The organism is Monashia sp. NPDC004114 (genome assembly GCF_053603855.1).
This window is the reverse complement of sequence record NZ_JBSGGK010000014.1, coordinates 108940-150348: the sequence shown is the minus strand read 5'-3', so window position 1 is coordinate 150348 and position 41409 is coordinate 108940. Positions and strand designations below refer to the sequence as shown.

40 protein-coding genes are annotated in these 41409 nt (G+C 71.2%); 12 read left to right on the top strand and 28 right to left on the bottom strand.

All coding sequences use genetic code 11. From position 1 onward, the window contains the following. Nucleotides 1–125: 125 nt before the first annotated feature. The 5 genes from ACWEOW_RS17790 to ACWEOW_RS17770 all read right to left on the bottom strand — a co-directional run bounded on the left by ACWEOW_RS17790 (nt 126) and on the right by ACWEOW_RS17770 (nt 4246). Nucleotides 126–923 (bottom strand): sugar phosphate isomerase/epimerase family protein, encoded by a 798-nt coding sequence (locus ACWEOW_RS17790; protein ID WP_452270558.1) that lies wholly within the window; start codon nt 921–923, stop codon nt 126–128. A gap of 48 nt (nt 924–971) precedes the next feature. Continuing rightward, complete coding sequence (locus ACWEOW_RS17785) at nt 972–1901, bottom strand: Ppx/GppA phosphatase family protein (protein WP_452270557.1); 930 nt, start codon at nt 1899–1901, stop codon at nt 972–974. Between the two features lie 245 nt (nt 1902–2146). Then, on the bottom strand, nt 2147–2881 hold the full coding sequence (locus tag ACWEOW_RS17780) for an ABC transporter permease (protein WP_452270556.1): 735 nt from the start codon (nt 2879–2881) through the stop codon (nt 2147–2149). Further along, entirely contained in the window at nt 2878–3636 is a 759-nt protein-coding gene (locus ACWEOW_RS17775) for an ABC transporter ATP-binding protein (RefSeq protein ID WP_452270555.1), read from the bottom strand. The genes ACWEOW_RS17780 and ACWEOW_RS17775 overlap by 4 nt, the downstream gene beginning before the upstream one ends. 10 nt (nt 3637–3646) lie before the next feature. Continuing rightward, nucleotides 3647–4246: a TetR/AcrR family transcriptional regulator gene (locus tag ACWEOW_RS17770; RefSeq protein ID WP_452270554.1), complete on the bottom strand. Its 600-nt coding sequence runs from the start codon at nt 4244–4246 to the stop codon at nt 3647–3649. 325 nt (nt 4247–4571) lie between these two features. Between ACWEOW_RS17770 and ACWEOW_RS17765 the strand changes: the two genes are divergently transcribed. After that, nucleotides 4572–5405, top strand: a complete 834-nt coding sequence (locus ACWEOW_RS17765) for a hypothetical protein (protein WP_452270553.1) — start codon at nt 4572–4574, stop codon at nt 5403–5405. Then, a complete protein-coding gene (locus ACWEOW_RS17760; protein ID WP_452270552.1) occupies nt 5405–6094 on the top strand; it encodes a class I SAM-dependent methyltransferase in 690 nt (229 codons plus the stop codon). The genes ACWEOW_RS17765 and ACWEOW_RS17760 overlap by 1 nt, the downstream gene beginning before the upstream one ends. 400 nt (nt 6095–6494) lie before the next feature. Here ACWEOW_RS17760 and ACWEOW_RS17755 read toward each other — a convergent pair whose 3' ends face one another. Next, nucleotides 6495–7238: a hypothetical protein gene (locus ACWEOW_RS17755; protein WP_452270551.1), complete on the bottom strand. Its 744-nt coding sequence runs from the start codon at nt 7236–7238 to the stop codon at nt 6495–6497. A gap of 199 nt (nt 7239–7437) precedes the next feature. On the opposite strand from ACWEOW_RS17755, the gene ACWEOW_RS17750 reads away from it, so the two are divergent. Further along, nucleotides 7438–8652 carry a sensor histidine kinase gene (locus tag ACWEOW_RS17750; protein ID WP_452270550.1) on the top strand — a complete coding sequence of 405 codons (1215 nt, stop codon included), beginning with the start codon at nt 7438–7440 and terminating at the stop codon, nt 8650–8652. Next, nucleotides 8649–9311, top strand: coding sequence for a response regulator (locus ACWEOW_RS17745; RefSeq protein WP_452270549.1), 663 nt, complete (start codon nt 8649–8651; stop codon nt 9309–9311). The genes ACWEOW_RS17750 and ACWEOW_RS17745 overlap by 4 nt, the downstream gene beginning before the upstream one ends. Before the next feature lie 34 nt (nt 9312–9345). On the opposite strand, the gene nadC is transcribed toward ACWEOW_RS17745, so the two are convergent. The 5 genes from nadC to ACWEOW_RS17720 form a co-directional block, all read right to left on the bottom strand. After that, nucleotides 9346–10224, bottom strand: coding sequence for a carboxylating nicotinate-nucleotide diphosphorylase (gene nadC / locus ACWEOW_RS17740; protein WP_452270548.1), 879 nt, complete (start codon nt 10222–10224; stop codon nt 9346–9348). Further along, nucleotides 10221–11984 (bottom strand): L-aspartate oxidase, encoded by a 1764-nt coding sequence (locus ACWEOW_RS17735; RefSeq protein ID WP_452270547.1) that lies wholly within the window; start codon nt 11982–11984, stop codon nt 10221–10223. Before ACWEOW_RS17735 ends, nadC begins: the two co-directional genes overlap by 4 nt. Before the next feature lie 360 nt (nt 11985–12344). Continuing rightward, complete coding sequence (gene panD / locus ACWEOW_RS17730; RefSeq protein WP_452270546.1) at nt 12345–12785, bottom strand: aspartate 1-decarboxylase; 441 nt, start codon at nt 12783–12785, stop codon at nt 12345–12347. 44 nt (nt 12786–12829) lie between these two features. Next, complete coding sequence (panC, locus tag ACWEOW_RS17725) at nt 12830–13753, bottom strand: pantoate--beta-alanine ligase (protein WP_452270563.1); 924 nt, start codon at nt 13751–13753, stop codon at nt 12830–12832. A 35-nt stretch (nt 13754–13788) separates the two neighbouring features. After that, nucleotides 13789–14697 (bottom strand): Rossmann-like and DUF2520 domain-containing protein, encoded by a 909-nt coding sequence (locus tag ACWEOW_RS17720; protein WP_452270545.1) that lies wholly within the window; start codon nt 14695–14697, stop codon nt 13789–13791. A 22-nt stretch (nt 14698–14719) separates the two neighbouring features. Here ACWEOW_RS17720 and ACWEOW_RS17715 point away from each other — a divergent pair, with 22 nt between their 5' ends. Both ACWEOW_RS17715 and ACWEOW_RS17710 read left to right on the top strand, forming a co-directional pair. After that, entirely contained in the window at nt 14720–15778 is a 1059-nt protein-coding gene (locus tag ACWEOW_RS17715) for an SAM-dependent methyltransferase (protein WP_452270544.1), read from the top strand. A gap of 5 nt (nt 15779–15783) precedes the next feature. Then, nucleotides 15784–16332, top strand: a complete 549-nt coding sequence (locus ACWEOW_RS17710) for a copper resistance CopC family protein (protein WP_452270543.1) — start codon at nt 15784–15786, stop codon at nt 16330–16332. Between the two features lie 51 nt (nt 16333–16383). Here the strand turns inward: ACWEOW_RS17710 and ACWEOW_RS17705 are convergent, their stop codons facing one another. After that, the gene (locus tag ACWEOW_RS17705; protein ID WP_452270542.1) at nt 16384–16770 is read right to left on the bottom strand and encodes a VOC family protein; all 387 of its coding nucleotides are present in this window, start codon (nt 16768–16770) and stop codon (nt 16384–16386) included. Further along, nucleotides 16767–18005: a cytochrome P450 gene (locus tag ACWEOW_RS17700; RefSeq protein ID WP_452270541.1), complete on the bottom strand. Its 1239-nt coding sequence runs from the start codon at nt 18003–18005 to the stop codon at nt 16767–16769. Before ACWEOW_RS17700 ends, ACWEOW_RS17705 begins: the two co-directional genes overlap by 4 nt. A gap of 160 nt (nt 18006–18165) precedes the next feature. Between ACWEOW_RS17700 and ACWEOW_RS17695 the strand changes: the two genes are divergently transcribed. After that, complete coding sequence (locus ACWEOW_RS17695) at nt 18166–19269, top strand: NADH-quinone oxidoreductase subunit D (RefSeq protein WP_452270562.1); 1104 nt, start codon at nt 18166–18168, stop codon at nt 19267–19269. Next, complete coding sequence (locus tag ACWEOW_RS17690; protein ID WP_452270540.1) at nt 19266–19577, top strand: hypothetical protein; 312 nt, start codon at nt 19266–19268, stop codon at nt 19575–19577. The genes ACWEOW_RS17695 and ACWEOW_RS17690 overlap by 4 nt, the downstream gene beginning before the upstream one ends. 89 nt (nt 19578–19666) lie before the next feature. Here the strand turns inward: ACWEOW_RS17690 and ACWEOW_RS17685 are convergent, their stop codons facing one another. From ACWEOW_RS17685 to ACWEOW_RS17640, 10 genes are all read right to left on the bottom strand, one after another. Then, a complete protein-coding gene (locus ACWEOW_RS17685; protein ID WP_452270539.1) occupies nt 19667–20167 on the bottom strand; it encodes a DUF3180 domain-containing protein in 501 nt (166 codons plus the stop codon). Nucleotides 20168–20222: 55 nt separating this feature from the next. After that, a complete protein-coding gene (folK, locus tag ACWEOW_RS17680; RefSeq protein WP_452270538.1) occupies nt 20223–21110 on the bottom strand; it encodes a 2-amino-4-hydroxy-6-hydroxymethyldihydropteridine diphosphokinase in 888 nt (295 codons plus the stop codon). Next, a complete protein-coding gene (gene folP, locus ACWEOW_RS17675; protein WP_452270537.1) occupies nt 21110–21982 on the bottom strand; it encodes a dihydropteroate synthase in 873 nt (290 codons plus the stop codon). The genes folK and folP overlap by 1 nt, the downstream gene beginning before the upstream one ends. Nucleotides 21983–22051: 69 nt before the next feature. Next, on the bottom strand, nt 22052–22624 hold the full coding sequence (gene folE / locus ACWEOW_RS17670) for a GTP cyclohydrolase I FolE (RefSeq protein ID WP_452270536.1): 573 nt from the start codon (nt 22622–22624) through the stop codon (nt 22052–22054). Between the two features lie 3 nt (nt 22625–22627). Further along, entirely contained in the window at nt 22628–24733 is a 2106-nt protein-coding gene (ftsH, locus tag ACWEOW_RS17665) for an ATP-dependent zinc metalloprotease FtsH (protein ID WP_452270535.1), read from the bottom strand. Between the two features lie 303 nt (nt 24734–25036). Then, complete coding sequence (locus ACWEOW_RS17660; protein WP_452270534.1) at nt 25037–25885, bottom strand: DUF1028 domain-containing protein; 849 nt, start codon at nt 25883–25885, stop codon at nt 25037–25039. Nucleotides 25886–25904: 19 nt separating this feature from the next. Further along, nucleotides 25905–26456, bottom strand: coding sequence for a hypoxanthine phosphoribosyltransferase (gene hpt / locus ACWEOW_RS17655; RefSeq protein WP_452270533.1), 552 nt, complete (start codon nt 26454–26456; stop codon nt 25905–25907). Between the two features lie 112 nt (nt 26457–26568). After that, complete coding sequence (gene tilS / locus ACWEOW_RS17650) at nt 26569–27573, bottom strand: tRNA lysidine(34) synthetase TilS (protein ID WP_452270532.1); 1005 nt, start codon at nt 27571–27573, stop codon at nt 26569–26571. Nucleotides 27574–27596: 23 nt separating this feature from the next. Beyond that, complete coding sequence (locus ACWEOW_RS17645; protein ID WP_452270531.1) at nt 27597–28700, bottom strand: zinc-dependent metalloprotease; 1104 nt, start codon at nt 28698–28700, stop codon at nt 27597–27599. A 152-nt stretch (nt 28701–28852) separates the two neighbouring features. Continuing rightward, nucleotides 28853–30355, bottom strand: coding sequence for a D-alanyl-D-alanine carboxypeptidase/D-alanyl-D-alanine-endopeptidase (locus ACWEOW_RS17640; RefSeq protein ID WP_452270530.1), 1503 nt, complete (start codon nt 30353–30355; stop codon nt 28853–28855). 160 nt (nt 30356–30515) lie between these two features. Between ACWEOW_RS17640 and ACWEOW_RS17635 the strand changes: the two genes are divergently transcribed. After that, nucleotides 30516–31034 carry an inorganic diphosphatase gene (locus tag ACWEOW_RS17635; protein WP_452270529.1) on the top strand — a complete coding sequence of 173 codons (519 nt, stop codon included), beginning with the start codon at nt 30516–30518 and terminating at the stop codon, nt 31032–31034. 105 nt (nt 31035–31139) lie between these two features. On the opposite strand, the gene ACWEOW_RS17630 is transcribed toward ACWEOW_RS17635, so the two are convergent. Further along, entirely contained in the window at nt 31140–32639 is a 1500-nt protein-coding gene (locus ACWEOW_RS17630) for an MFS transporter (protein ID WP_452270528.1), read from the bottom strand. Between the two features lie 8 nt (nt 32640–32647). Next, the gene (locus tag ACWEOW_RS17625; RefSeq protein ID WP_452270527.1) at nt 32648–32860 is read right to left on the bottom strand and encodes a hypothetical protein; all 213 of its coding nucleotides are present in this window, start codon (nt 32858–32860) and stop codon (nt 32648–32650) included. A 113-nt stretch (nt 32861–32973) separates the two neighbouring features. Between ACWEOW_RS17625 and ACWEOW_RS17620 the strand changes: the two genes are divergently transcribed. Continuing rightward, complete coding sequence (locus ACWEOW_RS17620) at nt 32974–33618, top strand: TetR/AcrR family transcriptional regulator (protein ID WP_452270526.1); 645 nt, start codon at nt 32974–32976, stop codon at nt 33616–33618. Nucleotides 33619–33772: 154 nt separating this feature from the next. After that, complete coding sequence (locus tag ACWEOW_RS17615; protein WP_452270525.1) at nt 33773–34702, top strand: LLM class F420-dependent oxidoreductase; 930 nt, start codon at nt 33773–33775, stop codon at nt 34700–34702. A 294-nt stretch (nt 34703–34996) separates the two neighbouring features. Here the strand turns inward: ACWEOW_RS17615 and ACWEOW_RS17610 are convergent, their stop codons facing one another. The 3 genes from ACWEOW_RS17610 to ACWEOW_RS17600 form a co-directional block, all read right to left on the bottom strand. Continuing rightward, nucleotides 34997–37747, bottom strand: coding sequence for a cation-translocating P-type ATPase (locus ACWEOW_RS17610; protein WP_452270524.1), 2751 nt, complete (start codon nt 37745–37747; stop codon nt 34997–34999). Nucleotides 37748–37791: 44 nt separating this feature from the next. Further along, on the bottom strand, nt 37792–38598 hold the full coding sequence (locus ACWEOW_RS17605) for a hypothetical protein (protein ID WP_452270523.1): 807 nt from the start codon (nt 38596–38598) through the stop codon (nt 37792–37794). 190 nt (nt 38599–38788) lie between these two features. Further along, entirely contained in the window at nt 38789–39289 is a 501-nt protein-coding gene (locus ACWEOW_RS17600; protein WP_452270522.1) for a hypothetical protein, read from the bottom strand. A 392-nt stretch (nt 39290–39681) separates the two neighbouring features. On the opposite strand from ACWEOW_RS17600, the gene ACWEOW_RS17595 reads away from it, so the two are divergent. Continuing rightward, nucleotides 39682–41232, top strand: a complete 1551-nt coding sequence (locus tag ACWEOW_RS17595) for an MFS transporter (protein ID WP_452270561.1) — start codon at nt 39682–39684, stop codon at nt 41230–41232. Nucleotides 41233–41409 lie beyond the last annotated feature (177 nt).

Sequence of the window (41409 nt, the reverse complement as noted above, 5' to 3'; positions counted from 1 at the left end):
CTCCCCTGCCCCTCCCCCCCCCCCGCTCGGCGTTTGTTTTTGCGCCCGGCCCCCTTTTGGGGGGGGTGGGCTTTCCCCCGTCGAGTGGCCACGTCGACACACGCGGGCTGGTCGTGGACTGCGGGTCAGATGCGGCTCGCGCCTCGGGTCGGCACCAGGGCGAGCCGGGCGAAGGCGAGGGCCTCGGCCAGGTCGAGCTCGCGCTGGTCGCGGGTGCCTTTGCGGGTCGACACCTCGACGACGACGTCGCCTTCCCAGGCACTGTCGGCCAGCAGCTCGAGCAGCTGGGCGCACGGCTGCGTGCCACGCCCCGGCACGAGGTGCTCGTCCTTGAACGACCCCAGCCCGTCGGCGAGGTGCACGTGAGACAGCCGCTGCCCGAGCTCGCGAGCCATGAGCAGGGCGTCGGCGCCGGCGGTCGCGGTGTGCGACAGGTCGAGCGTGACGTGGTCGTAGGCCTGCTCGACGGGATCCCAGTGCGGTAGGTAGGCCATCATGTCGCGGCGAGCGGTCCGCCAGGGGTACATGTTCTCGACGGCAAGGCGGATCCCCCGGTCGTGCTCACGCTCGGCGACCCCCTCGACGAACCCGACGGCATACTCCCGCTGCCAGCGAAACGGAGGGTGCAGCACCACCGTCGACGCGCCGACCTCGAGCGCGAGGTCGATCGAGCGGTCGATCTTGGTCCACGGGTCGGTCCCCCAGACGCGCTGCGTGAGCAGCAGCGTGGGCGCGTGCACCGACCCGATCGGTATGCCGTGCAGTGCGGAGAGCGCGCGCAGGGCCCCGGCCTCCTGGGTGACCGGGTCGGTCCACACCATGACCTCCACGGCGTCGTAACCGAGCCGTGCGGCGGTCGCGAACGCTGTGGCGGCGTTGTCGGGGTAGACCGACGCGGTCGACAGCCCGATCCGGATCGTCATGCGGACATTCTCCGACAGGGACCTTTCGTGAGTCGCGGGTGTCTGGGATCAGGTCGTGAGGTGGTCGAGGCGCCGCAGGATCAGCCCCTCGCGCAGCGCCCACGGGCAGATCTCGACGACCTCGACCTGGAGCAGGTCCATCGCAGCCTCGGCGACGAGCGCGCCGGCCAGCAGCTGCCGCGAGCGCCCTGCCGACACGCCGGGCAACGCCGCGCGCGACGCGGCATCCATCCCGGGCAGGCGGTCGAGGATCTCGTGGACGTGCTCGCGAGTCAGCGAGCGCGGCACGAACGGCCCGTCGTCGCGTGGCGCGGCTCCGGCGATCCGTGCCAGGGACCGCATCGTCTTCGAGGTCCCGACGGCGCGGTCGGGCGCACCGGCCTTGAGGAGCGGGCGCACCTGCTCGGCGAGCGTGCTGCGGATGGAGGCGCGGACCTGGCGCACGATCTTGGCCTGCGGAGGATCCCCGGACAGCCGCTCCCGGGTCAGCCGGCCGGCCCCCAGTGGCAGGCTCAGGGCGACGTCGGGCTCCTCGTCCAGGCCGTTGGCGAGCTCGAGCGACCCCCCGCCGATATCGATGACGAGCAGGCGTCCACTCGACCAACCGAACCAGCGGCGCACCGCCAGGAACGTCATGCGAGCCTCGTCCGCACCGCTGAGCACCTCGAGCACGACACCTGTCTCGCCGTGGACTCGCGCGATCACCTCGTCGCCGTTGGGCGACTCCCGCAGGGCCGACGTGGCGAAGGCGAAGAGGTCCTGCACGCCCTGGTCCTCGGCGATGCCCAGGCAGTCCTTGACGAAGGAGACGAGCCGGTCCGCAGTGGCGCTCTCGACCCGGCCGGTCGGGTCGAGGCTCTCCGAGAGGCGCAGCTCGACCTTGTGCGAGAACGCTGGCAGCGGGTGGCCGCCCGGGTGTGCATCGACGACGAGCAGGTGGACCGTGTTGGACCCGATGTCGATGACGCCCAGGCGCATAGCTCGACCCTACCGAGACCTGGTCCATGCGCGTTTCCTGCGCCCACAACCCGTCCCCCGCCCACGCGCCGCGGCCCCAAGCCCAGAAACCCCACCCCCCGCGCGCCGCGGCCCCCAAATCGCGGCACCAAGCCCAAAAACCCCACCACCCGCGCGCCGCGGCCCCCAAATCGCGGCACCAAGCCCGGGGGGACCGGGGACCGCACAGGAGCGGGGTCAGGGGTGAGGGGTCAAGGGGTGCGGGGTCAGGGAGTGCGGCGGCTCAGGGTGAACGAGCCGAGGGCCAGCGCGGCGACGATGAACCCGGCCACGATCGCCACGTTGCGCAGGGCCGGACCGATCGCGTCGGCGTTGCGGGTGATCTCGTTCATCGCGTCCACGGCATACGAGAGTGGCAGCAGGTCCGAGATCCAGCTGAGCACGGTCGGCAGCTCGTCGCGCGGCAGGAAAAGCCCGCACAGCAGGATCTGCGGCAGCATGAACGCCGGCATGAACTGGACCGCCTGGAACTCCGTGCGGGCGAAGCCGCTGGCCAGCAGGCCGAGCGCCGTGCCGAGCAGCGCGTCTGCGAGCGCCACCACGAGCAGCAGCCAGATCGGGCCGGCGACCTCGAGGCCACAGACCCAGACGGCGAACGCGGTGGCGACCGCACCCTGCAGGGCAGCGAGGGCGCCGAACGCGATGGCGTAGCCGAACATGAAGTCGCCCTTGGCCATCGGGGTCGTGAGCAGCCGCTCCAGCGTGCCGGACTGGCGCTCGCGGAGCGTCGCGACCGAGGTCACGATGAACATGACGATCATCGGGAAGACGCCGAGCAGCGCGGGACCGATGGCATCGAAGACCGGCGTGCCGTTGTAGATCCAGGCCAGCAGGCCGAGCAGGACGCACGGCACGACGAGGATCATCGCGATGGTGCGGTGGTCGGTGCGGACCTGGCGAAGCACCCGCCCGGCGGTGGCGACGGTGAGTCCGACGCTCATGATGCGCTCCTCTCCCGCTCGGCCTCGGCATCGATGAGGGCCAGGAACGCAGCGTCGGCGTCGTGGGTGCTCGTGCGTTCCAGGAGCTCGTCGGGCGTGACGTCGGCCAGCACCTCGCCGTCGCGCAGCAGCACGAGGCGGTCGCAGCGGCTGGCCTCGTCCATGACGTGGCTCGAGACGATGAGCGAGTGGCCTTGCCCCGCGAGCTCGCGGAAGAACTGCCACAGGTCGCGCCGCAGCACCGGATCCAGCCCCACGGTCGGCTCGTCGAGCACGAGCAGCGACGGCCGGCCGACGAGGGCCGCGGCAAGCGAGACCCGCGACTCCTGGCCGCCGGACAGGTCGCGGACGAGCACATCTGCGTGCGAGCCGAGATCGACCTCGCCGATCGTGCGGTCGACCGCGGCCTTGAGGGCCGCGCCGGTCAGTCCGACCATGCGGCCGAAGTACGCGACGTTCTCCCGAATCGTGAGGTCCGGGTAGACGCTCGGGCTCTGGGTGAGGTAGCCGACCTGGTCGCGCAGCACCGGGCTGCCGGCCTCCTCGCCGAGCACCGTGACCGTGCCTGAGGCGATGATCTGGACCCCGACGATGCACCGCATGAGGGTCGACTTGCCGGAGCCTGATGGACCGAGCAGGCCGACGACCTGACCGCTCGGGATGTCGAGATCGAGGCCGGGGATCACGGAGCGCTTGCCCCGGACGACCTTGAGGCCGCGAATGGAGATCGCAGGCCCGTCACCGTTTTTCATCATGTGATGAAATCTACTCCCGTGGACGGGGCGTGTCCACCAGATGCTGCTGCAGAACTGGCCCCAGGCGCGCGACGATCTCCTCGTTGCTGGCCTCGACCAGGGCAGGCACCTGGAGCACGTAGCGCAGGACCACGAGCCCGAAGACCTGCGAGGCCGCGAGGGTGCCTCGCAGCTGGGCGTCGGGCGCGCCTGTGGCCGCCGCGATCCGGCTGAAGACCTCACGCCCGAGGAACTCTCGGAGTAGCCGGGCCGCGTCCTCGCTGGTCATGCTCGACCGGAACAGGGCCACGAGACCGTCACGACTCTCGGGCGGGTCCCAGACCCTGAGGAACGTCTCGATGACGCGCCAGCCGAGAGTCTCCCGGTCGCCGCTGAAGATCTTCTCGAACAGGACAGCCGGGTTGATCGGCGCGCCGAGCATCTCCGCGAACAGCGCCGGCTTGCCGTCGAAGTAGTGGTGCACCAGCGCCGGGTCCACCTCCGCGGCGCGGGCGATACCACGCAGCGACGCGCCGTCATAGCCCTTGGCCGCAAACTCCGCCCGTGCCGCTTCGAGGATCATGGCGCGCGTGTCGACGCCGCCCGGGCGCCGCCCCCGGCTCCGCGGCATCGGCTCAGCCTGCGAGCTGTTCACGCGAGAACGCCTGTCATGGAGAGCCGCGGCGCCGGCGTTGCCTGGACGCAGCGCAGCGAGCTGGGTCCCACGCTCTGCGTGGGAGGAACGAGCGAGCGGAGCGGAGGAAGGGAACGCCTCAAAGGCGCCGCGGCACCCGCCGGAGCGAAGAGGAGGCGCCATCCAACGCTGCCCATGCGCTCACGGTAGCCCCAGCGAACCGGCATACGGTGGTGCTGACAGACCAAACGCGCCGCCAGCGCGCGACCACGTCGTGAGCGCATTGACGGCAGCGGAATCCCCGACGTCATAAGGTGTGCCGGTGGCCGAAGCACCCCTGGACCTGCCCCGCGTGTGGGTGGAGTTCACCGACCCGGCGGACGCGAACCAGCGTTTCCGCTGCGACCTCACGTGGCTGACCAGCAGCTGGACGTGCATCTTCGGCGCGGGCTGCCGCGGCATCTACGCCGACCGGCCCGACGACGGCTGCTGCACGCTGGGTGCGCACTTCACCGAGAAGGACGACTGGAAGCGCGTCGAGAAGGCCGTCCAGGAGCTCGGTGAGGACGAGTGGCAGTACTACGACGTCGGCACCGCCACCGGCGCCAAGGAGGACTGGACCGAGCTGGAGGACGACGCGCGCAAGACGAAGGTCGTCGACGGCGCCTGCATCTTCCTCAACCGCCCGGGGTTCCCCGCCGGCGCCGGGTGCGCGCTGCACCAGCACGCGCTGCTCACCGGCGTCCAGCCGCACACGCTCAAGCCCGACGTGTGCTGGCAGCTGCCGATCCGCCGGTCCTTCCGCACTGTCGAGCTGCCCGACGAGTCGAGCTACCTCGAGATCACGATCACCGAGTACGACCGGCGCGGATGGGGCCCCGGTGGGCACGACCTCGACTGGTACTGCTCGGGCAACCCCGAGGCACATGTCGGGCGTGAGCCCGTCTACCGGTCGTGTGCCGCCGAGCTGGTCGAGCTGATGGGACCCGAGGCGTATGCCGAGCTCGCCATCCGCGCCGAAGCCCACCTCGCGCAGGTCCGCGCGGTCCGTGCGCGCGGCGCCCGCAAGCTGCTGCCGCTGCTCGTCCACCCGGCGACCCTGTCCGCCGAGGCCAGCGGCCGGCCCGCCGCCCGGACGCCCCGCAAGCGCGCCTGATGAGCGAGATCATCCCGTCGCCGAACATCTGGGAGACGCCTGACGTGTACGAGGTCGAGAACCTCGGCGTCGACCGCGCTCATGTCATCGAGACGGCCATGCGAAGCATCCGCGGCTGGGACGGTGGTGACGTCGTCGACATCGGCTGCGGGACCGGATTCCATCTGCCCTACTTCGCCGAGACCGCTCGATCGGTTGTGGGCGTGGAGCCGCACCCGCCGCTGGCTTCCCTTGCGGCACAACGTGTTTCGGGTATGCCGTCCGTGTCGGTTCGGGAGGAAGGCGCGGCAGCGATCGGGGTGCCGGACGCCTCCTTCGACGTCGCGCACGCACGCTGGGCGTACTTCTTCGGGCCTGGCTGCGAGCCGGGTCTGGACGAGCTCGACCGGGTCATGCGGCCGGGCGGAGTGGCGTTCGTCATCGACAACGACGCGACTCGGTCGACGTTCGGCCAGTGGTTCCGCCGGGCTCTGCCGAGCTATGACCCGCGTGCCGTCGAGCGGTTCTGGGAGCGCAAGGGCTGGGAGCGGGAGCGGCTCCAGATCCGCTGGGACTACGACACTCGCGAGGACTTCGAGGCTGTCGTGGGCATCGAGTTCGCCCCGGAGCACGCCGACCTCATCCTGGCCGAGCACCCGGACGACCGCGGGGTCGACTACGCCGTCAACCTCTGGTGGCGCCGCTACTGACCCCGTCACCAGAGTGGCGGGGCGGCCACTCGACCGGGGATGGGTGTGGCGGGGCGGCCACTCGACCGGGGTTGGGTGTGGCGGGGCGGCCACTCGACCGGGGATGGGTGTGGCGGGGCGGCCACTCGACCGGGGATGGGTGTGGCGGGGCGGCCACTCGACCGGATTTGGGTGTGGCGAGGCGGCCACTCGACCGGGTTGGGTGTGGCGGGGCGGCCACTCGACCGGGGATGGGTGGGGCGGGGCGGCCACTCGACCGGGGTTGGGTGTGGCGTGGCGGCCACTCGACCGGGGTTGGGTGTGGCGGGGCGGCCACTCGACCGGGGTCGGGTGTGGCGGGGCGGCCACTCGACCGTCGAGTGGCCGCCACGTCCCAGGGGCACAACCGGCCGCCTCGGGGTCACGCCTCGGCGAGGTGGCGGCGCTGCAGGAGGCGCAGGCCCATCAGGGCGAAGGGCGAGAAACCGACGAGGACCACACCCGCGACGAGCACCGGAGAAACGGCGCCGAACACCATGAGCCCGGCCACACCGCCGACCAGCAGCCCGATCGACCACCAGCCGAGCACGCCGGCACGAGCGAGGCCGACGAGCACGAGGACCGGCCCGAGAAGGCTGAACAGCTCGGTCGCGTCCCAGAACGGCAGCAGCGAGGCTTCCTTGAACCCGCGGAACACCGCCACCGCCTGTTCGGACGACAGCACCGTGCCGGCCGAGGCGTTCCACCAGTCGCTGAGGACCATCCCTGAGACGTTGGCGAAGCCGATGGCGGCGAGGATGGAGCCGATGACCGCGACGACCCGCCCTCGGGTGCCGCGCACGAGCGTCGGCGCCGCCAGGATCCCGAGCGCGATGGCCAGGTTGCCGTAGTGCAGGAACAGCGCCGAGACCTGGGTCATCGTCGTGTCCCGGGTCAGCGAGGCGATGTAGTCCGCATCCGCCATGGAGTCCTGGGGCGGCGACGTGAGCATGCCGAGCGACCAGAGGACCGGCCCGGCGACGAGGGCGACGCCGGCGGCAACACGCATCGGGTGGGCGATCCGCCGGCGCCCGGTGGTGCCGGCATTCGCGCGGGCGACCGCATCGGACGTGCCGGACGTGCCGGATGCAGTCCCGGCGGTCGGTCGGGTCGAGAAGGTGGACATGTGACGGTTCCTTTCGGGTGACCCGGACGGTGCCGGGGCCGCCTTGATCGGCGACGGGTCAACCTTCCGTGTCACGCGTCTCCTCGGACCTCGGCCGTGAGGCACAGACCCGGGGTCCGCCCTGGTGCGGAGGCCGCCGCCTCTCGGGTCCGTCGTAAGACGGATACGGGCTCTGCCGCGGGCCCCTACTCTTGCCGCCATGCCCGCCTTCCCGAGCCTCCGCGACGCCCGGCTCCTGCCCGCCGTCGCTGCACCGGTGCTCGGGGCGCTCGGGCTCGTCGAGGCGGCCACCGACCCGGTGTTCCGGGAGTCGTTCGGCCGGCTGGCCTTCGTCGCCGTGTGGATCGCGGCCGGGTTCCTACTGCAGATCCGGTGGCCCGCGGCCGGTGCGGTCGTCGTGGCCGCGTCCTACCCGCTGGGCGAGCTGCTCGGTGCCCGCGGGCCCGGCGGGGCCGCGCTCATCTCCGTCCTCGTCGCCGTCGCGTATGCCGGGTATGCCGCTCCGCCGTCCAGGTCGCGTGCCGCGACTGCCGCGTCGGTTGCGGTCTTCGTCGTCACGGACATGGTGCGGGCGGGGGTGAGCTGGGACTCGATCTTCTTCCCGGCCATCTTCGTGCCGGCCTGGTGGTGCGGCACCTTGGTCCGCCGAGAGCAAGCCCGGTCTCGTGAGATCGCTTCTCTCGCAGCGCAGCTCGAGGCACAACGTGAGGCGACCGCACATGCCGCGGTCGTGGAGGAACGTGCCCGGATCGCCCGCGAAGTGCACGACTCGGTTGCCCACTCGCTCAGCGTGATGACGCTCCAGCTCGGCGGTCTCCGCCGCCAGCTCGGGCCGCTGCTGGACGACCGGCCCGCGGAGCGAGAGGTGATGCTCGGGCTGGAGCGTCTCGGGCGTCAGTCCGTCGAGGAGCTGCGCGCCACCGTCGGGATCCTGCGCGGGCCGCGCGACTCTGCGGCCGACCTCGACCCGCCGGTGTCGCTCTCGCGCGCCGACGAGCTCGTTGCCGACGTCCGCGCGGCCGGCCTCGAGGTCGAGCTCGAGACGGAGGGGGACCTCACCGCGCTGCCGCGCTCACTCGACGTGGCGGCATACCGCGTGGCGCAGGAGGCACTGAGCAACGTCCTGCGGCACGCCCCGGCGGCAAGGGCGCAGCTGCGAATCCGCAACGAGGCGAACGCGGTCGAGGTGACCGTCGTCGACGACGGCACCGGCCCAGCGCGCAACGGGTCGCCCGCCGGCGACCCGCCCGGCGACCCGGCCCGCGACCCGGCCCGCGACCCGAACGGCGGGCACCGGCTGCTCGGGATGCGCGAGCGAACCGGCATGTTCGGCGGCACGCTCGCCGCCGGACCTCGTCCCGGCGGGGGCTTCGAAGTGCGGGCGCGGTTCCCACTCCCCGGAGGTGCGGCGTGACGATCGGGGTGCTCCTCGTCGACGACGAGGCCATGGTCCGGGTCGGGCTGCGGATGGTGCTCACGGCCGAGCCGGACATCGAGGTCGTCGGGGAAGCCGCGGACGGCGCGGTCGCCGAGTCGATGGCGGTCCAGCTGGCTCCGGACGTCGTGCTCATGGACGTGCGGATGCCTCACGTCGACGGCATCGAGGGCGCGCGACGGGTGCTCGCTGCGAGCCCCACCTCGCGGGTGGTCATCTTGACGACGTTCGGCGAGGACGAGTACGTCGAGGCGGCGCTGCGCACCGGGGTGAGCGGCTTCCTGCTCAAGGTGTCGCCTCCCGAGCAGCTCATCGCGGCGGTCCGTACGGTCGCCGCCGGAGGCGGGCTGCTCGACCCGGCGGTCACCCTGCGCGTCATCGAGGCGTTCACGACGGCGCCGACCGCCCGGGCGACGCGCTCCCGCGACCTGGACCTCCTCACCCAGCGCGAGCGCGACGTCCTCGGCCTCGTCGCGAAGGGTCTGTCCAACGCGGAGGTCGCGGCCGAGCTCTACCTGGGCGAGGCCACGGTCAAGACCCACGTGTCGAGCATCCTCATGAAGCTCCGGCTCCGGGACCGCGTCCAGGCCGTCGTCGCCGCCTACGAGACGGGCCTGGTGCGCCCCGGCGACGCCTGAGTCCGTGTCGGGGAGCGTGCCCCCGGGGTCGGCGTCAGTCGGCGAGGTCCAGCGCGATGTCGACGATCGGCGAGCTGTGGGTCAGGCCGCCGACGCTGATGAAGTCGACTCCGGTGAGGGCGTAGTCGCGCGCCACCTCGAGAGTCATCCCGCCCGTCGCCTCGATCTCGACGGGCTCGGCATGAGCCCGCAGCAGAGCCACGGTCTCGGCCAGCACATCGACAGACATGTTGTCGCACATGATGAAACGCGCGCCGGCGGCATACGCCTCCTGCGCCTCCGAGGGGGTGGTCACCTCCACCTGCACGGTGACATCGGGACTCCGCCGGCGCACGAGCTCGTATGCCGCAGCGACCGATCCGGCGGCAAGCTTGTGGTTGTCCTTGATCATGGCCACGTCGTAGAGGCCCATCCGCTTGTTGATGCCGCCGCCGCAGCGGACGGCGTACTTCTCCAGCCACCGCATGCCGGGCGTCGTCTTGCGGGTGTCGAGGACCATCGTGGTGGTGCCCTCGAGTGCGTCGGCCCAGCGACGGGTGTGCGTCGCGACCCCGGAGAGCCGGCTCATGATGTTGAGGATCGTGCGCTCGGCGATGAGGATCACCTGCGTCTGGCCCTCGAGCCGGGCGATGACGTCGCCACGCTCGACCTGTGCACCGTCGTCGGCGAGAACCTTGACCTCAGGCACCTCGCCCGCGACCGCCTCTGCCACCGCTCCGAGGACGAGCCGCACCACCGGAACGCCGGCCACCACCCCGGGGGCGCGGGCGACGATCTCGGCCGTGCGCCGCTGCTCCGGCGGGATGGTCGCGAGAGTCGTGACGTCGACGAGGTCGGGACCCAGGTCCTCACGCAGGGCGGTGGCGACGAGCTCCCGCGCCCACTCCTCGGGGAACCCGTGCGGTTCGATCATTTTGAGTCTCCTTGCGCTGCAGTGACTTCCGCGACTGACGGAGGCAACGAACCATCGAGCCCAAGACCGTCGAGGTTTGAGCGGGGCACCTCGACGACCTCCGCGGTGAGCGCACCATCATCGGACCTCATGAGCTGCACGTGGTGGAGGAAGCGCTCGTCGTCGCGGGCCGGGAAGTCCTCGCGCACGTGACCGCCACGGGTCTCCTCACGCAGCCAGGCGGCATACGTCAGGGCACGGCCGAGATGCAGGAGGTTCGTCGTCTCCCAGCTCTTCGGGCCGCCCTTCTTCTTGACGTCGTCGGCCGCCGCCCGGGAAGCCAGCCCAGCGAGGCTGGCCTCGGTCGCCGCGAGGGACCCTGCCGAGCGCACGCTCCCCGCACCAGCGGTCATGGCGCGCTGCACCTCCAGGCGGCGCTTTCCGCGGATGAGCTGGGGCTCGCCACCCGGGTCGACCGGCATCGTCTCCGGCAGCTCACCGGCGCCGAGCCGGGCCGTGAGGTCGTCCGCGATCCGCCGCGCGAAGACCAGCCCCTCGAGGAGCGAGTTCGAGGCGAGCCGGTTGGCGCCGTGGACGCCGGTGCAGGACGTCTCACCACACGCGTAGAGACCCTCCAGCGACGTGCGGCCGCGGAGGTCCGTCTTGACCCCGCCGCTGGCGTAGTGCTGCGCGGGGGCGACGGGCAGCAGCTCGGTAGCCGGGTCGAAGCCGAGCTCCCGGCAGCGCTGCACGATCGACGGGAACCGCTGCTCGAGGAACTCCCCACCCAGGTGCCGGCAGTCGAGATAGACGTGGTCGGTCCCGGTCTCGCGCATCCGCCGGATGATGGCACGGGCCACCACGTCACGAGGCGCGAGGTCGGCGAGCGGGTGCTGGCCCACCATGAACCGCTCCCCCGCCTCGTCGACGAGGAACGCGCCTTCACCGCGGACCGCCTCCGAGATGAGCGGCTGCTGGCCGCGTGAGCCCTCGCCGAGCCACAGCACGGTCGGGTGGAACTGGACGAACTCCAGGTCTGCCAGGACCGCCCCGGCCCGCAGCGCCGCAGCCATCCCGTCGCCCGTCGCGACGGACGGGTTCGTCGTGGACGCATAGATCTGTCCCAGCCCGCCGGTCGCGAGCACGACGGCTCGCGCGTGCGCGGCACCGACGCCGTCGACCTGACCCTCGCCGATCACATGGAGCGTCACGCCGCACACCCGGTCAGCGGAGTCGGCGAGCAGGTCGACCACCAGGGCGTGCTCGATGACCTCGATGCCCGGGTCGTCGCGCACGCGATCCAGCGCGGCGATGAGGGCCCGCGAGATCTCGCGCCCGGTCGCGTCGCCCCCTGCGTGGAGGATGCGGTCGCGATGGTGGCCGCCCTCACGGGTCAGCGAGATCTGGCCGGAGTCGCCGCGGTCGAAGTCCGCGCCGAGGGCGATGAGGTCCCAGACCGCGTCCGGGCCCTCGTTGACCAGCGTCTCGACGGCCTCTACGTCGCACAGGCCGACGCCCGCGACGAGCGTGTCATGCACGTGCTCGGCCGGGCTGTCCTCTGGCGACATGACGGCGGCGATGCCGCCCTGCGCCCAGGCCGTCGACCCCTCGTCGAGCACGGTCTTGGTCACGAGCAGCACGCGGTCGACTCGCCGCCGCAGCCGCAGCGCGGTCGTGAGACCGGCGATGCCGGAGCCGACGACGATGACGTCGGCCGTCGCGGTCCAACCCGGGGCAGGCGCACGGAGGCGCCGCGGGACGGTGATAGCGCTCGCGCTCATCGCGGGCTCCTCCCGTGAGCAGTCACGACCCATACCGTATGCCGCCCGGCCCGGACGCGCTCCCACCGCCCGGCCCGGACGCGCTCCCACCGCCCAGCCCGGACGCGCCACCACCGCCCAGGCCACCACCGCCCAGGCCACCACCGCCCGGCCCGGACGCGCTCCCACCGCCCAGGCCACCACCGCCGCCAGCTCCGCGGCCCGGATCGGCAACACACCGAGAAACCGCGAACTCTGATGGAAATAACCGCAGAAGTATGCGACTGCTCGGTGTGTTGCCCGCCTGGCAAGGTCCGAGCGGCGCGGCTCGGGGCCGGCGACGTCCGAGCGGCGCGAGTCGGGGTCGGGGTCGGGCGCCCGTCAGGGGTGGTCCTGGTAGTCGTGGTGGCGCTCGGTGACCGCCGAGGTCATCAGGCCGAAGCCGTCGGGGACGTCGCCTGCATCGTGCCCGACCTCGACCATCCGGTTGTGGTCGTCCACGAAGACGACCCGTGGCTCGAAGGTGCGGGCCTCGGTGTCGTCCATCGCGGCATACGCGATGATGATGACAGTGTCGCCCGGCGAGATCAGCCTGGCTGCCGCACCGTTGACGCAGAGGATGCCGGAGCCGCGCTCGCCCTCGATGGCGTAGGTCGTGAGGCGGCTGCCGTTGTCGACGTCGACGACATCGACCTGCTGGCCCGGCCAGAGATCGGCGGCGTCCATGAGATCCCGGTCGATGGTCAGCGAGCCGACATAGTGCAGATCGGCCTGGGTGACCTTCGCCCGGTGGATCTTGGAATGGAGCATGAAGCGCTGCACGGTGGATCAGTCCTTGGGTCAGGGGTTCTCGCCGGCAGTATCCGTCAGCGCGCCGAGAACGTCTCGAGTGCGCCGCCGCCGGGGCCGACGAGGACGGGCAGGTTGTCGATCAGGCGCGTGGTGCCGACCCGGCCGGCGACCGCGAGCAGAGCCTCGCCGCGGTACCACTCCGGCACGTCCTCGAGAGTGTCCGGGTGGACGAGGACGAGGTAGTCGATGAGGGCGAGCGGCTCACGGACCAGCACCCCACGGGCTGCGCGCCGGATCGCCGACGGGCCTTCGGTCGCGGCCGCGGCCCCGGCGCGCAGCGCAGCGGACAGGCACAGGGCCGTCTCGCGGTCCGACGGCGTGAGGTACGTGTTGCGGCTCGACATCGCCAGGCCGTCCGGTTCGCGCACCGTCGGCACGGAGACCACGTTGACCGGGAAGTCGAGGTCGCGGACCATCCTGCGGATGAGGAGCAGCTGCTGGGCGTCCTTCTGCCCGAAGTAGGCCGACGTGCACCGGGTCAGATGCATGAGCTTGGCCACGACGGTGAGCATGCCGTCGAAGTGACCCGGCCGCGCCTGACCCTCGAGCACATTGCCGAGCGGACCGGCGGAAACCCGGACGCCGGGGTCGCCGTCGGGGTAGACGACGTCGGGCGTCGGCGCGAAGACGAGGTCGACGCCCGCGGCCGTGCAGATCGCGAGGTCGTCGTCGAACGTCCGCGGGTAGCGCGAGAGGTCCTCCCGTGGCCCGAACTGCAGCGGGTTGAGGAAGATCGTGACGACGACGTGGGCGTGCGTCTTGCGGGCCTGGTGGATCAGCGTGGCGTGACCCTCGTGCAGGGCACCCATCGTCATGACGACCGCGACGTCGCCGTCGTCGAGGGTGGCACGCGACGCCAGCAGCTCGTCGCGGGTTCGGGCGACAACGGGCCCTGGCCTGGTCGGAGTCCCGTCGGTCGCGGTGAGTGCTTCGACCAGTGCCCCAGTGACGGGAGCTGAGTGGGTCGGGTCGGTCACGGTCGTTCCTCCTCGTGCGCAAGCAGCTCGAGCAGCGGGCCGGCGTTCGACGGTCTGAGGCGCCCGCTGAGAAGAGCCCGCTGTGCCGTCGCTCGGGCCAGGGCCAGGTAGGTCGGACGGATGTCCGGCGCAACCGTGCGCAGCATCGCGACGTGCCCGGCCACGGTACCGGCATCTCCGCGCGCCACCGGGCCGGTGAGGGCAGCATCACCCAGCTGGAGGGTGTTCGCGAGCGCCGCCGAGAGGAGCGGCTCGAGCAGGCGCGCGGGATCCTCGACGCCTGCCTCGCCGAGCAGCTGCAGCGCCTGGGCGACCAGGGTGACAAGGTGGTTCGCGCCATGAGCCAGGGCCGCGTGATAGGTGACGCGGTCCTCCTCGGCGATCCACACCGGGTCGCCGCCCATCTCGATGACGAGGGCCTCGCCGACGGGTCTGGCCAGGTCGGTCGTGGTGACGCCGAAGCAGCAGTCGTGCAGGCGCTCCAGGTCCACGCTCGTGCCCGTGAACGTCATCGCCGGATGGAGGGCGAGCGGGACGACATCGCTGTCTGCTGCGTCGTCGAAGACCCCGATGCCATGCGCGCCCGACGTGTGCATGACCAGCTGTCCCGGAGTGAAGATCCCGGTCGCGCTCAGCCCCGCGATGAGGTCGTGCAGCGCGTCGTCCGGCACGGCGAGCACGACGAGGTGGGCGCCGCTGACGACGTCGGGGATCGGCTTGACGGGCACGCCCGGCAGGAGCGTCGCCGCGCGCTCGAGGCTCGCCTCGCTGACCGCAGACACGCCGGTCACCGAGTGCCCGGCCCGCACGAGGGCGGCTCCGAGCACCGACCCGACCCGGCCGGCGCCCACGACGCCGACCTCGAAACGTGCGGGCCGTTCGTGCGGGGTGCTCACCCAAGGCACGCTATCGCCTACAGTCCGGGGCGTGGATCCCGTCCCTTGGCGAGAGGCCTGGCACGACGCCCTGTATGCCGCCGGGCGCGGTTTCTACGTCGCGCGTGGTGGGCCGGCGGCTCACTTCACGACGGCCACCCACGGGGTGACCGGTGGGGTGCTGGCCGAGGTCCTGCTGGCCCTGTGGGCCCGGATGCGCGGGCCGGTCATGCCTCGCGTGGTCGTCGACGTCGGTGCGGGCCGCGGCGAGCTCGCGACGCACCTGCTGCGGGCCGTGGCGGCCCAGGAAGACCTGCCGGCCACCGGCGGCACGCCCACGGCCGGGGCCAGGGCCACGGCCAGGGCCACGGCCAGGGCCGGGGCCACCAGGATCGTCGCAGTCGACGTCGTCGACCGGCCCGAAGGCCTCGACGGAAACATCGAGTGGGTCCGCTCCCCTGGCGGTGCGGACCTGCCGGACTGCCTCGCCGACCTCGAGGACGCCCTGGTCGTCGCCCACGAGTGGCTCGACGTGGTGCCCTGCGAGATCGCCGAGGTCGACGACGACGGCCAGACCCGAGTGGTGCTCGTTGATCGCGAGAGCGGCACCGAGTCTCTCGGCTCGGCGCTGCCCCCTGCTGAGGCGGACTGGTGTCGCGACCACTGGCAGACGAGCCGCCCTCGCAGCCGCGTGGAGGTCGGGCTGGCCCGGGACGAGGCGTGGCAGCACCTGCTGAGCGCCATCCGCTCGGGCCTGGCGGTGGCGGTCGACTACGGCCATCTCGCGACCGAGCGGCCGAGCGGGGGGACGCTGGCGGCATACGTCGGCGGACGCCTCACCCAGCCGGTGCCCGATGGCTCGTGCGACATCACCGCCCACGTCGCGATGGACACGCTGGTGGCCGACCATCTGGTGCGCCAGCGAGACCTCCTGCGCGACCTCGGCTTCACCGGTGCGAGCCCCTCGATCGAGCTCGCCACGACCGACCCTCTGGCCTACGTGCGCGCGCTGGAGCGAGCCGGCGCGGAGGCGGACCTCATCCGCCCGGCCGGCGGCTTCGGCGACTTCTGGTGGGCGGTGAAGGGCGTGCATTCGGGCGACGTACCCTGATCGTCATGCGCCGCCTGTCGTCCCTGCTGCTCGCCCTCGGAGTCTGCCTCAGCGTCACCATTGCCCTGCCGACCGTCGCAGCCGCGCACGACGTCCTCGAGCGGACGAACCCCTCCGACGGCTCGACGGTCGACCGGCTGCCGGGCGCTGTGGTCCTGACGTTCGCCGAGGCCCCGCTCTCCCTCGGCACGCAGGTCGTGGTCACCGGTCCGACCGGCAACATGGCGAGCGGGACTCCGACGATCGACGGGCGCGACGTGACGCAGGCGCTCCTGCCGACCGCACCGGCCGGCGACTACACCGTGACCTACCGCGTCACCTCCGACGACGGCCACCCGGTCAGCGGGTCGTTCTCGTTCCACGCCACGGTCGGGCTCGACGGGTCGACCGCGACGGCCGGCGCCAGCGTGCACGTGAGCCCGCAGCCGACGGCAGGCGACGAGGCGGAGTCGTCGCCGTTCGTGCCGATCCTGCTGACGATCCTCGGCACGACCGTGCTGCTCGTCATCGGCGGCTACGTCGTCCTGCGCGGCCGCGAGGCCGACCGCTCCTGAGACGGGTGAGACGCCCGTGACGGGGCGCTCACTCGACGTGTGACGGGGCGATCACTCGAACGGCTGGTTGAGGAACCAGCGGTGCCCGAACGGGTCCCGGAAGACGGCCACCCGCCCGGCCGGCGGGCTGTCCTCGGGGCCTCGGTCGAGGGTGACCCCGGCCGCCTGGACCCGGCGGCACGCGGCGTCGCAGTCCGCGACGGTGAGGTGCATCGTCACCGCGTTGCCGCGCGCCGGGTCGGGCGGGGCGATGTTCACGCCCTCGAAGCTGTCGGACATCATCCACCGGGCGCCGTCGACCGCCAGCTCGCAGTGCCCGACCCGCCCGTCGGGCATGATGATCGGCTCGAAGGTCACCTCGGCCCCGAGCGCCTGGCGGTACCACTCGATCGCGGCCCGCGAGTCCTCGACGCAGATGTACGGCGTCAGCTCACTCATCCTTGGCTCCCTTCCGCTGGACCGGGGCGCGGTGCCCCGGCCACGACGAGATGTTCGTAACCCCGCAGCACGAACGTCGGCCGCTGCATCGCGTCGACGATCTGGAGCGCGCCGAGCCGTCGCAGCAGCGCGCGCACGGAGATCTGCAGCTCCATCCTCGCGAGCGGCGCGCCGAGGCAGAAGTGGATGCCGGCGCCGAAGGCGAGGTGCGGGTTCGGATCGCGAGTGGGGTCGAACCGGTCGGGCTCGGCGAAGACCCGCGGGTCGCGGTTGGCGGCCCCGAGCAGCGCGGCCACCTTCTGGCCGGTCCGGAGCGTGACGCCGTGCAGCTCGACGTCGGTGGTGGCGGTGCGCTCGAACAGGTGCAGGGGCGAGTCGTGCCGCAGCATCTCCTCGACGAGGCGCTCGACCGCGCGGTCGTCGTCGAGCTCGGCGAGCACCTTGTCGAGGACGGCCGGGTCCCCGAGCAGCGAGTGCAGCCCGTTGCCGAAACCGTTGACGCTGGCCTCGTGCCCCGCGTTGAGCAGCAGCACGACGGTCGCGACCAGCTCGCGTCGCGAGAGGCGGTCGCCGCCGTCGCGCTCCTGCACGAGCGAGGTGAGCAGGTCGTCGCCGGGCGCCGCCGCGCGCTCCGCGGCCAGCTGCTCCACGTATGCCGCGAAGTCGGTGCACGCTCGCTGCGCGTCCTCCTGCGCCTGCGGGCTGGGCGCGACCTCGTACATCCTGACGATCGCCTGCGACCAGTCACGCAGCCGCTTCCAGTCCTCGGTCGGCGCACCGAGCAGCTCGCAGATGACCAGCACGGGCAAGGGCTCGGCGTAGTGCTCGATGACGTCGACCCGGCCGTCGGCGTCAAGGCGTGCCGCGACACCGTCGAGCAGCTCATCGGCGAGCTCCTCGATCCGGGGACGCATGCGCTCGATGTGCCCGCGGCCGAACGCGCCGGACACCAGACGCCGCAGCCGGGTGTGCTTCGGCGGCTCCGAGTCCAGGATCGAGTCGGCGTGCAACCAGTCGAACGTCGTCCATGCGTCGTCTTCCGTGCTCGCCCGAGGCCGGAAGATCCGGCCAAGACGCCGGTCACGGAGCACGTCGTTGGCAGCGGCGTGGCTCGTGGTCACCCACTCGCCGAGGCCGTCGTGCCACAGGATCGGGCCACTGGCGCGCGAAGCGGCCAGAGCGGCATACGGGTCGGCCACGAAGCCGGGGTCACTCAGGTCGAAGGGCTGTGCCACTCTCCTACTGTGCCGCACGGCATACTCGACCCCATGCCGGACGTAGGGTCGAACCGTGAGCGCTGACACGAGCCAGAGGACCACGTCGCTCGCCGCCGCCCCCAGGGGCGGCCAGGCGCTCACCGTCGGAGTCGGAGCCGGTGGGCTGGCGACGGCCGACATGGTGCTCAACATCGGGCCGCAGCACCCCGCCACGCACGGCGTGCTCCGGCTGAAGATCGTCGTCGACGGCGAACGGATCGTCAGTGCCGAGCCGGTCATCGGCTACATGCACCGCGGCGCGGAGAAGCTGTTCGAGGTGCGCGACTACCGCCAGATCATCGTGCTCGCGAACCGCCACGACTGGCTCTCGGCGTTCTCGAACGAGCTCGGCGTGGTGCTCGGAGTCGAGCAGATGCTCGGCATGGAGGTGCCGGAGCGAGCCGTCTGGGCCCGAACGGCCCTCGCCGAGCTGAACCGCGTGCTCAACCACCTGATGTTCCTCGGCTCGTACCCGCTCGAGCTCGGGGCGATCACGCCCGTCTTCCACGCGTTCCGCGAGCGCGAGGAGCTGCAGGCCGTGATGGAAGAGGTCTCCGGCGGCCGGATGCACTACATGTTCAACCGGGTCGGCGGCCTCAAGGAGGACCTTCCGGCCGGCTGGATGGGCCGCGTCGACAAGGCCGTCGCGAACGTCCGCAAGCGGCTGCCCGGTCTCGAGCGGCTCGTCGTGGGCAACGAGATCCTCGAGGGCCGCACGCGCGGCGTCGGCGTTCTCCCACGCGCCACCGTCGAGGCGTACGGCGTCTCGGGGCCGATCGCACGGGCGAGCGGGCTCGACATCGACCTGCGGCGCGACACGCCGTACCTCGCGTACGAGGAGCTCTTCGGCGACAAGGGACCCGGCCGGGTCGTCACGCGCTCCGCCGGCGACTGCCTGGCGCGCCTCGAGGTGCTGCTCGAGCAGGTGCACGTGTCGCTCGACCTCGTCGAGGCCTGCCTCGACCGCCTCGTCCAGCTGCCCCAGGGGCCGATCAACGTCAAGCTCCCCAAGGTGCTGAAGGTGCCGGAGGGCGAGATCTACTGCGCGACCGAGAACCCTCTCGGCTTCAACGGCTACTACCTCGTGTCGCGTGGCGAGAAGACGCCGTGGCGGCTCAAGCTGCGCTCGGCCTCGTTCAGCAACATCTCGGTGCTCAGCGAGATGCTGCCGGGCCAGCTCATCGCGGACATGGTGGCGATCCTGGGGTCGATGTTCTTCGTCGTCGGAGACATCGACAAGTGACCCCCATCCGACTGGAACGGCCCGAGGGGGACGGTATGCCGTCGAAGGCCGGTATGCCGTCTCGCCGGCTGACGCGGGGTGGGGTGGTGCGCGGCGTGGCGGTCGCGGTCATCACGGCCACGATCACGTTCGCGGCCGCCTGCTCCGACCAGGACACCGTCGACACGATCCCGCCGCCGTGGCCGGTTCGCACGACCGTGCCGGACGGGCCGGCGGGTCCCCCGAGGGCGACGGGGACGTCCACGATCTCGGTCGTCCCGACGCCGACCCGGACGACGACGAGGCACACCACCGCCGGCGCCCCCTGACGGTTCGAGGTGATCGCTTCGATGAATCGCCTCATTGGATGAGGCGACCTGTCGCCTCGACCCGAACACCTCGAACCGCGATCAGGCGGTCAGTGGGCGGCGGACGACTTTCCGTTCGCGCCGTTGCCTTCGTCCTCTTCGTCGCGCGGCCGGACCCGGCACCAGCGCTGCACGACCATGCCCGCCACGGCGAGCAGCGCGGCCACGACGGCGTGGGCCACGAACGGCCAGATCCGGCTGCGCTGCGACTCGACGTCCGCATCGGGCAGCAGCACCAGGGTGTTTGCGACGTACCAGCCCACGAGTACGGCGCCCGTCAGAGCGGCCGCCTGGGCCAGGACCAGCGTGCGCGCCGCCCGCAACGGCGTCACCGAGCCGTCGCCCACACCATCACGCACCTTGCGCACCTGCCAGCCGGCCACCAGCAGGCCCGCCGCAAGGAACGCCATCACCGCGATCGCGACCCAGCCCGGGTCGGGCAGGCTCGTGCCGCCGGAGGAGACCGAACGCAGCACGAGCCACGCCACGATCGTCATCGCGAGGCCCGCGAGCACGAGCGTGGTCGCCCGGATGCCGGAGTGTGGTCTCATCGGGGTCCCCGCAAAGTATCGGAGTGAGGAACGAACGGAGAACTTTGTGGGGTGATCACTGCTGCTCCCATTCGGGACCGGGACGTACGCCCGATCGGTCGAGTTCGGTCAGGACTTCGGACACGGGCCGTATGCCGCCGTCCCCCCGCCCCACACGGATCGTGGCCCGGCCGTCGGCGTCGGCCCAGGGGACGAGCACGAAGGCGCGCTCGGCCGCACGCGGGTGGGGCAGTGTCAGGTCGGGGAGGTCGCTGAGGACCTCGCGCGGGCCGCCAGGGGCCCCGAACTGGATCAGGTCAAGATCGAGCGTCCTTGCGCCCCAGCGGATCTCACGAGTACGGCCGTGCTCTGCCTCGATCGTGTGCAGAGACCTGAGCAGGTCGTCCGGGGCGAGAGTGCACCGCCCGACGACCACGGCGTTGAGGTAAGGCGGCTGGTCCGGGCCGCCCACCGGGTCGGTCTCGACCAGGGACGACACTGCGGTCACAGTGAGTCCGCGTAGGTCACGCAGCGCCCGCACGGCCGCCGCGAGCGTCTCCCCGCGGTCGCCGAGGTTGGACCCGAGAGCGACGACGACCGCGGCCGCGTTGGTGCGCTCGAGCCGCACCTGGACATCGGTGAACGGCTGGCCCACGGGGGCCTCCGGCTTGTGGACCACGACCTCCACCGAGTCGACGAGGTCGTGACGCAGCACGTCGTCGGCGATGACCTCGGCGAGCCGCTCGATGAGGTCGAACGAAGGCCCCGTGATGCGGGCGACCACATCAGTGGCGACCTCGGCGTAGCTGACGGTAGCGGCGAGGTCATCTGTGCGCCCGGCCCGCGAGAGGTCGGCCGTCATCGTCACGTCGACGACAAAGACCTGTCCGTCACGCTTCTCGAAGTCGAGCACGCCGTGGTTGCCGCGAGCCGAGACGCCCTGCAGCACAATGCGATCCGGCATCAGTCGGCATCCTCCAGTGCGTGGTCGAGCGCCGCCTGGACCACCGACAGCGCGCGCACGGTCGAGGCGACGTCGTGCACGCGCACGCACCACATGCCCGCCATCGCGGCCATGACCGAGGTCGCCGTCGTCTCGACGTCCCGCTCGGCCGCCGGACGTGGCGGCTCTCCTTCGCGCCGCCCCAGCCGGCCGAGGAAGGCCTTGCGAGAGGCACCGACGAGGATCGGGTGTCCCAGGTCGTGCAGTGTCGGCAGCGCGGCCATCAGCGCCCAGTTGTGGTCGGCGTTCTTGGCGAAACCCAGCCCGGGGTCCAGCACGAGCCGGTCCTGCTCGATCCCGGCACCCAGCAGCACGTCACGACGAGCGATGAGCTCACGGCATACGTCCTCGACGACGTCGTCATAGACGGCACGCGACTGCATGTCCGTGCTGTGGCCACGCCAGTGCATCGCTACGTAGGGAAGGCGGTTCAGGGCCACGAACGGCACCATCTCCGGGTCGGCGAGGCCGCCGGACACGTCGTTGACGATGGACGCGCCCACATGCACGGCGGCCCGCGCCACCTCAGCGCGCATCGTGTCGATCGAGACGACCGCTCCGGCAGCGGCGAGCTCGGAGACGACCGGCAGGACGCGGCGCAGCTCCTCCTCGACCGAGGGGCGTTCTGCCCCAGGGCGGGTGGACTCGCCGCCGACGTCGACGATGTCGGCGCCGGCCGCCCTCACGTCGTGGCCGTGCGCGATGGCAGCGTCGGGCTCGAACCACTCCCCGCCGTCGGAGAACGAGTCGGGCGTGACGTTGACGACGCCCATGACAAGCGTGCGGTCGCGCACCTCGAGCAGGTCGTCGGCGGTCACCGTCGGGGCAGTCATGGCGCACATCCTTCCACCGGGGAAGGCGTCTTCACCGGTGACGCGGACACGGCGGCGCGAAGGGGTCGCTCACTTGTTGCCCTCGAGCATGAGCGCCATGGCCTCCGCTCGAGTGGCCGGGTCGCGCAGCTGCCCTCGCACGGCGGAGGTGATCGTGCTCGCACCAGGCTTGCGGATGCCGCGCATCGACATGCACAGGTGCTCGGCCTGCACCACGACGATCACGCCACGCACGCTCAGGTGCTCGACGAGGGCGTCCGCGATCTGCGACGTGAGCCGCTCCTGCACCTGCGGGCGCCGGGCGAACACCTCGACGAGCCGAGCGAGCTTGGACAGACCGGTGACCCGCCCGTGCTTGTCGGGGATGTAGCCCACGTGCGCCACCCCGTGGAACGGCACGAGGTGGTGCTCGCACGTGCTGTAGAGCTCGATGTCGCGCACGATGACGAGCTCTTCATGGTCGATCGAGAAGGTCGTGCTGAGCACCTCCTCTGCGGTCATGTCGAGACCAGCGAAGATCTCGGAGTACGACCTCGCTACGCGCGCCGGCGTGTCGCGCAAGCCCTCCCGCTCGGGGTCCTCCCCGATGGCGAGCAGCAGCTCACGGACGGCCGCCTCGGCGCGCTCGTGGTCGACCGGCACGCGTCAGCTCTTCTCGCCGGGGCGCACGGGCTGGTCGTCGGGGACCTCGATGACCTGCTCCGGCGGGTGCTCAACCGTCAGTGGGTGGGCACCGACGGCGGCTGCCTCGTCGATCTTCTCCTCGATCGTCCGGTCCGGAGGCACGGGCGGCGGGAGGTGGCCGTTCTGCCCGTTCTGGCCGTTCTTCGCGGCGATCTCCGCGGGCGTCAGCACCGGGGGCCGGTCGCCCGGCACGCGGGCCTGCGACGACAGCCAGGTCGGGCGCTTGGGCACGCGATCGACGTGCTTGAACACGTCGGCGAGCTCGGCCTGGTTGAGGGTCTCCTTCTCGAGCAGCTCGAGCACGAGGTTGTCGAGGATGTCGCGGTTCTGGTTGATGGCCGCGTAGGCCTCGTCGTGCGCCGCCTCGATGAGCTTGCGCACCTCCTCGTCGACGACGCTGGCAATCTCCTCGGAGTAGTCGCGCTGGTGGCCCATGTCGCGTCCGAGGAACACCTCACCGTTGCTCTGCCCGAGCTTGATCGCACCGATGCGCTCGGACATGCCGAACTCGGTGACCATCTTGCGGGCCAGACCCGTGGCCTTCTCGATGTCGTTGCTCGCGCCGGTGGTGGGCTCGTGGAAGACGATCTCCTCCGCGACGCGGCCACCCAGGGCGTACGAGAGCTGGTCGAGGATCTCGTTGCGGGTCGTGGAGTACTTGTCGTCCACCGGCATGACCATCGTGTAGCCGAGGGCCCGTCCGCGCGGCAGGATCGTCACCTTGGTGACAGGGTCGGTGTGGTTGAGCGCCGCAGCAACCAGGGCGTGGCCACCCTCGTGGTACGCCGTGATCTTGCGCTCCTTGGCCGACATGATGCGGGTGCGCTTCTGCGGGCCGGCGATGACACGGTCGATCGCCTCGTCGAGAGCCGGGTTGTCGATGACGCGGCGGTCGCCACGGGCGGTGAGCAGCGCGGCCTCGTTGAGGACGTTCGCCAGGTCGGCGCCGGTGAAGCCGGGCGTGCGCCGGGCGACGGCCAGCAGGTCGACGTCAGGTGCCATGGGCTTGCCCTGCGCGTGCACCTCGAGGATGCGGTGACGGCCGATCATGTCGGGCGCCTCGACGGCGATCTGGCGGTCGAAACGGCCAGGGCGCAGCAGGGCAGGGTCGAGGATGTCGGGCCGGTTGGTCGCGGCGATGAGGATGACGTTGGTCTTGACGTCGAAGCCGTCCATCTCCACGAGCAGCTGGTTCAGCGTCTGCTCGCGCTCGTCGTGACCGCCGCCGAGGCCCGCGCCACGGTGACGACCGACGGCGTCGATCTCGTCGACGAAGACGATGGCCGGGGCGTTCGCCTTGGCCTGCTCGAACAGGTCGCGCACGCGGCTGGCGCCGACACCGACGAACATCTCGACGAAGTCGGAGCCGCTGATCGAGTAGAACGGGACGCCGGCCTCCCCCGCGACGGCGCGGGCCAGCAGCGTCTTGCCCGTTCCCGGCTGGCCGTAGAGCAGCACGCCCTTGGGGATCTTGGCGCCGACGGCGAGGAACTTCGCAGGCTCCTGGAGGAACTCCTTGATCTCCTGGAGCTCCTCGATGGCCTCGTCGCAGCCGGCGACGTCCGCGAAGGTCACCTTCGGGGTGTCCTTGGTGGCGAGCTTGGCCCGCGACTTGCCGAACTGCATGACGCGGTTGCCGCCGCCCTGCATCTGCCCCATGAGGAACCAGAACAGGGCGAGGATGATGATGATCGGCAGGATCGAGAACAGCAGTGACCCGAACCAGCTCTGCTGCTCGATGTAGTCGTCCACGCCCTTGGTCGGCGGCTTCGCGTCGAGCGCGTCGACGACCTGCTGGCCGCGGGCGTCGACGTAGTAGGCGTAGACCGACTTGGCGTCCTTGACGGTGCCGTCAGGCGAGTCGTACGGGGTCTTGAGGGTCAGCTCCATGCGCTCGTTGTCGATGAGCTTGGCCGACTCGACGTTGCCGTTTGTGATCTGCTTCATCGCCTCGGATGTGTCGATCCGCGGCGGGCCGGACTCGGAGAACAACATGCCGAAGACGAGCGCGCTGATGAGGACCAAGATCCACAACAGTGGCGTGCGCAGAATCCGCTTTGCGTCCATGTACCTGCGGGGCGAATGACGCCCCGGCCCTCCTGCTCGTCCGGTGAGTTGGTCCACCGGCACAACGTCCGGCGAACTACCAGTGTTCCGCATGTCGCGTACCCATGACCAACCAGCCCACGCGTGGGCGTCCCCGACCGCCCCGCAGCCGTATGCCGTACCAACCCTCCCCCTTCTCGTCGAGTGGGCGATCCGTCACACCGGCCACATGCGCCCCACAGGTCACGTGAAAGGTGTGACGGGGCGCCCACTCGACGCGGGGCGGATGGTACGGGGCGCCCACTCGACGGGGAAAAATGAACGTCAGGAGGTCGTCGCGCGAAGGGCGGCGAGCACGCGGGCATCGATGCCGTCGGGGCTCAGCCGGGCCTCGTAGTTCGCCTCGCCGGCCCAGTCCGCCAGGGCCGTCGCCAGGTCGGCCGCACCGTCGCCGCCCCCTTCAGCAACGGGATGGCCGGCCTGAGCCAGCCGCTCGGCGACCTCGGTGGCGAGGTCGCCCTCGAGCGGCTGGACGTCCTCGGGCTTGCCGAAGTACATCTCCCAGTCGTCGAGCAGCCGGCCGAGCTCGGGCACGGGGTCCGCGTGGTCGTCGACACGGAGGTCGACGAGCACCCCGCAGCTGTCGTAGCCGGCGCCGGGCTCGACGGCATACATGGCCGCGCTCTGACGCCCGCGCGAGTCCCCTCCGGCGGCGTCACCGGCGGTGAGCGCCGCGAGGAGGCGCCGAGCCAGACCACGTCCCGCAGAGTCGTGCCAGGCCCGCTCCATGGCCTCGACGACGTCCGGCCCGGTGAGGATGTTGCCCTGGATGGCGTATGCCGTGTCGCCGTCGTCGCGCGCCACGCCGCCCGCCCACGGGTTGCACTCGGAGCCCGTGAAGGTCGCCGCCGAGGCCTTCCCGACCAGCCCGACCTGCCGGGTCTGCCTGCCGTCGTCGAGGGCGGTCGCGGCCTCGAGCGCGGCCGGGGCAGGCTCACCCGACGCGAGACGCTCGAGCAGCTCCTGGAGGTAGGCCACCCGGGCGTAGGACTGCGTGGCGACGGCACCGACTCCGATGCGAGCAGCGGGCACGACCGCGCCGACCGCGAGGAACTTCGAGGCGACCGCGACACCATAGGCCTCGCCCTGGCGCGCGACGATCGAGAACGTCATGGCGCGAGGCTCTCACGCCTCAGGCGTAGACGTGGGGGGCGAGGGTGCCGACGCAGCGGAGGTTGCGGTACTTCTCGGCGTAGTCGAGGCCGTAGCCGACGACGAACTCGTTGGGGATGTCGAAGCCGACGTACTTGACCGGGATGTCGACCTTGACGACGTCGGGCTTGCGCAGCAGGGTGCAGATCTCGACCGAGGCCGGGCGGCGCGACTCGAGGTTGCTCTTGATCCAGGAGAGCGTCAGGCCCGAGTCGATGATGTCCTCGACGATGAGCACGTGCCGGCCGGTGATGTCGGTGTCGAGGTCCTTGAGGATCCGGACCACACCGGACGACTTGGTGCCCGAGCCGTAGGACGAGACCGCCATCCAGTCCATCGGAGCGGTGCCGGGCAGGGCGCGCATGAGGTCGGCCATGACGACGACCGCTCCCTTGAGCACGCCGACGAGGAGGAAGTCCTTGTCGGCGTAGTCCTTCCAGATGTCTACTGCGAGCTCGGCGAGACGGCTCTGGATCTGCTCCTCGGTGAGCAGGACCTTGGCCAGGTCGTCTCCCATGTCCTCGTGGTCCACGAAGGCTCCTCGGTGTCGTCGACAACGGCGTGTCGGGTGCGGCGGGCGGCGTAGACCATTCAACAGCACCGTGCCGAGGCGCCGAGCGACCCTCGGGCGCCCACGCGAGACGTCAGAGCCGGGCGGCCTCGTGGTCGCGGATCGGGCTGAACCTGATCGAGCTGCCCGTGCGGCTCACCGCGATCCCGCCAGGGACGTGCAGCGGCCCCTGGCCGTGCCACGACGTCAGCAACGCGTCGAGCGACTCGACGTGCGCGGCGTTGACGTCGGCGAGCGGCGCACCGGCCTCGGCGGCGAGGATCCGCCAGACGCGCGTGCGGATCGCCCGCGGCAGCGCGGCGAGGGCATCGAGGTCCACGCCCGGCTGGCCGTCCGCGTCAGGGAGGCCTGCCCGCGCCGTCAATGCCAGCCCCTCGAGGAAGTCGGCGTCCTCGCGCAGCAGGTCCGCGGACCTCGCGAGAGCCGCGCCGAACCCCGGCCCGAGGTCCTGCTCCAGGTGGGCCAGCAACCGGCGCGCCCGCACCCGCCGGAACGAGGTGTCGCTGTTGTGTGGGTCCTGCCACGGCTCGATGCCGTATGCCGCACAGGCGGCGAGCGTGGTCGCGCGCGGGAGCGCGAGAAGCGGACGGACGAAGCGGTCGCGGCGGGCCGGCATACCGCTCAGCGACCGGGCACCGGAGCCGCGGGACAGGCCGAGCAGGACCTGCTCGGCCTGGTCGTCGCGGGTGTGCCCGATGAGGATGGCTGAGGCGCCGAGCCGGTTGGCGACCTTCTCGATCGCGGCATAGCGCGCACTGCGGGCGTCGGCCTCGAGGCCGGAGCCGGTGGGCCGGACGTCGGCCGAGACGATCTCGACCGGGTCGAGACCGAGGTCGCCGCAGATCGTCGCGGCACGCTGGGCGACCTCGCGGGAGTCGTCCTGGAGGCCATGGTCGACGATGACGGCGGCGGCACGCAGCCCGGACCTCGGAGCCTCGAACGCGAGCGCGGCGGCGAGCGCCACGGAGTCGGGCCCGCCGGAGCAGGCCACGAGGACGACGGCTCCGGGCGGGAGGTCGGCGAGGTGCTCGCGCACGGCGAGGCGCGTCGCTGCAACGGCGGGGTCTGGTCCGGGCATCTCGGAAGGGCCTCGCACGGCGCTCAGCCGTGGACCCGGCGCACCCAGGCGCTGGGCTCGAGGATCTCGGCGGCCTTGGGCAGGGTCTCGGGCGAGGACCACACGGCGTTGAACCCCTCGCGACCGACCTGGTCCATGACGGCCCGGACGAAGACGGCGCCGTCACGGTACTGGCGCATCTTCGCCTCGAGACCGAGCAGCTTGCGCATGAGGCGGTCGATCCCGACCGCGTTGTTGCGGCGCTGGTCGAACTTGCGGCGGATCTCGTCGACCGACGGGATGACCGTCGGCCCGACCGCGTCCATGACGACGTCGGCGTGGCCCTCGAGCAGCGACATGACTGCGGTGAGCTCGGCGATGCGCGCCTTCTGCTCGGGCGTCGCGAACAGCTGGCCCAGGCCCTCGCCCGAGGAGATCACCTCGGGGAGGTTGCGGGTGAGCTGCTCGAACCGCTTGTTGAGATCCTCGGGCGTGGGGGCGAGGTCGACGGCGAGGCTCTGCGACTCGGTGACCATGTGCTCCCGCAGCCAGGACACCGCGGTGAACTGCACGCGGTGGGTCTCCTCGTGCATCGCGACCCAGCGGCGGAAGTCGTGCGGGTCGACCTCGAGCTTGCGCTCGGTGGCCACGATGTTCGGCGCGACGAGCAGCAGCCGGGGCGTGCCGCCCGGTGCCAGGTCGTACTGACCGAGGATCTTGCTGGACAGGAAGGCGAGCAGGGTGCCCATCTCGGCGCCGGTCACCTTGGCGCCGATCATCGTCGCGGTCGAGCCCGGCGCGGTCTTCTTCTTCGCGTTGAGCTTGTCGACGACGGGGTCGAGCATCGCCCGGAACGAGTCGACGTTGGCGCTGATCCACCCGGCCCGGTCGACGACGAGCGGCGGCGGCGCGTCCTCGGGAGCGGCGAGTGCGCTGGTCTCGGCGACCGGTGCCACGGCGGAGGCGGCGGCGCTGCGCAGGTCGGCCACGATCGCTGCAGCCTCGTCGCTGGAGACCTGGGGCCCCGGCTTGACGATGGCGCGGCCGGTCCGCTTGGCGAACTCGTAGTCGATGGAGGCCGTCGGTCCCGCTGGGGGCACGCCTGGTACCCCTGGTCCCGATGCGGTCGTGACGGTCGTGTCGGTCATTCCAGGCCTTCCGGTGCGGTGCAGACGTCGTGCGCTGGGTGCGCCCCCCGCGACTCGTGCGGCACGCGTGGCGGCCCACCAGGTGGTCCAGCCGGCCGCACAGGGTTTCGTGTCGTCACCGACTGTCCTACCCCGAGCGACCCACCGGCCCGTCAACGGCACCCGCACGAGGCGAGTACCGCTACAAAACGGTCCAACGCCGCCCGCGCGTCTTTGGTTCCCGCTCCGGCCACCATGCCTACATAGACGATCAGTCGCCCGTCGTCGTTGACCACGCTGCCGGCGAGCGCGTTCGCGCCGGTCAGGGTGCCGGTCTTGGCCCGGGCTCGGCCCGCGGCCTCGTGGTCGTCGCCCTCGAAGCGTTTCTCCAGCGTGCCGGTGAGGCCGCCGATGGGCAGCCCGTCGAGCGCCCGGCGCAGCACCGGGTGCTTGCCGTCGTAGCCGAGCACCAGCACCTGGCCCAGCAGGGCGGCGCGGACGCGGTTCTCCCTGGACAGTCCGCTCGCGTCAGCGAGGTGGACGCCGGTGGTGTCGAGGCCGAGCGCTCCCACCTGCTCGACGACCCAGGCCCCGACCTCCGGAAAGTCGGTGCCGGACCCGGAGCGGTATGCCGCCTGGCGGGTGAGGATCTCGGTCAGCGCGTTGTCGCTGTCGGTGAGGGCCAGGGCCAGCTGCTCGCGAACGGGCGCCGACTCGACCGAGCCGAGGATGGAGCCAGGCCCGCTGGCCGGCGGCGTCGGGGTGCCGGTCGCGCCCGCCGTCGTGGCCGCCGTCGTGCCGGAGCTGCCGTCCGAGCCCGACCCGTCCGGTGGCGTGTCGTGGGTGCGGTCGCCGGTCGTGACGGAGATGCCGCGGTTCTCGAGCTGCTGGACGAGGAGGTCTCGAACCGACGCCACCGGGTCGGCAGGGCCGGGATGCGCGCCGCCCTCCGCCCGCTGCGTCGACAGCCCGAGCATCGCGACTGCGCCCGTGATGCCGGACGGACGGAAGTTGGGACTCCACGTGGAGGCGAGACTCGGGCCGTAGGCATAGCTCTCGTCGACGTCGAGGCGCACCGAGCGGATCCCCTTGTTACGCAACGACTTCGCGACCTGGTCCGCGAGGTCGCGCAGGCCCGCGCGGCCCGCGACCGCGGAGGCGTCGCCGCGTCCGGGGTTGATGAGGGAGTCGCCGCCGGCGACGAGGACGATCTCGTCGGGTGCCGGCCCTTCCCGCACCACGGTCTTCAGCGTGGCATCCGGTGCGAAGGCCTGGCCGATCGCGGCCGCCGAGAGCAGCTTCGTGGTCGAGGCCGGCACGCGCAGCTCGTCGCCGCCCTGGTCGAGCAGCACCTCGCCGGTCTGGCCGTCCTGCACGACGAGTGCGGAGTCACGCAGCGCCGACAGGGCGCGCACCTGCGCGAGCGCCGCCTCGACCCCGGCCGCGCTGGGCGCCGCGGTCTCACCTGCGAGGGCCGGGAGCGGCATACCGACCGAGGTCGGCATCGTCGGCTGCGGGACGACGGGCAGGGTGCGCCTGCCTGGCGTCTCCGTGGGCGGCGGTGGCGGCGCTGGGGCCAGCGTGAGCACGCCGGGAGCGGCGTCCGCGACGTCGAGGACGGCATACCCGAGGAGCACGGCGACAGCGGACCAGACGGCCGCCATGGTGTGGGTCATCCCCCGAGCCATGCCCGAGCCACCCCCGTCCGTCGTCGCCTGTGGTCACTGTTTCGCGCAAGGAGCACCCTTGCTGACACACTGTCGCGGAAGATTCTGTCAGCCGTCGGGGCATGCCTCGGCATCAGAGCCCGCCAGCGGGCTGCACGAAGGGGAAGACGTGGAGTTCGACGTCACCATTGAGGTCCCTCGCGGACAGCGGAACAAGTACGAGGTCGACCACGAGACGGGTCGGATCCGCCTCGACAGGTACCTCTTCACCCCGATGGCGTACCCGGCCGACTACGGCTACATCGAGGACACTCTCGGCGAGGACGGCGACCCGCTCGACGCACTGGTGCTGCTGCCTGAGCCGGTCTACCCGGGGGTCGTCGTCGAGGCCCGCCCGGTCGGCGTCTTCCACATGACCGACGAGGCCGGCGGCGACGACAAGGTGCTCTGCGTCCCGGTCGACGTGCGGTCGGACGACGTGCGGGACATCGACGACGTCAGCGACTACACGCTCAAGGAGATCCAGCACTTCTTCGAGCGGTACAAGGACCTCGAGCCCGGCAAGCACGTCGAGGCCTCGGACTGGGGCGGCCGCGAGGAGGCTGAGAAGCTCGTCGCCGAGGCCTTCGAGCGGGCCAAGGAGCAGGGCACCTCGACCGCGCGCTGGAGTATGCCGCCGGGCCACTGACGGGGCGTCCGCCCTTCCCCACCCACGTATGCCGCTGGGCGCGCTTCCTTCGCAGGAGGCGCGCCCAGCGGCGTGTCGAGTGCGGTTGGCCCGGTCGGCTGCGGATCAGTCTGCGATCACGGCCGCGCTGGCGACCACCGGCGCGGGCTGGCTCGCGGGCTGGCTCGCGGGCTGTTCCGCTGACCGAGCGGCCGCAGGCTCACGCCGCAGGACGAGCGTGGCCAGCAGGAACGCGACGCCCGCGAAGATCGCCGAGGTGTGGAACGCCGTCGAGACCCCCGGCACGAACCGGCCCGGGACAGCTCCGGAGGCGTAGACGCTGACGATCGCAGCGAGGCCCACGGCGCCACCGAGCTGCTGGCAGGTCTGCAGCAGGCCGGAGATCGTTCCCGCGTGGGACCGGTCGACGCCACCGAGCACGACGACCGTGACCGGCATGAAGACCAGCGCGGCCGACGCGCCGTTGAGCACGAGCGGGCCAAGGAGCTGGGCGGCATACCCACTCGTCTCGGTGATGCCCGCGAGCCAGACGAAGCTGGCCGACAGGCCGATCGTGCCGACGATCATCAGCGCCCGCGGACCGACCTTGGCGACGAGCCGGGCGCTGACCCGCGACATGGCGAAGATCGCGAGGCTGAGGGGCAGGAACGCCGCCCCGGTGGCGACCGGGCTGAACCCGAGGACCCGCTGGAGGTACTGCGTGACGAGGAAGAACGTCGAGAACTGCGCCCCGACGACGAGGGCCATCACGACCAGCGCCGTGGCCCGCGAGCGGTTGCGCACGAGCGGAAGGGGCAGCAGCGGGTCGCGCACCCGGCCCTCGGTGCGCACGAAGAGCGCGAGCAGGACCGCGCCGATGGCGAAGGCGCCGACGGTGTAGGGCGACGACCAGCCGCGGTCGGGAGCGTTGATGAAGCCGTAGACCACCGCAACCGAGCCGAGGGTCGCCGTGACCGCGCCGACGACGTCGAAGCGGCTCGAACGGCGGGGGGTCTCGGTGACGAAACGGCGGGCCAGGAGCAGGACCGCGACGCCGATCGGCACGTTGATGAACAGCGTCCAGTGCCAGCTGACCAGGTCGGTGAGGACCCCGCCGAGGAGCAGGCCGATGGACGCGCCTGCCGACGAGACGGCGGTGAAGAGGGCCAGGCCGCGGTTGCGTGCGGACTCGTCGGGCGCGCTCGTCGTCAGCAGGGCGAGGACCCCGGGAGCGGCGAAGGCTGCGCCGACACCCTGCAGGGTGCGGGCGGCGATGAGCCAGCCCGGGGACGGCGCCAGGCCGCCGAGGAGGCTGGCCACGGTGAACACGCCGAGCCCGATCTCGAAGGTGCGGAGCCGGCCGAGCACGTCACCGACGCGCCCGCCGAGCAGGAGCAGCCCGCCGAAGGCGAGCGTGTAGGCGTTGAGCACCCAGGACAGGCCGGCCGGCGTGAAGCCGAGGTCGGCCTGGATGCGGGGTAGGGCGACGTTGACGACGGTCGCGTCGAGCACGAGCATCAGCTGGGCGACGAGCACGATGCCGATGCCGATCGACGCCCGTCGCGCGTCGGTGGAGCGGGTGGTGGGGTTGGGCGTTGCTTGCCCGGTGATGGTGCGCGGTGACATCGAGTGCCTCAGGATTCCTGGTTTCGTCGCGTTTCGTCCGCAGTGTCGGACTGGTGGGCACGCTCGACGCTGAGCGGGTCGCGTGCCATCGGGATGAAGCCGGTGACGCGCTGGTGGGCTGCACCGTCGGGCCGCTTGCTCAGCGGGGCGCGGTGCGTGGTGGCGAGGTGGGACAGGTGCAGGCGCTGGGCCTGTCGGGTCGGGTGGATCGTGGTGGTCATGGCTGCCAACTCCCTCGAAGACGACGGTCGGCGCTACTATTAGCGGAGAACCACTCCGGTTCTGCTCGACCCACAATACGGAGACTGTCTCCGTTTAGCAAGGAGCTTTTGCCGTGACCTCTGTCAAGGTCGGCGAGGCGCAGCTGGACTCGTCGCCGGAAACCGTTGCCGCCCAAGGCAGCTCGGCCGCTGGTGGCACTCCGCGCCCGATGCGCGCAGATGCGCGCCGCAACTACGACAAGATCGTCGCGACCGCACGGGTGGTCTTCACCGAGCGCGGCACCGACTGCTCCCTCGACGAGATCGCCAAGCGTGCAGGTGTCGGCCCGGGCACGCTCTACCGCCACTTCCCCACCCGCGAAGCCCTCGTCGACGCCCTCATGCGCGACTGGGCCGAGCGGGTGACCTCCGACGCCCAGGCCGCCGTGGCGGCCGACCGCCCGGCACGCGAGACGCTCCTGACCTGGTTCGAGAACTTCGTCGAGCACATCACGCTCCACCGCGGCGCCGCGATGAAGCTCTGCGCCGCCATGGACGACCCCACCTCGCCCATCTACGGCAAGTGCCAGATCATGGGCGAAGCCAACCGCATGGTCATCGACCACCTCGACCAGCGTGGCGAGCTGCGTCCCGGCGTCGACCCGCGCAACGTCATGCGCCTCGTCAGCGGCATCGCGAGCGTGGCCGACCAGAGCCGGGTCCCGATCGACGCCCGCCCGATGCTCGACGTCGTCATCGACGGAATCGTCCGAGACTGACCGCTGTTGCCCGTGACCACTCGACGGTCGAGCGGTCACGTCGAGACACGCGCGCTGCTGTCCGCATCCGCCCACACGCGGCCGCGGATGAGCACGGCTTCCCGACGGTCGAGTGGCCGTCTTCATACGCACACGCACGCCGACGAGGAGAGATATGGACCTGCGCGTCTTCACCGAGCCCCAGCAGGGAGCGACCTACGACGACCTGCTGGCCGTCGCCCGGACAGCCGAGGACCTCGGCTTCAGCGGCTTCTTCCGCTCTGACCACTACCTCCACATGGGCGGCGACGGCGGGGCGGGCCCTACCGACGCGTGGACCACGCTCGCGGGCCTGGCCCGCGACACCACGTCGATCCGCCTCGGCACCCTGGTCACCTCCGCTACCTTCCGGCTCCCCGGACCGTTGTCGATCCAGGTCGCCGGCGTCGACCAGATGAGCGCCGGCCGGGTCGAGCTGGGCCTCGGCGCCGGCTGGTACGAGGCCGAGCACACGGCATACGGCATCCCCTTTCCGGCGCTCGGCGAGCGCTTCGACCGGCTCGAGGAGCAGCTCGCCGTGATCACTGGCCTCTGGGCGACGGAGCCGGGAAAGACTTTCAGCCACAACGGAACCCACTACCCGATCATCGACTCACCGGCGCTCCCGAAGCCGGTGCAGCCCGGTGGTGTGCCGATCATCATCGGGGGCGGTGGAAAGCGACGCACTCCTGCGCTCGCGGCGAGGTATGCCGCCGAGTTCAACGCCGCGTTCGTGCCACCGCAGGACTCCGGGCGGCTCTTCGACGGCGTTCGCGCCGCTGCGTCCGATGCCGGACGTGACCCAGCGTCGCTCACCTACTCGGCGGCGCAGGTCGTCTGCCTCGGCGACGACGGGGCGACGCTGCGCCGCCGCGCCAGTGCGATCGGGCGGGATGTCGACGAGCTGCGCGCGAACGGGCTCGCCGGCTCGGCCGACGAGATCGTCGCCAAGATCCGGGAGTTCGAGCACTTGGGGACGCAGCGCATCTACCTCCAGGTGCTCGACCTGTCCGACCTCGACCACCTCGCCGAGATCGCCGAGGGCGTGCTCCGCCGCCTCCCCTGACCTCGAGTGGCCACGCAACCCCACCAGCCACACCCCAACCCTGTGACGACGAGGCCACTCGAGTGGGTCCTGACCTCGAGTGGCCACGCAACCCCACCAGCCACACCCCAACCCTGTGACGACGAGGCCACTCGACCGGGTCCTGACCTCGAGTGGCCACGCAACCCCACCAGCCACACCCCAACCCCGTGACGACGAGGCCACTCGAGTGGGTCCTGACCTCGAGTGGCCACACAACCCCACCAGCCACACCCCAACCCTGTGACGACGAGGCCACTCGAGTGATGGAGGGTGTCAGGCGACCTGGTCCTTGGCGAACCGCCGCACGATGAGCTTCAGCAGCTCGGACAGCACCAAGAATCCGGCCGTGACCACCAGGCAGATCACCCACTGATTGGCGGTCAGCGGCGTCGTCTTGAAGAGCCGGTTGAACGCGTCGGACAGCGACAGCGCGATGGTGAGACCGATCGCGAGGAGCACCAGCAGGTTGAACCGGCCGTTGGCGATGGTCCCCCGGCTGAAGATGCTGTGGCTCGGATCGCGCCACTCGACGGCGGCCACGATGTGCATGAGGCAGGTCAGCGTGACCGCCATGGTCATCGCGACCGGGAGGCCGTACTTGTCGTCGCCCCAGGCCACGACGCCGACGACGCCGATCGCGATGAGCAGGCCCGACACGGCGAGCCAGATGCCCAGGAAGCGGTTGATGATCGGCTCCGACGGAGGCCGTGGACGTCGGTCCATCAGTCCCGGCGTCTCGGCGTCGAACCCGAGCCCGACCGCGAGCACGACGTCGATGGCGAAGTTGACGAAGAGGATCATCAGCGGCGTCAGCGGGGTGCCGTTGGCGATGTCGAAGATGCCGGCGCCCAGGAAGGTCAGGATGAAGGCCCCGACGCCGAGCATCTGGAACCTGACGTACTTCATGAGGTTGTCGTAGAGGGCGCGGCCGCCGCGGACGGCCGACACGATCGTCGCGAAGTTGTCGTCCGTGAGGATCATCTCGGCGGCGTCCTTGGTGACCTCCGTGCCGGTGATGCCCATGGCGACACCGATGTCGGCTCGGGTCAGTGCGGGCGCGTCGTTCACGCCGTCACCTGTCATCGCGACGATGTTGCCCTTGCTCTTCAGCACGCTGACGAGACGGACCTTGTCCTCGGGGGCGACGCGCGCGACGACGCCGATGTCGTCCACCTCGGCGAGGAGCTGGTCGTCCGGCATGGCGGCGAACTCCGCACCCGTGATCGCCTTGCCCTCGATGCCCAGCTGGCCGGCGATGGCGGCGGCGGTGGTGGCGTGGTCGCCGGTGATCATCCGGACCCGGATACCGGCGCTGTGGCAGGCCGCGATCGCGTCCTTGGCCTCCTGGCGGGGCGGGTCGACGATGCCGACCAGGGCGAGCAGCTCCAGGTCAGCGACAAGCGGGAACGGGTTGCTGTCTCGGTCGAACGTCGCAGGGTCGAAGCTCTTGCGCGCGAGCGCGAGCACCCGCATCCCCTCGGCGGCCATGCTGTCGTTGGCCTCCATGACCCGGGTGCGGGCGGCGTCGGTCATCGACTGCTCCCTGCCGTCCGCGTCGAGATAGGTCGCCGACCGCGCGAGGAGCACGTCAGGCGCGCCCTTCACGAGGCAGCGGATGACCGCCGGCGCGCCCGGCGAGCTGTCGGCGGCCATCTCGTGGAAGGTCGCCATGAACTTGTACTCGGCGTCGAAGGGCACCTCGTTCACGCGCGGGTAGAGGCGCCGGGTCTCCTCGACGTCGATCCCGTCCTTGGCGGCCAGCACGACGAGGGCGCCCTCGGTCGGGTCTCCGATGCACTGCCCGTCGCGGATCACGGCGTCGTTCGCGAGCGCCATCGCGATCGTGAACGGCTCGAGTGCGACGTCGCCCGTGCTCGTGCCGCCACCGTGCAGGATCCGGCCGGTCGTCGAGTAGCCCTGGCCGTCGACACTGAACCAGCGCCCGGCAATCATCAGCTTGCGGGCCGTCATCTGGTTGAGCGTCAGCGTGCCCGTCTTGTCCGAGCAGATCGCCGACGTGGACCCGAGCGTCTCGACCGACTTGAGCCGCTTGACGATGGCGCCCTTCTCGGCGAGGTCGCGGGTGCCCATCGACAGCAGCATCGTCACGACGGCGGGCAGGCCCGTCGGGATCGCGGCGATGGCGAGGCTGATGCCGACGATGAACAGGTCGTCGAACGCCTCGCCGCGGGCGAGACCGAGCAGGACGATCGCGACGAGGGCGACGGCCGCGAGTGTGGTGATGATGACGGTCAGCTGGTCGAGCTGCTTGGTCAGCGGTGTCTTCTCCTGCTCGACCGAGCTGAGCATGCCGGAGATCCGCCCGACCTCGCTCGACATGCCCGTGGCGGTCACGACCATCTCGCCGCGACCCCGGGTGACCTGGGAGTTCATGTACGCCATGTCGACGCGGTCGCCGAGCGCCACATCATCGCCGGCGACGGCCGAGACGACCTTGGAGACCGGGGTGCTCTCACCGGTGAGGCCGGCCTCCTCGATCTCGAGGGTGGCCGCGACGAGGACGCGCCCGTCGGCCGGCACCTTGTCACCGGCCTCGAACCCGACGATGTCGCCGGGCACGAGCTCCTCGGCCGGCACCTGGACGCGCTGGCCGTCGCGGCGCACGTTCGCGGTCATGATCAGCATCTGGCTCAGGGCCGCGACGCTCTCGGCCGCCTTGCCCTCCTGGTTGAGGCCCATGACGGCGTTGAGCAGCGTCAGGCCGAGGACGACCAGCGCCGTCTTCACGTCCTGCAGCGCCACCACGCTGACGATGGCGGTGCCGACGAGCACGAGCTGCATGAGGTCCTGGTACTGCCGCAGGAACGCGCGCCAGCCCGGCTCCTTGGCCTCCTCGGCCAGCTTGTTCGACCCGTAGAGCGCGCGGCGCCGCGTCACTTCGTCAGGGCTGAGGCCCTGCGCCGGGTCGACGTCGAGCTCGCGGCATACCTGGTCCGGCGTCATCCCGTGCCAGTTGGGCTCGCTGCCGGCACGACCAGGCGCCGCGGTCGTCACTGCACTCATGGCCACCACCTCTCCGTTCGGGCCGCCGCGCGAAGGCGCGACGGCTACTGCTGTGCGTCGGAAAGCTCCTGGGCGAAGAACTCCAGGGCCGTGCGCGTCTTGGTCTGCTGGGGTGCGTCGAGGTCGACGCCGCGCGAGTGCAGGTACGCACGCGCCTCCGCCACGACCGCGAACGTCTCAGCGGTGGCGCACTTGGTCGACAGCTCGAGGATCCGTGAGCCGTCCGGGTACAGCCAGAGCTCGGCCACGAACCGGCGGGTCTGCTCGGGGGGCGTGAACTTCAGCTTCATGACGTTGATCGGCCCGAGGACCGACAGGTCGTCGATGGTCAGGCCTTCGGGCGCGTTCGCGGCATACAGCGCGCGCTGCTCCTTGGTGAACAGCTTCGAGATCGGGCGGTCGCCGAGGATCACCCCGCGGATCTTCGCGTCGATGGTCTCGACCTTGAGCCTCGCGGAGCACACGAACCCACCGGGCATGGCATCCACCTCGACGCCGAACCCGGGCGACTGCCGCTGCTCCGCGCTCAGCTTCTCCGGATCGACCGGGCGCAGCTTGACGACGCTGTCGCCGGCCCTGCCCCGGATCCGCCTCGCGCGCAGCACGACGCCGTGCTTGTTGAGGTAGAGGTCGGGCGTGTCGAAGAAGACGACCTGACGGATCTGGGCATCGAGCGGGTCCATGCCCAGGGCCGCGACCGTCGACCGCTGGTTCGCGTCGGGCACACTGAGCTTCAGCTCCACCGTGTCCGAGCCCTTGATGAGCCGCAGCAGCTCGACGAGCTGCTCGTCCGTCAGGGTCTGCCTGCGTGGCGCCGCCGTTGCTGGGACTGCACTGCTTTCTGTGGTCATACGCACCTCCTCGAAACGCCTCGACGCTAGGTCGGCCGTGGGTGGTTCGATACCACCCCGACCGGGGTGGAGGCGCCGTGGGCCACCGTGGCCGTAGGCTGCCCGCACCCGCCCGTATGCCGCTGACAGGGCCATCGTCAGGCCGGGGCGCTCCACGCGCCTCACCCGGAGCGGGTGTGTTCGTGCCGCCTCAGCCGGTCGCGTGCCCGTCGTCGCGGGCGAGGCGCTCGAGCAGCTCGAGCTTGCCGCGAGCCTCGAGCCACAGGTCCAGGGCAGTCGAGTCGTCGACGGCCGCATCGTCGTGGAACCCCTTGTCCACGAGGTCGGCCCGCTTGATCTCGAGCGCCACGGGGTCGGCCACGACCCGGGAGAGGTACTGCTCCTCGGTCTCGTCGTCGCGCTTGGTCAGCAGGTCCACGAGCCCGACGAGCCGCTCGTCACCCGACTGCTCGAGCAGGTCGTGCAGGCTGATCGCGCCTTTCTCGACGACGTCGTGCAGGAGAGCGACCGGCACGGCGTGCGCGTCGTCCGTCTCGCGCACCTGGTGCGCCACCCGTCGTGCGTGCGCGATGTGCAGGCCGCCGAGGCGCGTGCGCAGGTCGCCGAGCAGCCTGGCAGCCAGCTGGTCGGCCACCTCCGGTGACATGGGGGCGACAGTCGTCGGAGCGTCCGCGCCCGAGACGTCGGACATGCGGTCAGGACACCATCGATGACCGTTCCTGTGCAAGACCCTGCAGTCGGAGTGCTGGGTCGGGCGCGGGGTCGGGTGCGGGGTCGGGTGCTGGGTCGGGGTCCTGGGTTCGGGTCTGGCATTTCACCCCGCCGGGGTGGGGTCGCGGAACCGCGCGCTTTCCTAGCATCGGTGGCAGCCGCGCTACCGGGGGGGGGTGGCGCGGCCCCGCCCAGGCACAGCGCCGGAGGACTGACATGGCCGAACCAACGAGCGACCCGGCTCCGATCCCGGACCCGGCTTCTGATCCCGGAGCGGAGCGCACCCCCGACCGCACTCCGGATGCTGCCGCGAAGCGAGCCTCCGAGCCCGCGCCCGCGCCGCCATCGGAGCCAGAGTCGGAGCGGCTCGACATGCGCCTGGCCCTGCTCATGGCGATGGCCATGTTCGTGCTGGTCGTCGACACCTCGCTGATGAACGTCTCGATCTCCGCAGTGGTCCGCGACCTCGACACGACCGTGAGCGGCGTCCAGGGGGCGATCGCCCTCGAAGCCCTGGTCTCGGCCGCGTTCATCCTCATCGGCAGCAAGGTCGGCGACCTCATCGGCCGCAAGCTCGCATACATCCTCGGCCTGCTCGGCTACGGCATCGGCGCCATCGCGATGACCCTCGCCCAGGGCCTGACCGCGATCATCATCTTCTGGGCGATCATCGGCGGCCTGGGGGCCTCGCTGATGCTGCCCGCGATGCAGTCGCTCGTCCACGGCAACTTCGAGGGCAAGGCGCAGCGGCAGGCCTACGCGCTCGTCGGCGCCGCAGCAGCGATCGCCGCGGCGGTCGGGCCGCTGCTCGGTGGCTTCATCACGACCTACCTGTCCTGGCGAGTCGGCTTCCTGCTCGAGGCGGTCATCATCGCCGTCGTGCTCGCCTGCATCCGCCTCGTGAAGGACGCGCCCTACACCGGCTCGCGCGAGCTCGACCTCGTGGGCGCGGCCCTGTCGGTCGTCGGCATGGGCGGCCTCGTGCTTGGCATCCTCGTGTGGCAGGAGGGCGGCGAGGCCGTCGGGATCCTGATCGCAGTCGGTGCGGTCGCGATGGCCGGGCTCGTCACCTGGCTGCGCCGCCGCAAGCGCGCCGGCCGTGCGGCGCTCATCGACCCGGACCTGTTCCGGTCTGAGCCGTTCCGGCTCGGCGTCTCGGGCCAGATGCTCCAGCAGATCTCACTCGGCGGGATGATGATCATCCTGCCCATCTACCTGCAGATGGTCCTGGAGTACAACGCCATGCAGTCGGGCCTGTCGATGGCGCCGCTGTCCTTCAGCATGTTCGCCATGGCCCTGCTCGCGGGGCGGCGCGCCGGGCACCGTCGCCCGAGCAGCATCATCAGGGCCGGGTTCGCCCTCGCCACCGTCGGCCTGCTCATCCTGCTGCCCGTCATGCCGCGCGCGAGCACGGGCTGGTGGCTCGTCATCCCGCTCGTGCTCACCGGCTCCGGCCTGGGCCTGCTCGTCTCGCAGCTGAACAACTACACGCTGTCGCCGATCTCCGAGGATCGGGTCAGCGAGGCCGCAGGCGTGAACTCTGCCGCCGGTTCGTTCGGCCTGTCGTTCGGCCTGGCGTTCGGCGGCGCGATCATGCTCGCCACCCTGTCCTTTGCCTTCACGACGATGTCGAACAACAGCACCGTCCTGTCGTCGAGCGAGCAGCAGCAGGTTGCACAGGCCCTCGAGGAAGACGCCCAGGTGATGAGCAACACGCAGCTGACCGAGCAGCTCGCCGGCCAGCCTCCGGCGACGCAGGCCGAGATCGTGCAGATCAACACCGACGCCCGGCATGTCGCGCTGCAGGTCGCCCTCCTGGTGCCGATCCTGGCCGGCGCTGCCGGGTTCGTGACGTCGATGCGGATGCGGCGGCTGCCCGACCCGGAGCCGTCCGGCGCCGCCGAGAACATCCTCGGCGGATAGCCCGTCGAGTGGCCCCCTCGCCCCACCAACCCCAGCCCAGCCCCCATCGAGTGGCCCCCTCGCCCCACCAACCCCAGCCCAGCCCCCGTCGAGTGGCCCCCTCGCCCCACCAACCCCAGCCCAGCCCCCGTCGAGTGGCCCCCTCGCCCCAATGGTCACGGGTCGATGGCATGAAGC

Coding starts and splice junctions, on each gene's coding strand:
- ACWEOW_RS17790 (WP_452270558.1), bottom strand. CDS start 923: ATGACGATCCGGATCGGGCTGTCGACCGCGTCGGTCTACCCCGACAAC.
- ACWEOW_RS17785 (WP_452270557.1), bottom strand. CDS start 1,901: ATGCGCCTGGGCGTCATCGACATCGGGTCCAACACGGTCCACCTGCTC.
- ACWEOW_RS17780 (WP_452270556.1), bottom strand. CDS start 2,881: ATGAGCGTCGGACTCACCGTCGCCACCGCCGGGCGGGTGCTTCGCCAG.
- ACWEOW_RS17775 (WP_452270555.1), bottom strand. CDS start 3,636: ATGATGAAAAACGGTGACGGGCCTGCGATCTCCATTCGCGGCCTCAAG.
- ACWEOW_RS17770 (WP_452270554.1), bottom strand. CDS start 4,246: ATGCCGCGGAGCCGGGGGCGGCGCCCGGGCGGCGTCGACACGCGCGCC.
- ACWEOW_RS17760 (WP_452270552.1), top strand. CDS start 5,405: ATGAGCGAGATCATCCCGTCGCCGAACATCTGGGAGACGCCTGACGTG.
- ACWEOW_RS17755 (WP_452270551.1), bottom strand. CDS start 7,238: ATGTCCACCTTCTCGACCCGACCGACCGCCGGGACTGCATCCGGCACG.
- ACWEOW_RS17750 (WP_452270550.1), top strand. CDS start 7,438: ATGCCCGCCTTCCCGAGCCTCCGCGACGCCCGGCTCCTGCCCGCCGTC.
- nadC (WP_452270548.1), bottom strand. CDS start 10,224: ATGATCGAACCGCACGGGTTCCCCGAGGAGTGGGCGCGGGAGCTCGTC.
- ACWEOW_RS17735 (WP_452270547.1), bottom strand. CDS start 11,984: ATGAGCGCGAGCGCTATCACCGTCCCGCGGCGCCTCCGTGCGCCTGCC.
- ACWEOW_RS17710 (WP_452270543.1), top strand. CDS start 15,784: ATGCGCCGCCTGTCGTCCCTGCTGCTCGCCCTCGGAGTCTGCCTCAGC.
- ACWEOW_RS17705 (WP_452270542.1), bottom strand. CDS start 16,770: ATGAGTGAGCTGACGCCGTACATCTGCGTCGAGGACTCGCGGGCCGCG.
- ACWEOW_RS17695 (WP_452270562.1), top strand. CDS start 18,166: ATGGTGCTCAACATCGGGCCGCAGCACCCCGCCACGCACGGCGTGCTC.
- ACWEOW_RS17685 (WP_452270539.1), bottom strand. CDS start 20,167: ATGAGACCACACTCCGGCATCCGGGCGACCACGCTCGTGCTCGCGGGC.
- folK (WP_452270538.1), bottom strand. CDS start 21,110: ATGCCGGATCGCATTGTGCTGCAGGGCGTCTCGGCTCGCGGCAACCAC.
- folP (WP_452270537.1), bottom strand. CDS start 21,982: ATGACTGCCCCGACGGTGACCGCCGACGACCTGCTCGAGGTGCGCGAC.
- ftsH (WP_452270535.1), bottom strand. CDS start 24,733: ATGGACGCAAAGCGGATTCTGCGCACGCCACTGTTGTGGATCTTGGTC.
- ACWEOW_RS17660 (WP_452270534.1), bottom strand. CDS start 25,885: ATGACGTTCTCGATCGTCGCGCGCCAGGGCGAGGCCTATGGTGTCGCG.
- tilS (WP_452270532.1), bottom strand. CDS start 27,573: ATGCCCGGACCAGACCCCGCCGTTGCAGCGACGCGCCTCGCCGTGCGC.
- ACWEOW_RS17645 (WP_452270531.1), bottom strand. CDS start 28,700: ATGACCGACACGACCGTCACGACCGCATCGGGACCAGGGGTACCAGGC.
- ACWEOW_RS17640 (WP_452270530.1), bottom strand. CDS start 30,355: ATGACCCACACCATGGCGGCCGTCTGGTCCGCTGTCGCCGTGCTCCTC.
- ACWEOW_RS17630 (WP_452270528.1), bottom strand. CDS start 32,639: ATGTCACCGCGCACCATCACCGGGCAAGCAACGCCCAACCCCACCACC.
- ACWEOW_RS17625 (WP_452270527.1), bottom strand. CDS start 32,860: ATGACCACCACGATCCACCCGACCCGACAGGCCCAGCGCCTGCACCTG.
- ACWEOW_RS17615 (WP_452270525.1), top strand. CDS start 33,773: ATGGACCTGCGCGTCTTCACCGAGCCCCAGCAGGGAGCGACCTACGAC.
- ACWEOW_RS17610 (WP_452270524.1), bottom strand. CDS start 37,747: ATGAGTGCAGTGACGACCGCGGCGCCTGGTCGTGCCGGCAGCGAGCCC.
- ACWEOW_RS17605 (WP_452270523.1), bottom strand. CDS start 38,598: ATGACCACAGAAAGCAGTGCAGTCCCAGCAACGGCGGCGCCACGCAGG.
- ACWEOW_RS17600 (WP_452270522.1), bottom strand. CDS start 39,289: ATGTCCGACGTCTCGGGCGCGGACGCTCCGACGACTGTCGCCCCCATG.
- ACWEOW_RS17595 (WP_452270561.1), top strand. CDS start 39,682: ATGCGCCTGGCCCTGCTCATGGCGATGGCCATGTTCGTGCTGGTCGTC.